The organism is Halomonas sp. DP5N14-9 (assembly GCF_019802175.1).
Lineage (GTDB): Bacteria > Pseudomonadota > Gammaproteobacteria > Pseudomonadales > Halomonadaceae > Halomonas > Halomonas litopenaei.
In genome coordinates this window covers 227,320-280,984 of the sequence record NZ_JAHVHR010000001.1, presented here as the reverse complement: position 1 = coordinate 280,984, position 53,665 = coordinate 227,320, and the positions used below count along the sequence as shown (strand labels likewise).

Below are 53,665 nucleotides of genomic sequence, written 5' to 3'. Positions count from 1 at the left end.
GCTCCTCGATCATGCCGCAGAAGAAGAACCCGGACGTGCCCGAGCTGGTGCGCGGCAAGACCGGCCGCGTCTACGGTCACCTGATGGGCCTGCTGACGCTGATGAAGTCGCAGCCGCTGGCCTACAACAAGGACAACCAGGAAGACAAGGAACCGCTGCTCGATACCCTGGATACCGTCAAGGGTTGCCTGCGCGCCTTCGCCGACATGGTCCCGGCCATCGTCTCCAAGGGCGATTCCATGCGCGAGGCCGCGCGCAAGGGCTTCTCCACCGCTACCGACCTTGCCGACTATCTGGTACGCAAGGGCGTGGCCTTCCGTGACGCCCATGAAATCGTCGGTCAGTCCGTGGCCTACGGCATCGAGAGCGGCAAGGATCTGTCGGACATGAGCCTCGACGAACTGCGCCAGTTCTCCGACGTCATCGGCGAGGACGTGTTCGAGGTGCTGACCCTGGAAGGCTCGGTGGCCGCCCGCAACCATATCGGTGGCACCGCCCCCGACCAGGTGCGCGCCGCTGCCCAGCGCGCCCGTGAGGCCCTCAAGACCCTTGCGACCGGCCAGGGAGGCGCCCAATGAACCGCCTCGTCAAGGTGCTGCGACCCGCCCTGTTGCCGGCCCTGCTGCTGGCTCTGATGGCCCTGGCGGGCTGCGGCCAGAAAGGCCCCCTGTACCTGCCCGGTGACGAAGAAGCGGCGGAGCGCTACGGCCCCCGCGAAACCGTCGAGGACGAACAGGGCGAAGAGGGCGAAGAGGGCGAAGAGGTCGAAGAAGACAGCCAGGAAAGCGACCAGAGCGCGACCGAGGACGAGAGCTGAGCATGGATCACTTCAACTACCGAGACGGCGAGCTGTACGCCGAAGAAGTGCCTCTGGCCCGCATCGCCGAGGCGGTGGGCACCCCCTGCTACGTCTATTCACGTGCCACCCTGGAACGCCACTTCCAGGCCTACCGCGAGGCGCTGGGTAGCCATCCGCATCTGATCTGCTACGCGGTCAAGGCCAACAGCAACCTGGCGGTGCTCAACGTGTTGGCGCGCCAGGGTGCCGGTTTCGACATCGTCTCTCAGGGCGAGCTCGAGCGGGTGCTGGCCGCCGGGGGTGACCCGGCCAAGGTGGTGTTCTCCGGTGTCGCCAAGCGCCCCGACGAGATGGCGCGCGCGCTCGAGGTCGGCATCAAGTGCTTCAACGTGGAGTCGCGCCCAGAGCTTGAAGTGCTCAATGAAGTGGCCGGCCGCCTGGGCAAGGTGGCGCCGGTGTCATTGCGGGTCAATCCCGACGTCGACGCGGGCACCCATCCGTATATCTCCACCGGGCTCAAGGACAACAAGTTCGGTATCCCGGTGGACGAGGCGCTGGAGGTCTACCGCCTGGCCGCCGAACTGCCGCACCTCAAGGTCACCGGGCTCGACTGCCATATCGGCTCGCAGCTCACCGAGATCGCTCCCTTCCTCGACGCCCTGGAGCGTCTGCTGGTGCTGCTCGACCGCCTGCGCGAGGAGAACATCGAGGTCTCGCACCTCGACCTGGGCGGCGGCCTCGGCGTGCCCTACAGGGACGAGACGCCGCCGGCCCCGTTCGACTACGCCTCGAAGCTGCTCGAGCGCCTGTCGCGCTGGGACGGCGGCGAGCGCCTGACGCTGCTGTTCGAGCCGGGCCGCTCGATCGCCGCCAACGCCGGCGTCATGCTGACCCGGCTGACCTACGTGAAGCCCGGCGAAACCAAGAACTTCGCCATCGTCGACGCGGCCATGAACGACCTGATCCGGCCCTCGCTGTACCAGGCCTGGCAGGCCATCATCGAAGTCGACACTCGCCTGGACCGCGCAAGCGACGTCTACGACGTGGTCGGCCCGGTGTGCGAGACCGGCGACTTCCTCGGCAAGGAGCGTCAGCTGGCGGTGGCGCCGGGCGACCTGCTGGCGGTGCGCTCGGCCGGCGCCTACGGCTTCGTGATGGCCTCCAACTACAACAGCCGCCCGCGTCCGGCGGAGGTACTGGTGGACGGCGACGGCTATCAGGTGGTGCGCCGACGCGAGACCCTCGAGGACCTCTGGGCCGGTGAGTCGCTGCCCGGCGAATCGCAACCGGGATCGTCATCGGGATCGACGTCGGGAGCGCTGCGCTGATGCTTCTGCACTTCACCAAGATGCATGGCCTGGGCAACGACTTCATGGTGGTCGACCTGGTCACCCAGCGGGCCCGCATCGAGGCCGAGGAAATCCGCCGTCTGGCCGACCGGCGCTTCGGCATCGGTTTCGATCAGCTGCTGGTGGTGGAACCGCCGCGGGACCCGGACATGGACTTTCGCTACCGGATCTACAACGCCGACGGCAGCGAGGTCGAGAATTGCGGCAATGGTGCGCGCTGCTTTGCCCGCTTCGTGCGTGACAAGCGGCTGACCCACAAGCGCCAGATCCGGGTCGAGACCGCCGGTGGCCCCTTGGTGCTGGACGTGCATGACGACGAGCAGGTCAGCGTCGACATGGGCGCCCCGCGCTTCGCCCCGCCATCGCTGCCCTTCGAGGCCGACGAGGACCGCCTGCGCCACCCCCTCGAGGTCGACGGCGAGACCCTGGAGATCGCCGTCGCCTCCATGGGCAACCCCCACGCGGTGATCAAGGTCGATAGCGTCGACCAGGCGCCGGTGGAGCGCCTGGGACCGCTGGTCGAACACCACCCGCGCTTCCCCAAACGGGTCAACGTGGGCTTCATGCAGGTGGTCTCCAGCCACGAGATTCGCCTGCGGGTGTTCGAGCGCGGCAGCGGCGAGACCCTGGCCTGTGGCACCGGCGCCTGCGCTGCGGTGGCCTGCGGCATTCGCCAAGGCCTGCTCGAAAGCCCGGTGACCGTCCACCTGCCCGGCGGCAGCCTGACGATCCGCTGGGAAGGTGGCGAGCGCCCCTTGATCATGACCGGCCCCGCCGAGCGGGTGTTCGATGGACGAATTCCGCTGCGTTGACCCCAGGCGCACTGGACTCGACGGGACTGGGCTAAGCTGCCAGCAAGGTATCGGTCCCTCGCTTTCCCGGAAACTCGATCCAGCCTAGACATTGAACTCCAACAGGAAGACGCGCATGCCTCAAGCCGCCCCAGAGCCCCGCAAGACGCTCGACCCGGACCGCGTCGCCGAATGGCTGGCGCGCCACCCGGACTTCTTCGTCGGTCGCGAAGGCCTGCTGCAAAGCCTCACGATTCCCCACCCGGAGACCCAGGGCGCCACCTCGCTGCTGGAACGGCTGGTCCATGACCTGCGCAAGCGCGCCGAAGGCGCAGAACTGCGGCTCGAGCAATTGCTCGACTCGGCCCGCCACAACGAGGCGCAGTATCGACGTACCCGCGAGCTGGTGCTGGCGCTGCTGGAAGCCCAGGACAACGACGCCCTGGGCCAGGCCCTGGCCACCCAGCTAAGTGAGCGCTTCCAGACGCCGGCGGTGTCACTGTGGTGCCCCGCCAGCCTGACCGATCGCGACCCCAGGCCGCCCCAGGCCCCGCGCCACGTGCTCGACGACCACACAGGCCAGCGCCTGACCGCGCTGCTCGACGGGCGCGCCAGTCGCTGTACCCGGCTCACCCCCACCGACTGGAAGCGCCTGCTGCCCCACGCCAAGGCGCCGACCAAGTCGGGCTCCTGCGCCATCGCCCGCATGACCCTGGGCGAGCCCCAGGGCTTCGTGGTACTGGCAAGCCCTGACCCCGACCACTTCCGCGCCAGCATGGATACCCTGTTTACCGAGTATCTGGCCGAGGTGCTGGTGCGCCTCAGTGTGCGCCTGTGCGAGCGCGACGATGGCTGAGAAGGCGGCTGAGAAGGTGGCTGAAAAGACGACTGAGTGGCAGCTTGACCGCGCGGTAGCCGACTTCCTCGATGAGCTGGGCCGCACCGCCAGTCCTGCCACCGTCGACGCCTACCGGCGTGACCTGGCGACCTTCCAGAACTGGTGGCACGCCCAGGCGAACGAGACGGGCGCCAGGCCGCCGGATGATCAGGCACTGACCTCCCACACGCTCAGGCGTTTTCTGGCCGCCGAACGCAGCCGGGGCATGGCACCGCGCAGCCTGAAGCGCCGCCGCGCCGCGCTGTCGCGACTGTGTGAACACCTGGTGGCGGCTGGCCGGCTCGACTACAACCCGGTCGGCCTGAGCCGCGGCCCCCGGGCGCCGAAGGATCTACCTCGGCCGGTGGACGTGGACCTGCTGGCGCGCTTTCTCGACACCCCCCACGATGGCTCGCCGCTGTCGGTACGCGACCAGGCGATGCTGGAGCTGCTCTACTCCAGCGGATTGCGGCTGGCGGAACTCGCGGCGCTGGATCTCCCCGACCTTCACGGCGGCCGGGTGCGTGTCCTCGGCAAGGGCAACAAGCCGCGCCAGGTGCCGGTGGGCTCGCGTGCGCGCCAGTCCATCGACCAGTGGCTCGGCGTGCGCTCGGTGCTGGCCGCCGACGGCGAGACGGCACTGTTCGTCGGCCAGCAGGGCCGCCGGCTGGGCCATCGCGCCATCCAGGCACGCCTGGTCACCCAGGCCCGCCGGCGCGGACTGCCGGAGCACCTGCATCCCCACCGCCTGCGCCACTCCTTCGCCAGCCACCTGCTGGAATCGAGTCAGGACCTGCGCGCCGTCCAGGAGCTGCTGGGCCACGCCAACCTGTCCACCACCCAGGTCTATACCCGGCTGGACTGGCAGCACCTGGCCGAGAGCTACGACAAGGCCCACCCCCGCGCGCGGCGCAGCCGTAGCGACGACAGCCATCCCGGAGACACCCCTTGATCGACCACGCTGCAGCGGACGACTTCCGCCGACTCAAGGCCATCACCTTCGATCTGGACGACACCCTGTGGGATAACAGCGGCGTCATGCAGCGCACCGAGCAGGGCCACGTCGACTGGCTGACCGAACACCTCGGCGCCTGGCAGCGCGGCCGCGAGGAGCCGTTGACGCCCCCCATCGCGCTCGCGGACTACCTGCGCGAGCGCCAGGCCCTGGCCAGGCGCAGCTGGTCGCGGCGCGGCGACTTCAGCTGGCTGCGTGAGCGCACCCTGATCCAGCTGCTGGAAGAAAGCGGCGTCAACCGGGCGGCAGCCCACTGGTGGGCGGCGCTGGCGATGCAGCGTTTTCACTCGCTGCGCATCCTGGTCACGCCGTTTCCCGACACCGACGCCATGCTGGAAAGGCTCAAGGGTCGCTATCGTCTCGGCAGCATCACCAACGGCAACGTGGCCTTTCACCGCCTGCCCCTGGCCCGCCACTTCCAAGCGCGTATCGCCGCCGGCGAGATGTTCGCGCCCAAGCCCGACCCTCGGCCCTTTCTGGCGATGCTGGCACGGCTTCAGGTCAAGGCCGGCGAAACCCTGCACGTGGGCGATTCCTGGGAGGAAGACGTGCTGCCGGCGATTCGCCTGGGCATGCAGGCGATCTGGATCGCACCGCCCGAGGCCGAGACGGCCCCCTTGCCGAGCGGCGTGACCCGCCTGGCCAGGGTCACCGAGCTGGAAGCCCTGCTCGGTGAGCATCTGGATCAATAAAGCGAGAAAAACCCCGGCGGTCGCCGACGTCGCGTGGTAAACCGGCAGGCACCTGTGCCCTGAGTGCCTGCTGCCATGCCCCGCCCGCTTTATCGCTTCCTTGCTTTGTCACCATCGACCAGGCGTCGCCTGGGACGCGCCCTCAAGTTCGGGCTGGCGTTTACACTGCTTCCGGGGCCGGGGCTTGTTTCAGGGCTTGTTTCAGGACTGGGGCCCGGCCTCCCCCTGCCCCTGGGCATAGCGCCAGCCCTGGCGGCACGTCCTACCTGCGATACCGTACGTCCGCCCGGTACCTGCGGCCTCTACAGCACCGGCATGTCCTACCCCTCGACCTTGTCCGGCACCACGCCGGAAGGCGACACCGCCGGGATAGCCTCCTTCCACACCACCTACGCCTGCCAGACCGGCAGCGACGGTCGTGTCTATATCCTGCTCGACACCCAGGGGGCCTACGACAGCGCCACCGGTGACGCCAAAAGCTCAGTGCAGGGCTTCTACTTCGACAAGGCCGACACCAGCATGGGCGGCCATCACCACCAGACCCTGGTCGCCTCCCTGCGCACTGCCAACCACGCATCTGGCTGCGTATCCGGCAGCGTCACCAAGGAGATCCCGATCGTGCGCCATGGCGATACCGAACCGGGCTTCTACAGCCAGTTTACCTACTCACCTCATACCCACGTGGCGACCAGCACCGGCGCCAGCGATAACTATACCGGCACGGTAGTCGGAGTTGGCGGCGGTTACATCACCGTGATCGAGAGCACCTGCCGGATGTGGGTCCCCAACATCACCCTGCCCGACATCGACCTCGGTGAACTGCCAAGCACCGGATCTCGGGCGGGCGCCACCACCGCCTACCTGAGCTTCAACGACTGCGATGAAGTCAACATGGCGGACCTGTCCATACGCTCGGGCGGCGCCAGCGTCATCAACGCCCGCCAAGGCATCCTCGGCAACGCCGACACCTCGGGTGACGGCGCCAAGGGCATCGGGCTGGCGCTGGAAATCGACGCTTTTTCAGCCCACGACTTCGACCCCGTGGACCTGTCTGGCTCCCGGACGATTGGCCTATTGGGGCCGGCGCCCAAGGTTCCGTTACGCGTCAGCTACTACCGCTATGCCGAGCAGGCATCCGGTGGGCGCGTCAAGGGGCTGCTGGAGGTCACCGCCACGTACAAGTAGCCGGCGGGCTCGTCAGGCTGGCTAGGGCTCGTCAGGCTGGCTAGCCTTCGTGCGCAAGCCAGCCGTCCAGGCGCCGATGGGCCTCGTCGACGCCCTGGCGCTTGAGCGCCGAGAAAAGCTGCACGCTGACCAGGTCCTCCCACTCACGCAGCCGCGAGCGCACCTGCTGCAAGGCATTCTTGGCCGCGCCCTGCTTCAGCTTGTCGGCCTTGGTCAGCAGGATATGCACCGGCAGGTCGCGCTCATCGGCCACATCCAGCAGCGCCAGGTCGAACTCGGTCAATGGGTGACGCACGTCCATCACCAGCACCAGCCCCTTGAGCGAAGCTCGCTTCTGGAGGTATTCGGCCAGGTGGCGCTGCCACTCCAATTTGACCTTTTCGGGCACCTTGGCGTAGCCGTAGCCGGGCAGGTCCACCAGCCGGCGCTCGCTGTCCTCGCCCAGCGAAAAGACGTTGATGAGCTGGGTGCGACCCGGCGTCTTGGAGGTACGCGCGAGCGCCTTCTGTTGGGTGATGGTGTTGATCGCACTGGACTTTCCGGCATTGGAACGTCCGGCAAAGGCGACCTCGACACCACTGTCTTCGGGGCATCGGGCCAGCGTCGGCGCACTGGTGAGGAATCGGGCCAAGGAGTAGTTGAAAGCCATGAGATGGAAGAAATCCTGACGGTGATCAAAGGTAGGGTCGAGGGCCCTGGCATTCCCGCCCCCGGGGTGTTTGGTTATAGTAAGCTTTGAGGCGGCTGCGACCCGGGGAATCATCATAACATTGTGCCGCTGTCGCCAGCGACCGGCCTCAGCGCGGGCGCTTCCCCCTGCAGTGAAGGCCACGCCTTCCGCGGGACCGTGAAAACATTAAAACGGCATAAGTGAACTAGCGATGAGACAGTTACTGGCAAGCCTGGCAATCTCCATCGGCGTCGTCGGCGCCGCCCATGCCGACCTCCAGAGTGACGCAGACGCCGCCGCAGGACGCGACAAGGCTACCGCCTGCGCCGCCTGCCACGGCCAGACCGGCGCCAGTATCGCGCCGACCTTCCCCAACCTGGCCGGCCAGCAGGCCTCCTACCTGGCCAAGCAGATCATCGACATCCGTGACGGCACCCGTCCGGTGCCGCAGATGGCGGGGCAGGTGGACAACTTCAGCGACCAGGACGCCTGGGACGTGGCCGCCTTCTTCGCCGGCCAGGACCCGGTGGTGGGGCAGGCCAAGGATGACGAGGCGTTGCTCGAGCGCGGCGAGGCGCTCTACCGCGCTGGCGACCTGGCCAAGGGCATCCCGGCCTGCAGCGCCTGCCATGGCCCGACCGGCAGCGGCATCGGCTCGGCGGTCTATCCGGGGCTTTCCGGCCAGCACGCCGGCTATGTGGTCAGCACCCTCCAGGCATTCGCCTCCGGCGCCCGCGCCAACAGCCCCGGCGGCGTGATGGCCGACATCGCCGCCAAGATGAGCGATGCCGACATGGAAGCCGTGGCCAACTACGTCCAGGGCCTGCACTGATCGATTCACCTTTCGATGCGTCCCGCGGGGCGGCCCTTGTGGCCGCCCCGTTGCGTTTACCAGCAAAGATAGACATGCGACGCCTGCCCAATCGGGATATTCGGGAACCCTTCGAACGTTGTAGACTCAAAACAGCGTTCGCTTTGCGGCTCCAGGTTCGTCGCGCCCTCGCGCCGCCATGGCATGCCCGCCTCAATCAAGGAGAAAACATTCTATGCTGAAGTCACTGATGATGGGCCTCGCTGGCCTTAGCCTGTCGACCATGGCGGTCGCCACCTCGATCACCGAGGGCGAGGACTACACCGTCGCCCCCAATCAGGTCGAGCTGGGCAGCGACGATGGCAAGATCAACGTGACCGAAGTGTTCTGGTATGGCTGCCCACACTGCTACTCGCTGGAAGATCCGCTCAACGCCTGGGTCGCCGAGCTGCCCGATGACGTCGAGTTCGAACGCATGCCGGCCACCCTGGGCGCGACCTGGGTCAAGCATGCCAAGGCCTTCTATGCCGCCCAGCAGCTCGAGATCCTCGACGAGGTGCACGAGGACTTCTTCGACGCCATCCACCAGGAAGGCGAGCAGCTTACCGAGCCAGCAGACATCGCCGCCTTCTTCAGCGACTACGGTGTCAGCGAAGAGCAGGCGCTCAAGGCGCTGGACGGCTTCGGCGTGAAGTCCCAGATCAATCGCGCCAGCGCCACCATGCGCAACCTCGAACTGATGGGCGTCCCCGCGCTGATCGTCGATGGTCGCTACATCGTCTCGCCGAGCACCGCCGGCAGCCTCGACAACATGCCGCGCATCGCCGAGGCGCTGGTGGAGCAGATCCGCAGCGAACAGGAGTCTGGAGCCCAATGACGTCACTGGCCGAGGAACGCCACCCCACGCTGGACAGAGGTCACCTGAGGCTGGTGACCTTCAACCTGCAGGTAGGTATCCAGACCTCGGCCTACCACCACTACCTCACCCGTAGCTGGCAGCACCTGTTGCCTCACCCGCGTCGGCAACGACGTCTGGACATGATCGCCGAGGTGCTGTCGCACTTCGACATGGTGGGGCTACAGGAGGTGGACGGCGGCAGCTTTCGCTCGAACCAGGTCAATCAGCTCGAGTACCTGGCCATGCAAGGCGGCTTCCCCCACCACTATCAGCAGCTCAACCGCAACCTCGGTCGACTTGCCCAGCACAGCAATGGCCTGCTCTCCCGGCTGGCACCCAGCCGCATCGAGGAGCACCGCCTGCCGGGAACCCTGCCCGGCCGGGGCGCCATCCATGCGCGCTTCGGCCAGGGCCCCGAGGCCCTGCACCTGTTCGTCGCCCACCTGGCCCTGGGCCAGCGCACCCAGAACCTGCAGCTCGACTACCTCAGCGAGCTGATCCAGCCACTCAAGCACGTGGTGGTGATGGGAGACCTGAACTGCACCCCGGATCGCCTGCACGCCCATGACCGCTTCTGTGCCTCGTTGCCGCTGCATCCGGTGCGACCGGCACTGAGCTACCCTTCCTGGCGCCCCAGCCGAGCGCTGGACCATATCCTGCTGTCGTCGTCGCTGGAGGCCGATGAGGCCGAAGTCCTCGACCGACTGTTTTCGGACCACCTGCCGGTGGCTGTCGATATTCGCCTGCCCCAGCCCTGCCTCGCCGCCATCCAGGCCGATCAGCCCGAGCAGCCTGCCTGAGCCATCCTGTCGGCGGCGGACGCCAAGCCAGCGGACCTCGACTTTTGGTGTCATGACAGTGCTACCTCGACTGCCGTATAGTCAGCGTTGACGTGCACCGAGATTCGCTAATGTCTCCGCGTGCCACACTATCCATGACGCCAGGTCCCCCCGGCAAGCCGACGTCCTGCCCTGGCGACGGCGTGCCCGGGCGCCAGCCTGGACAATGATCGCCCTGACACCACCAGCGAGTTCCTATGTCTACATCTTCCGGCTTGCCGGGGCCACTGGCGGCCCTGGACGCCTTCTCCGAACGCCTTGGCAGGGGCCTTTCCTGGCTGATCCTGGCGATGATGATCATCCAGTTCCTGATCGTGGTGCTGCGCTATGCCTTCAGCGTCAACAGCATCCCCATGCAGGAATCGGTGATGTACATGCACGCCGCCGTGTTCATGCTGGCGGCGGCCTACACCCTGAAGCACGGCGGACACGTGCGCGTCGACATCTTCTATCGCGCGATGTCGCCCAGGCGCAAGGCGCTGGTCGACCTGCTCGGCACCCTGCTGCTGCTGCTGCCGGTGATGGGCTTCGTGATCGCCACCAGCCTCGGCTACGTCGGCAAGTCCTGGGCCATCTTCGAGGGCTCACCCGACGCCGGTGGCATCCCCGGGGTGTTCCTGCTGAAGACGCTGATACCGGCCTTCGCCGTGCTGATGATTGTCCAGGGCATCGTCGAGATCTACCGCAATATCCTGATTTTAAAGGGACGTCTCGACCCCAACGCCCTTCCCCATGACGCCGACGAGGAGCACCTGTAAATGCTGGAGTTCATGCCCCTGGTGCTGTTCGGTGTCATCTGTACGGTATTGATGTTCGGTTTTCCGGTCGCGCTGTCGCTGGCCGGTACCGCCCTGGCCTTTGCCGGGCTCGGCTACGGCCTGGAGTCCCTCGGCATCGATGCCAACTTCGACGGCAGCTACCTCAACGCCTTCCCCAATCGCCTCTACGGCATCATGACCAACACCACCCTGCTGGCGGTGCCCTTGTTCGTGCTGATGGGCGTGCTGCTCGAGAAGTCCAAGGTCGCCGAAACCCTGCTCGACGCCATGGCCCTGCTGTTCGGCTCGCTGCGCGGCGGACTCGGCATCTCGGTGACCCTGGTCGGCATGATGCTGGCCGCTTCCACCGGCATCGTCGGCGCCACCGTGGTCACCATGGGTCTGATGTCGCTGCCGACCATGCTCAAGCGCGGCTACAGCCAGTCGCTGGCCACCGGCACCATCTGCGCCACCGGCACCCTGGGTCAGATCATCCCGCCGTCCATCGCTCTGGTGCTGCTTGGTGACGTGCTGTCCAGCGCCTACCAGCAGGCCCAGCTGTCCATGGGCATCTTCAGCCCCAAGACGGTGTCGGTGGGTGATCTGTTCATGGGGGCGCTGGTCCCGGGCCTGATCCTGGTGCTGGTGTATATCGTCTACGTCAGCCTGGTGGCGCTGTTCAAGCCCAGCGCCGCCCCTGCCGCCGATCGCCAGGAACTGATGGCCGAGCTGGGCCACACCTCGGGCATCGGCCTGCTGCTGCTCAAGGGCCTGGTGCCGCCCATCGTGCTGATCGTCGCGGTGCTCGGCTCGATCCTGGCCGGACTGGCCACCCCCACCGAGGCTTCCGCGGTGGGTGCCTTCGGCGCCCTGGTGCTGGCCCTGGCCTATCGTCGCCTCGATCTGGCCACGCTCAAGGACGTGCTGCGCTCCACCACCCACGTCACCACCATGGTGTTCCTGATCCTGATCGGCGCGGCGCTGTTCTCGCTGGTGTTCCGCGCCTACGGCGGTGAAGAGCTGGTCACCCATCTGTTCGAGAACATGCCCGGCGGGGTAGTCGGCGCCACCATCATCGTGATGCTGGTGATCTTCCTGCTCGGCTTTATCCTCGACTTCATCGAGATCACCTTCGTGGTGGTGCCGATCGTCGGTCCGATTCTGCTGGCCATGGGCCTGGATCCAATCTGGCTGGGCATCATGATCGCAATCAACCTGCAGACGTCCTTCCTGACGCCTCCCTTCGGCTTCGCCCTGTTCTACCTGCGCGGGGTGGCCCCGGAGTCGGTACCGACGTCCGCGATCTACCGAGGCGTCATTCCGTTCATCGTGCTTCAGCTCGGCATGCTGCTGGCCCTTTCGTTCTTCCCGGAACTCGCCACCTGGCTGCCGGAGCAGTTCTGATGCAAGAAACGGCCACCTGGCTGCCGGAGCAGTTCTGATCCGGCGCGTTGGCGATGCGTGGACGGCAGCCCACGCCGGGGGGTGCCCCCGGCGTCTATAGTTGCCCGACGAGCCATCGCCCGCTTCACGGCGTCTCGGGCCATCCCGCGAGACGCCAACTACCCGCCGGCCCTACCCTGGCCGGCAGGTCCCGACAACGCCAATACCATACAAAGGGGACTTACATGCAACGCAGCTCAATCGCCAAGGCCATTACCCTCGCCGGTGCCTCCGGTCTACTGCTGGTCGGAGCCCAGGCCCAGGCCCAGGACACCTTCGAGTGGAAGCTGGTCACCTCCTGGCCGAAGAACTTCCCCGGTGTCGGCCAGGGTCCCGAGCGTCTGGCCAAGCTGGTCGAGGAAATGTCCGACGGCCGCCTGACGATCGAGGTGTTCGGTGCCGGCCAGCTGGTACCGGGCTTCGAGGTCTTCGACGCCGTCGCCGAAGGCACCGCCCAGATGGGCCACTCTGCCTCCTACTACTGGAAGGGCAAGGCGCCCGCCGCCCAGTTCTTCGCCGCCGTGCCCTTCGGCATGAACGCCCAGGAAATGAACGCCTGGCTACACTATGGTGGCGGCCTGGAGCTGTGGAACGAGCTCTACGATGACTTCGGCGTCGAGGTCATGACCGCCGGCGCCTCCGGCGTACAGATGGGCGGCTGGTACAACCAGGAAATCAATTCGGTCGACGACCTGGACGGCCTCAAGATGCGCATGCCGGGCCTCGGTGGTGAGGTCATGAACCGCATGGGCGTGGCCATCGTCAATATGCCCGGCGGCGAGATCTTCACCTCGCTGCAGTCCGGCGCCATCGATGCCACCGAGTGGATCGGCCCGTACAACGACCTGGCCTTCGGCCTGCATCAGGCCGCCGAGTACTACTACTACCCGGGCTGGCATGAGCCGACGGTGATGTTCGAGGCCATCGTCAACGATGAGGCCCTGGCCGAGCTGCCCGCCGACCTTCAGGCGATCCTGCGCACCGCGGTGCGCGACGTGAACCAGGACGTGCTGGACGAGTACACCGCGCGCAACAACGATGCCCTGGCCACCCTGATCAACGAACACGACGTCCAGCTGCGCAAGCTGCCCGACGACGTGCTCGCCCAGGCTCAGGAGATCTCCGCCGAGGTGGTGCAGGAACTGGCCGACTCCAGCGATATCGCCGGTCGCATCTACGAGTCGTACCGCGACTTCCAGGACAAGGTGGTGAACTACCACGCCATCTCCGAGCAGGCCTACTACAACGCCCGCAACCCGGACGGCGGCACCGACTTCGGCCAGGAGTAACCCATCCAGAAGGTGTCGAGCATTGCCGACACAAGCACCCAGGGGCCGCCTCGCGCGGCCCCTGTCCGTTTTCGGGGCACGGGCGGACATCGTGTCGACTCTCGAGCCTTGCTCGAAGCGCTCGCTCTCGAGTAGTGATCAGCCGCAGCTGAAATAGCGTTCGGCAAACCACAGCAGCACCGCGTAGCGCCCGCCCTTGCTGACGACGATCCACAGCGTGGCTCGCCACCACGGCAGCCGGGCGATTCCCGCGAGTACCGTCAGCGGATCCCCCACCACCGGCAGCCAGGCCAGCAGCAGACTCGCTTCTCCGCCCTTGCGATACCAGCGCTGGGCTCGTGCCAGTCCCGCCCGGGAGGCGGGAAACCAGCGACGATCGACATACTGGGTGGCGTAGCGGCCCAGGGCGACATTGACCAGACTGCCCAGGGTATTGCCCAGGGTGGCCACCAGCCACAGCGCCAGCGGCGCTTCACCCCGGCACCACAGCGCGGCCAGCCATAGCTCGGACCCTCCGGGCAGCAGGGTGGCGCTGGCAAACGCCATGACAAACAGACTCAGCATGATGCGCTCGACATTGGCTCTCTCAGCGCCGCCTCTTGTATTCTGTGTCTTCTGCTGACTTTCGGGTGTCTTTCATGTCCCACGCCGTATCCATCCCTCACACGCTGACCATCGCCGGCTCCGACCCTTCTGGCGGCGCCGGCCTCCAGGGCGACCTCAAGACGCTGTCGGCCCTGGGCACCTATGCCACCAACGTCATCACCGCGGTGATCGCGCAGAATACCTGTGGGGTACGCGAGGTGCACCCGGTGGCTGCAGAGAGCATCCGGGTGCAGCTCGATCACCTGCTCGACGACGTGCGCATCGACGCGGTGAAGATCGGCATGGTCGCCAGCCGCGAGGTCGCCGAGACCCTGCGAGAAGCGCTCGAGACCAGGCGTCCCCGCTGGATCGTTCTCGACCCGGTGATGGTGGCCAAGAGCGGCGACATCCTGGTCGATGAGGCCGGGATCAGTGCGGTACGCGATGTGCTGGTGCCGCTGGCCGACGTGATCACCCCCAACCTGCCCGAGGCGGCGGTACTGCTGGGGGTCGAGCCGCCCACCAGCGCCGATGCCATGGAGGCGATGCTGCCCGCGCTCAAGCAACTGTCCGCCCCCTATGTGCTGCTCAAGGGTGGCCATCTCGATGGTGACAGCTGTCCCGACCTGCTGGCCTCGCCCGGTGGCGATCGCTGGCTGCCGGCGCCGCGCATCGATACCCAGAACCTGCATGGTACCGGTTGTGCCCTGTCCTCGGCGATCGCCGCCAAGCTGGCCCATCTGCCCCAGGACGCCGACGAGGCGCAGGTCATCGACGCCATCGGCGACGCCAAGCGCTGGCTGCACCAGGCGCTCGACGCCAGCCGGCGGCTGTCGGTGGGCCAGGGGCGTGGCCCGGTGCATCACTTCCACGCCTGGTGGTAGCGGCAGGAGGCAGTGGCTGGCGATGGCGGGTCGTGGAAGCCACGATGCGCCGAGTCTGATCTGATCCGAGCGCAGGACAAGCGCTATCGTGCACTGACAGGGACTGACGACACCGTCGCTTGCGCGAATCGGCACGTCCGCCCATGCTGAAGGTTCACCCACTGGCGTCGTGAGGGCAGAGCCATGACTCGCACCCTGCTGTTTGCCTGTGACCTGTCGGCAGAAAACCGTTCCGCCTTCGGCCGCGCCATCCGCCTGGCCAACGAGATGGGCGCCCGTCTCGATGTACTGCACGTGCTGGATCCCTATCTGCCCCACCGGGTGCTGCGCGACCTGGAAGGTGCGGTAGTAGATGACATCCACGCCATCGCCACCGACCTGCGCGAGGACTACGCACTGGCCGAACCGCCGCTGCTGGTGCAGACGGTGACCGGCGCCCCCTACGCCGAGATCATCCGTGAGGCCCACGATCGCAACGCCGAGATGATCATCCTCGGCACCCATCGCAAGCGCGGACACCCTGACCTGATCGGCGGCACCACCCTGGCCCGGGTGCTGTTGAGCGCCCCCTGTCCGGTGCTGACCGTCAGCCAGCCCCCCGCAGAGCCGTGGAACGACATCCTGGTCCCGGTGGATTTCTCCCTGACCTGCCGTCGCACCCTGCGCGAGACCCTGCGACACTTTCCGGAATCCCGCCTCGAACTGCTCCACGCCTGGGACGTGCCGGGCGAGCGCGAACTCGGCTCCGATACCGACTTCGCGCAGTGGCGCGATCGTGAGGTCATCCGACTTAGACAGCAGCTCGAACAGGAGATCGACCACCTGATGGCGGAATTCGATCGGGTGCCGGAACTGGAACTGGTGCTGGAACAGGGCGACCCCCTGGACGTGTTGATCGCCCATCTGCGCCGTCAGCCTCCCGATCTGCTGGCGCTGGGCAACCGCAGTCAGGCGGGCAGACGCAGTCAGATTACCAAGCGTCTGCTGGCGGAGCCCCGTTGCGACATCATGCTGTGCCGCGCCTGGTAGTCACGGGAAGAACGCTCTACAAAAACTGTACATAAGTCATATCTCGCGCCATGATGTGTACAACATCATGTCACGGGAGTTTCATCATGCCTTCGCGACAACCCCGACAGCACCCGCTGGTTCGGCTGCTTGCCGCCGTCAGCCTGATCACCTGTCTGACCCTGACCATGGCCGCGCCCCCCGAGGCCAACGCCCAGACGTCGACGCAGCAGGTCAGCGTCAAGAGCGCTAGCTTTGCCACCCAGATCGACGACGGCCGGCGCTACGAGATGATCGGCCACGGGCTCTTCACCTATCTGGTGTGGGACGCCTACGCCGGCGCCTACTACCAGGCCGCGGGGTACCCCCGCCCCGCTCCCGAATCCGACGTCCCGCGCCGGCTGGTGCTGCACTACTTCCATGCCATCGAGGCCGACGACTTCGCCAGCACCACCCTCGATACCGTACGCGAGCAGGTCGGCGCCGTGGACTTTCCGTCGATTCGCCGCCCGCTGACCGCGCTGGTCGACAGCTATCGCTCCGTCACGCCGGGCGACCGCTATTCGCTGACCTGGGATGGCGAGAGCCTGATCCTGGCGCTCAATGGCGCCCCGCTGCACCGCTCCAACGACAAGGCGCTTGCCAACGCCATGTTCGCCATCTGGCTCGGTGAAGACCCCCTGGACCGCGACTTCCGCGACGCTCTGCTGGGGCGCTGACGCCGGCGCCTCCCTGGCCAGGCAGGCCCGTGCTAGGCTAGCGGGCCCTGCTGTGTGCAATCCCCCACCTGTTGCCAGAGGAAGCCCTGCATGAAAGCCCTGATCCAACGTGTCCGCCGTGCCAGTGTCGAGGTCGAAGATCGCACCGTCGGCGCCATCGACCACGGCCTGCTGGCCCTGGTCGGGGTGGAAAAAGGCGATGACGAGGCCTCGGCCGACCGCCTGCTGCACAAGCTGCTGCACTATCGCGTGTTCGCCGACGACCAGGACAAGATGAATCTCAATGTGCAGCAGGCCGGTGGAGGCCTCTTGCTGGTGTCCCAGTTCACCCTGGCCGCGGATACCCGAAAGGGGCTGCGCCCCAGCTTCTCCAGCGCGGCGCCGCCGGCCGAAGGCGATCGTCTGTTTCACTACCTGCTCGACCAGGCCCGCCAGCGCCATGCGCCGGTGGCCAGCGGCGAGTTCGGCGCCAATATGCAGGTGGCACTAATCAACGACGGGCCGGTGACCTTTCTGCTGGAGAGCTGAGAGCCCCCTCCTGGCGCCGAGCGCCAACATGCAGCTCACCTTCAGGACGATTAATCAACGACGAGCCGGTGACCTTTCTCCTGGAGAGCTGAGAGCCCCCTCCTGGCGCCGAGCGCCAACATGCAGCGCACGCGGCGTCGTGCCACCTTTCTGACTTTCAAAAGCCCGATCGCAACGCGATGTCGGCGGGGCGGTAAACCAGACTGTCTCGTCTCGCCCCGTCTCACCTTGATGTTTATGGAAACATTTACCACAATCACCTGTATACAAAAACAACCGGTGATCGTATCCATGAGCAACGCCCGCTACCCCGTCAGCGTCTCGGTCTTCGACTTCCACGGCCGGCCACCACTGAGCCGTGCCCTGCCACTGTCGCTGCAACACATCCTCGCCATGATCATGGGTACCATCACGGTGCCGATCATCGTCTCCGGTGCCATCGGCGCCTCCACCGCCGAAACCCTGCTGCTGATCCAGATTTCGCTGGTGGCCTCGGCGCTGTCGACGCTGATCCAGCTGTTCGGTGTCTGGCGCTTCGGTGCCCGCCTGCCGACCATCTTCGGTGTCGGCTTTGCCTACGTGCCCACCCTGACCGCCGTGGGCGCCCAGTATGGCCTCGGCGGCATCCTCGGCGCCCAGTTGATCGGCGGCATGGCGATGCTGCTGGTCGGGTTCGGTATCCGCCCGCTGCGTCATCTGTTTCCGCCGGTGGTGGCGGGGGTGGTAGTGCTGGTGATCGGCCTGTCGCTCTACGACATCGCCATCCACTACATGGCCGGGGGCAAGGGGAGCGCCGACTACGGTGGCGGCAGGCAGTGGCTGGTGGCGCTGGTCACTCTGGCCGTGGTGCTGGCGATTTCCCAGTTCGGGCGGGGCTTCATCAAGCTCGCCGCGATCATCTGCGGCATCGTGGTGGGCTACGCGCTGGCACTCGCGCTGGGCATGGTGGACTTCACTGCGGTGCATCAGGCTGCCTGGTTCAGTGCGCCGCGCCCGCTCCCCGTGACGCTCGAATTCGCGCCGGTGGCGATCCTGTCCATGGTGATCATCTGCGTGGTCAATTCGGTGCAGACCATCGGTGATCTATCCGCTACCACCATCGGTGGCATGAATCGCGAGCTGGGCCATCGGGAGCTGTCCGGGGGCTTGCTGGGCAACGGCCTGTGCACTCTGGTCGGTGCCCTGTTCGCGGCTCTGCCGACGGCGTCGTTCAGCCAGAACGTCGGTATCGTCGCCATGACCAAGGTCATCAGTCGTTCGGTGCTGGCACTGGCGGCGCTGTTTCTGCTGGCGGCGGGACTGATGCCGAAGTTCGGCGCGCTGATGACCACCATTCCCTATCCGGTGCTCGGTGGCGCCACCATCACGGTGTTCGGCATGATCACCATAACCGGTATCCAGCTGCTGACCCGCGACGAGCTGTCCGGGCGCAACATGACCATCGCCAGCCTGGCGCTGGCGCTGGGCCTCGGGCTCGCCGCGGCGCCGCAGGCCATCGCCGCGCTGCCGGACACGATCGAGATGGCGATCGGTGGATCACCCGTGGTGGTGGCGGCGCTCACCGCCGTACTGCTCAATCTGCTGCTGCCTCACAAGAGCCTGGCCGATGAGCAGGCCGAGCGCGAGCGGCTGGCCGCGCGCATGGAAGCCAGCGACACGGCTCCCGCAAGCGTGCCCGCCTCACCCCGGTGCGACTCGCAATAGCCGTTCGCCACTCCCACTCGCCCCGGCTATCGGGCGACCCGGCGACCCGAGGCGCTATCGAACCGAGCGTGGCTCAGCCCGAGAGCGCCTCGTTCATTTCCTCGAGCGCCTCTTCGGCGGCGAGCCAGTCGGCCTCCAGCTCCTCGAGGCGCGCCTTGAGCTCGCCCTGGCGCGCCAGACAGTCGGTCAGTTCCTGCTTGCGCGCCGCGTCGGTGTAGAGCTCGGCGTCGCCGAGCTGCGCTTCCACCTCGCCGAGCTCAGCCTGGACCTTCTCCATGGCCTTTTCGGCCTTGTCCCGCTCGCGCTTCAAGGGCCTGAGCTTCTCGCGCAGCTCGGCGGCGGCGCGGCGCGAGGCCTTGCGATCCTCCCGCGGGGCGGCCTGGCCAGCCTCGGCCCTGTCGGCCTTGTCTTCCCTGGCCGCGCGACGGTCGCTTTCCAGGCGTGACTTGAGCCAGGCCCGGTAATCCTCCAGATCGCCATCGAAGGGTTCGACCCGATGGTCGGCGACCTTCCAGAACTCGTCCACGGTGGCCTTGAGCAGGTGGCGGTCGTGGGATACCACGATCACCGTTCCTTCGAACGACGCCAACGCCTCGGTCAGCGCCTCGCGCATCTCCAGGTCCAGGTGGTTGGTCGGCTCGTCGAGCAGCAGCAGGTTGGGCTTCTGCCAGGCAATCAGGGCCAGCGCCAGGCGTGCCTTCTCGCCGCCGGAGAACAGCTCGACCCGGGCAAACACGTCGTCTCCCGGAAAGCCGAAGCCACCCAGGAAGTTGCGGATATCGCTGTCGGCGGCCTGGGGCGACAGGCGTTGAACATGGGTGAAGGGGGTCGCCTTGAGATCGAGCCCTTCGAGCTGGTGCTGGGCGAAGTAGCCCACCGCCAGGTGCTCGCCGGGCACCCGACGGCCAGAGAGCAACGGCAGATCGCCGGTGAGCGACTTGATCAGGGTCGACTTGCCCGCGCCATTGGGACCGAGCAGTCCGATGCGCTGTCCCGGCAGCAGGGTCAGCTTCACGTCGGACAGCTGGGTGCGCTCGCTGCCGTCCTCACGACGATAGCCCAGGCTGGCGTCATCGATCACCAGCAGCGGATGAGACGTCTTGTCCGCCGCCGGCAAGGTAAAGTGAAAGGGGGAATCGACGTGGGCCAGGGCGATGTCGCCCATGCGCTCGAGCATCTTCAGTCGGCTCTGGGCCTGGCGCGCCTTGGTCGCCTTGTAGCGAAAGCGGGCGACAAACTTCTCGATCTCCTCGCGACGCGCCTGCTGCTTCTCGGCCTGGGCCTGCTGCAGCGCCAGCTTCTCGGCGCGGGTCCGCTCGAAGGTGGTGTAGTTGCCCCGATAGAGCACCAGGCTGCGACGATCGAAGTGCACGATGTGGTCACACACCGCATCGAGAAAGTCGCGGTCGTGGGAGATCAGCAACAGGGTGCCGGGATAGCGCGTCAGCCACTGCTCTAGCCACAGCAGCGCGTCCAGATCCAGGTGGTTGGTCGGCTCATCGAGCAGCAGCACGTCGGAGGGCATGAACAGGGTACGCGCCAGGTTGGCTCGCATGCGCCAACCACCGGAGAACGCCGACAGCGGCTTGTCCAGATCGTGCTGGGCGAAGCCCAGCCCGACCAGCAACTGGGCCGCGCGGGCTGGCGCGCTGTAGCCGTCCAGCGCCTCGATGGCGCCGTGAAGTTCGGCCTCGCGGTGGTGGTCGCCGTCGGCCTGGGCACAGGCGAGGGCTGCCTCGGTGCGCCTTAGTTCCGCGTCCCCGTCGAGCACGTACTCGATGATGGGGCGAGACAGCGCCTCGACCTCCTGCGCCATATGGGCAATGCGCTGGCCGCCACTCATCTCGACCGCGCCCTTGTCGGCGCCGATCTCGCCGAGGATCAGGCCAAACAGACTGGACTTGCCGGCGCCATTGGGGCCCACGATACCGGCCTTGTGGCCGGCGTGCAGGGTCAGGTCGGCACCCTCGAACAACGGCTCGGCGCCGCGTTGCAGGGTTACTTGGCGCAGTGCAATCATCACGGCTCCATCGGGATGAGCCCGCCGGGCCGGGCACCCGCGAGCTTCTCTAATAAAAGAAGGATATCGTCTTGGACCCCGATTCTACCGAATTCACCGCTCGCCTGCGCCCTCGCCTGGCAACTTCGCCGCTATGGGACTTCGCCCTGGCAATCTATGCCCGGCCAGGCGTCGAGCAAGCCTGCCTGACGCTGCAGGATGAGCACGGCTGGGATGTGTGTGAACTGCTGTGGCGCTGCTGGCTGTATCAACACGGCGCCCAGGCAGGTGCGCTGCCGTCAGAGGTCGCCGCCTGGCAGCGCGAGGTCACCCAGCCTCTGCGCCGACTGCGCAGGGATCTGAAGCCCCAGGCGCAAGCCGACCCGCAGGTGGCGAGCGTTCGCTCGCGGATCAAGCAGGCGGAGCTCGAAGCCGAGCAACAATGCCTGCAGATGCTCATGAAAATTAGCCTGAACGAACTGGCTTTCTCGCCGATACCCGCCAGACGCCAAGGTCTAGAAAATGTGCTGCTTTCTAGCCAACAACGGCAGAAAAAAACGCAACTTATGGCCATAAGAAGCGTGGAAAGCCAGCTTGACCCTCTTCCGGCAGCGCGCTAGCCTGACGTTAACTGCATGAGAATTCCTGCATTTTTTGCATGATCGATCTTGTTCGCGCCAATAGCACAAGGTCCGAGATTCCGAAGCGAGACACGAAGCAATACAACAGGCGAGCGCGATCCGCCCATAGCTCCAACACCTGCAGAGGAACCACAAGAATGAAGGCAACACAGCTGCTGACCACCGCCAGCATCGGCGCCCTGATGCTGGGTCTTTCCTCCACCGCCATGGCCGACAACTGGCGCTACGCCCACGAAGAGTACGAGGGCGATGTCCAGGACGTCTTTGCCCAGGCGTTCAAGCAGTACGTCGAGGAGAATTCCGACCATTCCGTCCAGGTCTACCGCTTCGGCGAGCTGGGTGAATCCGACGACATCATGGAGCAGACCCAGAACGGCATCCTGCAGTTCGTCAACCAGTCTCCCGGCTTCACCGGCGCGCTGATTCCCGAAGCCCAGATCTTCTTCATTCCCTACCTGCTGCCCACCGACGAAGAAACCGTGCTGAAGTTCTTCGACGAGAGCAAGGCGATCAACGAGATGTTCCCCGAGCTCTACGCCGAGCACGGGCTGAAGCTGATGCAGATGTACCCGGAAGGGGAAATGGTGGTCACCGCCGACGAGCCGATCACCTCGCCGGAGGACTTCGACAACAAGAAGATCCGCACCATGACCAACCCGCTGCTGGCAGAGACCTACGACGCCTTCGGCGCGACTCCCACGCCGCTGCCCTGGGGCGAGGTCTACGGCGGTCTGCAGACCGGCATCATCGACGGTCAGGAAAACCCGATCTTCTGGATCGAGTCCGGCGGTCTGTACGAGGTCTCCCCGAACCTGACCTTCACCGGCCACGGCTGGTTCACCACCGCCATGATGGCCAACCAGGACTTCTATGACGGCCTGTCCGACGAGGACAAGCAACTCGTCCAGGACGCCACCGACTCCGCCTACGACACCACCATCGAGCACATCCAGGGCCTCGCCGAAGAAGCCCTCGGCAAGATCCAGGAAGCGTCTGACGAGGTCACCGTGACTCGCCTGGACGACGAACAGATCCAGGCCTTCAAGGATCGCGCTCCGCAGGTCGAGGAGAAGTTCATCGAGATGACCGGTGAAGGCGGTCAGGAACTGCTCGACCAGTTCAAGGCTGACCTGGAAGCGGTTCAGTCCGGCGAGGAGTAATCCTCGTCTGAGCCATCGCTCCCGAAAGGGGCAGCCCTACCCGGCTGCCCCTTTTGTGTTTCCAGAGCCCTGAATAGCGACCCGACAGTCGCCGCCACGCCAGGCGCGCTGCGTGCATCCAGCGTTGACCAGATGGCTGCGAACCGCGACCCAGAGGGCGTACGCTGCGATACAGGTACGTGCGTTTCTCCCGGAATTCCCGACCAAGGATCCCATCATGACCGAAGAAGAATCCGAACAGCACTACCACTCGGGGTTGCCTGGTTTTCTGGGCACCATCGATACGTGGATCAGCAAGCTGGAAGCCATCATTCTTGCAGTGGGTGTGCTGCTGATGGCGGCCAATACCATCGCCAACGTCGTTGGCCGCTTCGTGCTCGGCGAGAGCATCTTCTTCAGCGGCGAGATCAACCGCATTCTGATCATCATGATCACCTTTGCCGGTATCGGCTATGCGGCGCGCCACGGGCGCCATATTCGCATGTCGGCGATCTACGATGCCCTGCCGGTAGGTGGCCGCAAGGCATTGATGATCTTCATCTCCCTGTTTACCTCTCTGGTGATGTTCTTCCTGCTGTACTACTCGGTGATCTACATCGTCGACCTGTATGACAAGGGACGCATTCTGCCCGCCCTTGGCATCCCGATCTTCTGGATCTACCTGTGGGTACCGCTGGGCTTTCTGATCACCGGTATCCAGTACCTGCTCACCGCCATCAAGAACCTGACCTCCCGCGACGTCTACCTGTCGACCGGCGTGCTGGATGGCTACAAGGATACGGAGACCGAAGTATGAGTGACGCGACGGTGGCAGCAGGAGGACAGCCCCAATGACAACCATAATGGTCACCACCATGATCGCCCTGCTGTTGCTGGGCTTCCCCATGATGATCCCGCTGATCACCGCGGCGGTCATCGGTTTCTTCATGATGTTCAACGGCCTGGACCAGATGGACACGCTGATCCAGCAGATGATGGCGGGCATCCGGCCGGCCTCGCTGATCGCCGTGCCGATGTTCATCCTCGCCGCCGACATCATGACCCGCGGCCAGTCGGCAGAGCGCCTGATCAACATGGTCATGGCCTTCATCGGCCACGTGAAGGGCGGCCTGGCGGTATCCACCGCGGCCTCCTGCACCCTGTTCGGCGCCGTGTCCGGCTCGACCCAGGCCACCGTGGTAGCGGTGGGCTCGCCGCTGCGCCCGCGCATGCTCAAGGCCGGCTACTCCGACTCCTTCACCCTGGCGTTGATCATCAACTCGAGTGACATCGCCTTTCTGATCCCGCCCAGCATCGGCATGATCATCTATGGCGTGATCTCGGGCACCTCCATCGGCGAGCTGTTCATCGCCGGCATCGGGCCAGGCCTGCTGATCCTGCTGATGTTCTCCATCTACTGCGTGCTCTACGCGGTAATCCGCGACGTCCCCACCGAGCCCAAGGCGTCCTGGAGCGAGCGTCTCTCCGCGGTGCGTCAGGCGCTGTGGCCGCTGGGCTTCCCGGTGATCATCGTCGGCGGCATCTACGGCGGCATCTTCAGCCCCACCGAGGCCGCCGCGGCCTGCGTGCTCTATGCGGTGCTGCTGGAGTTCGTGGTGTTCCGATCGCTGAAGATGAACGACATCTACGCCATCGCCAAGTCCACCGGCCTGATCACCGCGGTGGTGTTCATCCTGGTCGCCGTGGGCAACGGCTTCTCGTGGATCATCTCCTTCGCCCAGATCCCGCAGGCCATGCTCGAGGCGGCCGGGATCAACGAAGCGGGTCCCACGGGCGTGCTGATCGCCATCTGCATCGCCTTCTTCGTCGCCTGCATGTTCGTCGACCCGATCGTGGTCATCCTGGTGCTGACGCCGATCTTCGCGCCGGCCATCGAGGCCACCGGACTCGACCCGGTGCTGGTGGGTATCCTGATCACCCTGCAAGTGGCCATCGGCTCGGCGACGCCACCCTTCGGCTGCGACATCTTCACCGCCATCGCGATCTTCAAGCGGCCCTATCTGGACGTGATCAAGGGCACACCGCCGTTCGTGTTCCTGCTGATCCTGGCCGCGGCCCTGCTGATCATGTTCCCGCAGATTGCGTTGTTCCTGCGCGACGTCGCCTTCCGCTAGGCGGCGTCTATCGGATGCGCGGAGACCAAGCTTGAGGAGAGACCGATGTTCAATCGAATCCTGGTGGCGGTGGACGGCTCCAAGGGCGCCCTCAAGGCGCTGGAGAAGGCCGTGGGGCTGCAGTACCTGACCGGCGCCGAGCTCTACATCCTGTGTGTGTTCAAGCACCACAGTCTGCTCGAGGCCTCCCTGTCGATGGTTCGCCCGGACAAGCTGGACCTGCCCGACGATGCCCTCAAGGAGTACGCCTCGGAGATCGCCGTGCATGCCAAGAACCACGCGGTGGAACTGGGGGTACCGCTGGAAAAGGTGCGCGCCTTCGTCAAGGGAGGCCGCCCCTCGCGCACCATCGTGCGCTTCGCCCGCAAGCGCGAGTGCGATCTGATCGTGATCGGCGCCCAGGGCACCAACGGCGACGCCAGCCTGATCCTGGGCAGTGTCGCCCAGCGGGTGTCGGGGTCGGCGCAGTGCCCGACCCTGGTGGTCTAGCGCCACACTCATCACGGCAACCACAGACGCAGCCGCAACCACAGGCCCGGGTCATGCCCGGGCCTGCCTCGTAGGGGGTAACGCACGGCGGGTGCGGAACCCTTTTGCCCCTGTTACAGTCACAACAACGACATTCACACTACGGCCAACGCGCCAGCCAAGGATTTCCATGAAGACACTGCTGACTTCCGCCTCCCTGATCGCCCTGCTGGGCGCCGCTCCCATGGCCTTCTCCGCCCCCGAGAGCGACCAGGAAAAGCTTAGCTACAGCCTGGGTGTGACCCTGGGCCAGAGCATCAAGCAAGACGTGGAAGACCTCGACACGGATGCCTTCAGCGAGGCGATCAAGGACGTGTTCGCCGACGACGGCCTCGACATGACCGACGAGGAGATCGCCGCCGCCCTGACCAAGTTCCAGGAAGAGGCCATGGCCAAGCGCGCTGAAGAACAGCAGCAACGTGCCGAAGAGATGGCCCAGCAGGCGGACGCCAACAAGCAGGAAGGCGAGGCCTACATGGCCGAGAACGCCGACAAGGACGGCGTTACCACTACCGACTCCGGGCTGCAGTACAAGGAGCTCGAGGAAGGTGACGGCGCCTCCCCCGAGGCCGGCGACACCGTGCAGGTCAACTACGAAGGCAAGCTGATCGACGGCACCGTGTTCGACAGCTCCTACGAGCGCGGCGAGCCGGTATCCTTCCAGGTGGGCCAGGTCATCGAGGGCTGGCAGGAAGCCCTGAAGATGATGAACGTGGGCGACACCTGGGAAGTCGTGATTCCGCCGGAGCTGGGCTACGGCGCGCGTGGCCAGGGCCCCATCGGCCCCAACGAGACCCTGATCTTCAAGGTCGAGCTGCTTGACGTGAACCCCAGCGACGAAGGCTGAGTCGATGACTCACCTTAGTCGTGCCAACGCCAGCCTCCTCGCGGGGCTGGCGTTTTTCGTGCTGGCCCCTCAGGCCTCGGCCGACTCCCCCGACGCCCTGCCCGCGCTGGGCCTCTCGAAGGACCGTCTGGCCACCATCGGCGTCTCGTCCGGCGGCTACATGGCCGCGCAGCTGGCGGTGGCCTGGCCCGAGCGCTTCGATGCGCTCGGGCTGGTCGCCGCCGGCCCCTGGGGCTGTGCCCGGGGCGAGCTGGGAGTGGCGCTGGGTCAGTGCATGTTCACTCGCCTTGGCGACCCCGACCTGGCTGCGATCGACAGCCGCCTTGCGGACTACCGCGAGCTTGAGCGCGCGGGTAGCGCTGAATCGCTCGACGACCTCAAGGTGTATCTCTGGCACGGTGAGGACGATGGCACCATCGATCCCGACGTCGGACACGCCGCCGCTCGACAATGGCGTGACTGGCTCGCCGACGATGATCAACTGAAGACGGTGTTTCAGGACGGCGCGGGGCACGGCTGGCCGGCGCTGGACGCCTCTGGCGAGGCGGACCTGGCCGACTGCGAAGAGGGCGGTGCGCCCTACCTGCTCGACTGCGGCCTGGACCTGGCCGGCGAGGCACTGGGCTGGTGGTGGGACGATCTGGCGCCTGCCGGCGAGGCCGACGACCAGCGCCTGCTGGCCTTCGACCAGAGTGAGTTCGACGCCAAGGGACTCGCCGACACCGGCTTTGTCTATCTGCCGAAGCAGTGCGAAAGCGGCGACTGCGCACTGGTGGTGGCGCTGCATGGCTGCCAGATGGGCGTGGACGACGATGAAGGCGCAGCGACGCCATTCACCCGGGCAAGCGGCCTGAACCGTTACGCCAAGAGCAACGACCTGGTGGTGCTCTACCCCCAGGCCGAGGCCAGCCTGGCCAATCCCAAGGGATGCTGGGACTGGTGGGGGTTCAGCGAGAGTACCTGGCAGCGTGATCCTTTGCATGACAGCCGGGACGGTCGTCAGGTCAGCGCCCTGATGCAAATGGTCGATAGACTGCAGGAAGCGCCCTGAGGCTCATGATCGACAGGCTGCAGGAAGTTAGTTCAACACCCGATCCAGCGCCGCCGAGAGCGGCCCCGGGGTCGGCGCATGCAATACCCGTTCGATGATTTCGCCGCTGGCGTCCACCAGATAGAGCGAGGCCGAGTGATCCACCAGATACTCCACGGCGGATTCCGGCGTCTCGACCTTGCGCCAGACGACGCCGTAGCGCTCGCCGATATCGGCAAGCTCGGCCTGGCTACCGGTGGCGCCGATGAAGTCGTCGCCGAAGGCCTCAAGGTACTCCGACAACCGCTCCAGGGTGTCACGCTCGGGGTCCACCGAAATCATCAACGGCACCACCCGCCGACGCTGCTCTTCGGGCAGTGCCTGGCGCGCCTGGCGCACCACCGCCAGGCTCATGGGGCAGACGTCGGGACACCAGGTGTAGCCGAAGAAGATCACCGCCAGCTGGTCATCATCGAGATCACTCAGCGCAAAGTCGCCCACGGTCGACGCCAGGCGTATCTCACCAGCGACCAGCCCGTCCTGCTCGGCGGGCTGCCAGGGCTTGAAGGTCCACAACAGGGCCGCCGCCAGCATCACCACCGCCGCCAGGACCAGCCCCAGGGTCCGTCGATCGAAGCCGTGTCGTCGTTGCTGCTGTCGTTGCCGTCGGGTCATGGCAGGCTTCGCTCCACGTCCAGATCGAAGGTACTTCCGAGACGCCCACGCGGCGCATCGAAGCTGACCCGGGCACGCCAGGTCATGCGCTCACGGGTGCAGATGCCGAGCTGTCCCACCCCCTGAAAGCGGCCCGGTTCGCCGCCTTGCACGGCGTCGAGATGGAAACGATGCTCGCCCATGTCCATGCCGACCCCTTCGAACACCACCCGTACGTTCTGCGCTTCCACGCCGTCGACGCGCACTTCGAGGGGCAACGACTCCAGCGGGCGAATGTCGCCCTCCACCGGGATCGCCAGGGTCAGCCGCTCATCCTCCTCGAGGCCGACGCCGCAGGGCCCCTGGTGCAGATCGCAGCCGGGCGCGGCCGGATACCAGGTCGTCTCCTGGTGATCGCCAAGCTCGTAGCGCAGCAGGTACCATAGGGCGATCAGCAAGGTGACCACGGTCACCGTGATCAGCAGGCGAAGCCGAGGACGACGGGCGCCGCGCGAGGCTGGGGACTGGCGCGAATGCATGTCGGAGGGCTGCCTCCAAAGGGAATGGGCGTAGGGTAAGCTTATCAGCAAAACTCCGACGCCCCCTGCGCGACAATGTCGCAGCCGTCAACGCGCGCTTACTCACGCTCGACGGCGCACTATTCTGCCACCGGCCTCGCCCGGACAAGGAACGTACATGGCCTCCATCACTGCGGCCCTGGGCCCGCTTTTTCTGCTTATCCTGCTTGGCGCCGTGCTGGGTGTCGGACGCATCCCAGGCGGGGACTTCTGGGCGCGCATGGAGCGCCTGATCTACTTTCTGCTGTTTCCCGCCATGCTGGTGGCGACCCTGGCCAGGGCGGACATCAGCCAGGTACCGGTGGCCAAGCTCGCCCTGGTGCTGCTGGGCACCATGCTGGTGCTCTCCGCTCTGCTGTGGTGGCTCAAGCCCCGCCTGAATCTCGACGCCGCCGCCTTTACCTCTGTCTTCCAGGGCGCGGTGCGCTTCAACACCTATGTCGGCGTCGCCGGCGCCGCTGCGCTGCACGGTCCCCAGGGCGCCACGGTGGCAGCGGTGGCCCTGGCGCTGATGATTCCCACGGTCAATGTGCTGTGCGTGCTGACCTTTATCGCCGCGGGCACCCTAGGTCGCTCGGGTCTATGGCGCTCACTGCTCGCCCTGGCCCAGAACCCGCTGATCCTCGCCTGCCTGATCGGCATCGGGCTCAATCTCTCGGGTATCGGCCTGCCGGGCTGGTCGGCGGGAACCCTGGAGCTGCTGGGACGCGCGGCGCTGCCGCTGGGGCTGGTGGCCGTAGGGGTGGCACTGCGACCCCAGGCCCTGCTGAGGCGCGATCTTGGCCTGTGGGTCTCGAGCCTGGTCAAGCTGGTGCTGATGCCGGCGCTGGTGCTGGTGCTGGCGTGGTTGCTGGGCCTCGACCCTGTCAGCCAGGATGTGGCGCTGCTGTACGCCGCCCTGCCCACCGCCACCTCCGCCTATATTCTGGCACGCCAGCTGGGCGGTGACGCTGAGCTGATGGCCGGACTGATCACCGCCCAGACCCTGGCGGCGATGATCAGCCTGCCGCTGTGGATGCAGCTGACCTGAGGGGCCAGGCGAGGCTTTATTAAAAAAGATTCTCGTTTGTGTTGACGAAACAAATGAGAATGATTTACGCTGAGGTTGTCGGCGTTGATGAGTCGCCGGCGCCAGATACCAGACATTGCCAGTCGCTATCTGGTTTCTCCTCCTCATTGCTAGTCACGGTCCTTGCGCCGCTTCCCTCTGGAAGCGGCTTTTTCATGGCCGCTTGGTTCAGTCCCGCGGCCAGCGCTCCGTCGCCTCGTTGCTCAAGACGTCCTGCCACCGCTTGATTCCGCCATCCCGAGCCTCTGCCCGGTTTCGCCTGCTGTCTTGGCGCCGCCCCTCGCATGCGTCTCCCTTGGCAGAAAGCCAGCGAGTGTGAGCGGACACACTGCCTTAATAAAAAATATTCTCGTTACGCTTGACGAAGAAAATGAGAATGATTTACGCTGAGGTTGTCGGCGTTGATGAGTCGCCGGCGCCAGATACCAGACATTGCCAGTCGCTATCTGGTTTCTCCTCCTCATTGCTAGTCACGGTCCTTTCACCGCTCCCCCGGGAGCGGTTTTCTTTTTTCTGGCCATCGAGGCTTCTGGTCAACCTTGCCCCAAGGCGTTGGCTCCTGTTCGTCGCACCGCTCCCTGCGTCTCACCGCTCTCGTTCATCTCACCCCAGTGCCAGCGGCCTGGCCTCGCGGCTATTCGCAGCCCAGGGGCCTGCACCGCTCAGACGCTGGCGCAAGAGCCCCGCCAGGGCTTCCACCGCCGGCCATGAGGCGGCGGCGATGCGCCGGCTGAAGTACAGGCAGGCGTCGCTGGTACCCAGGTGGGGCAGCCCCTCGGCCTCATCCAGCACGCGCATGCGCGGCGTCAGCCGCTGGCGATCGAGGATGCTCACGGCCAGGCCGACTTCCACGGCCTTTTCCACCGCATGGATGCTGGTACTGGTGAAGACCGCGTACCAGTCGCGCCCCTGACTCTCCAGGGCCTCGACCCCGAGCGATCGGAATGGGCAGTCCAGCGGATGCAGCGCCAGCGGCAACGGCGCCTCGTCGGCGACGCGAAACTCACGGGACGCCGCCCACACCGGCGAGGTCTGCCACAGCGTTTCGCCATTGGTCAGCTGATGCGGACGGTCCAGCGCCACCGCCAGCGACAGCTCACCGCGCTCCAGGCGCCGGGCCAGCTCTCCGCTGGGCGCCGTGACCGCCTCCAGCAGCACATTGGGGTGGCTGGCCAGAAAGTCAGGCAGCACCTGCTCGACCAGATGCGGGGCGTAGCCCTCCGGCATGCCGAAGCGCACCCGCCCGCTGAGTCCCTGTCCGGTCAGTCGCGCCACCAGGCCGTCGTGCTGGCGCAGCAGCTCACGCGCCTCCTGCAGCAAGGCCTCGCCGGCCGGCGACGGCGACACTCCGCGCGGCCCACGGATCAGCAGGCGCGCATCGAGACGCTGCTCGAGGCGCTTGATCTGCATGCTCAAGGCACTGACGGTGCGGTGTCGCAACTCCGCCGCCGCCGCCAGACTGCCCTGCTGGGCCACCGTCACAAAGCTGCGCAGCGCCTCCAGATCCAGCGCCGCTCCCGTGTTCTCGGTCATCGTTGCTCCCCCTATGGCGCCAGACCACCCTACCCGAAGACTTCAATATTATTGAAGTCAGCGTGAAAAACGTTTCGCTACTCGAAAGGCTAGCACCACGGCAGACTGCTCATCCAGCGCTTCCTTTGTCCAGCGCTGCCGTCATCCACCCGTGCTCAAGGAGGCCCCATGCAGACGCTGCTACCCCGCCTGATCCCCCTGCTCCACCAGCTTCCCCGGCAACTGGGCAAGCACTCGGGTGCCCTGATGGTCGCCACGGGCTTCGTGGTCTGCTGGAGCAGCGGTTTCGTCGGCAGTCGCATGGCGGTGGACCTGGATGTGCCGGTGATGGGGCTCTATGCCTGGCGCTTTGCCCTGGCGACCCTGCTGGCCTGGGCGCTGGTGGTCTGTCGTCTGGGCCATCCGGGGCATCGCCCGAGCTGGCGCCAGGCAGGCCACGAGTTGCTCACCGGTGGTCTGACGGTGGGCGTCTACCTGCTGACGATGCTGGTGGCGGTGGCCGAAGGTGTGAGCGCCTCGGTGGCGGCGCTGATCGGCGCGCTGCAGCCGCTGGCGGCGGCGCTACTGGCACGGCACCTGCTCAAGGAGCGCAGCGACAGCGCACAATGGTGGGGCATGGGGGTAGCGACGCTCGGCGCCATGGCGATGATCGCTGGCGACATGCGCAGCGTCGGCGGCGCCCCCTGGTGGGCCTACCTGCTGCCGCTGGTCGCGGTCGCCGCGGTATCGATCGGCAGCATCCTGACGCCGCCGGCGACCGCCAGGCCCGGCGAGGAGAATGGCGGTGTGGTGCCGCTGTCACTGATCACCCGCCTGGCGCTGCAGCTGAGCGCGGCAACGCTGGTGTTCATGCTGGCGGCGGTGATGCTCGAACCAGGCCTGCCGGCGCTGCCTCCGGCGACGCTGGACGCCTGGCTGACCATTGGCTGGCTGGTGGTGCTGGCCACCTTCGGTGGCTACGGCTTCTTCGTGGCGTGCCTGGGGCGCTTCGGGGTGACCCCGACCTCGGCGCTGATCGCGCTGACCCCGGCGGTGACGCTGTTGATGACGCTTTCGCTGTTCGGCGAGCGCCCGGATGGGCTGGGCCTGGCGGGACTGGTGCTGTCGCTGGGTGGCGCCCTGTGGGCGCTGGCGGCCGGGCGACGCGGCCAGGGCCGCGCCGCCGATGCCGGCGTCAGTCGACGCGGCGGAAGATCAGGTCCCAGACACCGTGACCGAGCCGTTCGCCCCGCGCCTCGAACTTGGTCAGCGGACGAAAGTCGGGACGCGGCACATAGGGCGCCGTCTCCGGGGTCGCGGTATTGAGGTAGCCCGGGGCTGCCTCCATCACCTCGGCCATCCATTCGGCGTAGGCTTCCCAGTCGGTGGCCATGTGCAGGGTTCCACCGCTGGCCAGACGAGTCCGCACCAGCTCGACGAACGCCGGCTGGACGATGCGCCGCTTGTGATGCTTCTTCTTCGGCCAGGGGTCGGGGAAGAACAGCTGCAGGGTGGTCAGACTGCCCTCGGGCAGGCACTGCTCCAGCACCGCCAGGGCATCCTCGCGGTAGACCCGCAGGTTGGTCAGCCCACGCTTGTCGGCTTCGTCGAGCAACTTGCCGACGCCCGGGGCGTGCACCTCGATCCCGATGAAGTCGGTGTCCGGATGGGTCTCGGCCTGCTCGATCAGCGAGGCTCCCATGCCGAAGCCGATCTCGACCACCCTGGGCGCCTGGCGGCCGAACAGCGCATCGAGGTCCTGGCGCCCCTGGGCGAGGGTCAGTCCCAGCCGCGGCCAGACTTCCTCAAGCCCACGGGTCTGCGCCTGGGTCATGCGCCCGGCCCGCAGCACATAGCTCTTGATACCACGGCGATGCAGCGGTGCGTCCGGTCCTTCCGGGCCGGTGGTCTTGCCCTCGTCGGGGCGATCTTGGTCGGTCATGATGATGTCTGGGGGCGTGGTGAAAGTGTCAGGGCGAGAAAGCTGAGCAGGAGCGGCAGGCCGGGCCTTGCCGCTCCTGCTGGCTTCAGGCGTTGATGCGGCCGGCGAACGGCGATGACGCCTCGGCGCCGCGACGCGGCATGCGACCGGCGAGAAACGCCTGGCGTCCCGCCTGCACGGCATGCTTCATGGCCTCGGCCATCAGCACCGGCTGGCGCGCGTGGGCGATGGCGGAGTTCATCAGCACGCCGTCACAGCCGAGTTCCATGGCCAGGGCTGCCTCGGAGGCGGTGCCGATGCCGGCATCGATCAGCACCGGGACCTTGGCCTGCTCGATGATCAGGCGCACATTGTGCGGATTCTGGATGCCATGGCCGGAGCCGATCAGCGAGCCCAGCGGCATCACCGCGCAGCAGCCGATGGCCTCGAGTTCCCTGGCGACGATGGGGTCGTCACTGGTGTAGACCATCACGTCGAATCCATCGGCGACCAGCGTCTCGGCGGCCTTGAGGGTCTCCACCACATTGGGATAGAGGGTGTTGTCGTCCCCCAGCACCTCGAGCTTGACCAGCTTGTGGCCATCGAGCAGTTCCCGCGCCAGCCGACAGGTGCGCACGGCATCCTTGGCGTTGTAGCAACCGGCGGTATTGGGCAGCAGGGTATAGCGCTCCGGCGGCACCACGTCGAGCAGGTTGGGCTCACCGGCCTCCTGACCCAGGTTGGTGCGACGCACCGCGAAGGTCACGACATCGGCGCCACTGGCGGCGATCGCCTCGCCGGTCTCGTCGAAGTCCTTGTACTTGCCGGTGCCCACCAAGAGACGCGAGGAAAAGGCGTGGTCGGCGACCCGCAGCGGGCTGTCCTGAAAGATGTCGGTCATGCTCAAGTCCTTCTCACGAAACGGAACCAGGCCGCCTTCGAGCGGCACCTCTATAGTCGTCAGTATCTGCTGGCGGGTGGTTCGCCTCAGCCGCCGCCGATGGCATGGACGATCTCGATGCGATCGCCATCCGCCAGGCGGGTCTCGCCGTGCTGGCTGCGCGGCAGGATGTCCTCGTTGAGCTCGACGGCGATGCGGCGCCCGCCCAGACCCAGGGCGTCGATCAACTCCGCCACGGTCTGCTCGCGGTCGAGGGCGTGGGGCTCACCATTTAGCTGAATCTGCATGGCCACCTCATTATCAAGATGTCGCGGGGGCAACATTGTAGCGGCTCGGGCCGCCGCGGGGTACGGTTGAGGGCAGATTCCTCTCTCTCGTCGTCAAGGAGCCTCGATGCCGGATCGTCACTGGTGGATCACCCTCGCCCTGTCCGGCGCCATGGTGGTGGCGCTCGGCGCCTTCGCCGCCCATGGCCTCGACGGTCGCCTGCCTGAGCGTCTGACCGCCGCCTTTACCACCGGGGTGCGCTACCAGGCCTGGCACACCCTGGCAGGCCTGGCGCTGCTGGCCTGGCGGGCCCAGCAGCCGCTGGCCGCCCAGCTGACGGCACTGAGGCTGTGGTCGGCAGGTATCCTGCTGTTCTCGGGGTCGCTGTACGCCATGGCCCTGGCCGGGCTCTACGGCGTCGGGCTCGGCCCACTGGGGCTGATCACACCGCTCGGCGGCGTGCTGTTGCTGCTTGGCTGGCTGGCGCTGGCCTGGGGACTATGGCGAGCCCGCGTGTGAGATAGCCTCTCAGTCGTTATCGGGCAGTACGTAGGTCGCCGTCACGTGCGCCACCGGCGCCTCGTCTCCGTCAGAGAACAACTCCACCTCACCCACCGCCAGGCGGCGTCCCAGCTTGATCAAGCGGGCGTTGGCGATCAGATCGCGATCACCCCGGGCGCGCCGTAGAAAGTGGCAGTTGAGGTTGCTGGTGACCGCCATGGGCTCCGGCCCGATCTGGGCCAGGATGGCCACGTACAGGCAGACGTCCGCCAGTCCCATCATGGTCGGGCCGGAAACGCTGGCGCCGGGCCGCAAGTGTTCATCCTCGATGGCCAGGCTCATGGTGGCCCGCATCTCCGAGACGGCTTCGATGGTGCCCATGCGCTGGGGAAAGACGTCGTCCAGAAAGTCCTCGATGGCGGCGGCGGTCATCACGGTCATGGTTCTCTCCCTGAAGGCAATCCGGCTCGTGATAGCTTCACCATAACTCAAGCCCGGATACGACGCCTCAACGCCCTCGCTGCTGTGCGCTTTCCCCTCGACACAACGACACACCCCCGGGGAGTCCCGGGGGTGTGTCCAGGGAAACGCCGCCTGGATCGCGGCGTTTGCTTGGCGTACTCGGTGGCGTCCCGAGTGTGTTACTTCGCCTTGTGGACCTGACGCCAGTGGTGCAGCAGCGGCTCGGTGTAGCCGGCCGGCTGCTCACGCCCCTTGAAGATCAGGTCGCTGGCCGCCTGGAAGGCGGTGGACTTGTCGAAGTCAGGGCTCATCGGGGTGTAGGCCGGGTCGCCTTCGTTCTGACCGTCCACCACCTTGGCCATGCGCTTGAGCGTCTCTTCCACACGCGCCGCGTCGACTACGCCGTGGTACAGCCAGTTGGCGATGTGCTGGCTGGAGATCCGCAGGGTAGCGCGGTCTTCCATCAGGCCCACGTTGTGGATGTCAGGCACCTTGGAGGCGCCGACGCCCTGCTCGACCCAGCGCACTACGTAGCCGAGGATACCCTGACAGTTGTTGTCGAGCTCCTGCTGGATCTCGTCGTCGCTCCAGTCGGCAGAGGCGACCACCGGCACGGTCAGCAGCGCCTTGAGCAGATCATCGCGCTGCTCGCTTTCGTCCAGCTCCTCGAGTTCGCGCTGGACCTGGGCCACGTCGATCTGGTGGTAGTGCAGGGCATGCAGCGCTGCAGCGGTGGGAGACGGCACCCAGGCGGTGTTGGCGCCCGACTTGGGATGGCCGATCTTCTGCTCGATCATCGCCGCCATCAGGTCCGGCATGGCCCACATGCCCTTGCCGATCTGGGCGCGTCCGCGCAGGCCACAGGCCAGTCCGACCAGCACGTTGCTGCGCTCGTAGGCCTGAATCCAGTCGGCGCCCTTCATGTCGCCCTTGCGCAGCATGGGGCCCGCCTCCATGGCGGTGTGCATCTCGTCACCGGTGCGATCGAGGAAGCCGGTGTTGATGAACACCACCCGGCTGGTGGCCTCGTTGATGCAGGCCTTGAGGTTGACCGAGGTGCGGCGCTCCTCGTCCATGATGCCCATCTTGAGGGTATTGCGGGCCATGCCCAGCAGGTCTTCGACACGCCCGAACAGGGTGTTGGCGAAGGCCACTTCCTTGGGACCGTGCATCTTCGGCTTGACGATATAGACGGAGCCGGTGCGCGAGTTGCGCGGCTGATCGTCACCCTTGTTGAGGTCATGCAGGGCGATCAGCGACGTCATGATGGCGTCGAGAATGCCCTCGGGCATTTCGTTGCCGTCGGCGTCGAGCACTGCCGGGTTGGTCATCAGGTGACCCACGTTGCGCACGAACAGCAGCGAGCGTCCCGGCAGGGTCAGCTCGGAACCATCCGGCGTGACGTAGTCGCGATCCGGATTCAGGCGACGGGTGAAGGAACTGCCGCCCTTGGCCACCTCGGCGGTGAGGTCACCCTTCATCAGGCCCAGCCAGCTGGCGTAGACGCCCACCTTGTCCTCGGCATCCACCGCCGCCACGGAGTCTTCGCAGTCCATGATGGAGGTCAGCGCGGCTTCCACCACCACGTCCTTGACGTGGGCCGGGTCGGTCTTGCCGATGGGGTGGCTGTCATCGACCTGGATTTCCAGATGCAGGCCATGGTGGGACAGCAGCACGGCACTCGGCGCGGAGGCGTCGCCCTGGTAGCCCACCAGCTTGCCCGGCTCCTTCAGGCCGGTCTCGCGGCCGCCGTCCAGAGACACCACCAGGTGGCCATCGCGCAGGAAGTACTTGACCGCGTCACGGTGGGAGCCGGTCGCCAGCGGTGCCGCCTGGTCCAGCACATTGCGGGCGTAAGCCACGACCTTCTCGCCGCGCTTGGGGTTGAAGCTCGAGCCCTTCTCGCAGCCATCCTCTTCGCTGATCACGTCGGTGCCATACAGCGCGTCGTAGAGGCTACCCCAACGCGCGTTGGCGGCGTTCAGCGAGTAGCGTGCGTTGTTCACCGGCACCACCAGCTGGGGGCCCGCCTGGGAAGCGATCTCGCGATCCACGTTTTCGGTGGTCACCTCGACCTTGGCCGGCGGATCGACCAGATAGCCGATTTCCTTGAGGAAGGCCTGGTAAGCGGCCATGTCGTTGACCGGCCCCGGGTGCTCACTGTGCCAGGCCGAGAGTTTCTGCTGCAGCGCGTCGCGCTCGGCCAGCAGGGCCTGGTTGGTCGGCGCCAGGTCGTGGAAGATGGCATCGACGCCCTTCCAGAAGGCATCGGCATCGATCCCCGTGCCAGGCAGCGCCTGTTCGGTGATGAACTGGTCCAGCTCGGCGGCCACCTGCAGGCGATGGCGAGAAATGCGTTGCGTCATTGGGTCTAGCTCCTCGTTGGGCCTTGGGTGCCCCCCTGGCACCTTCCAGCCGGACAGGGGAAAAGGTGACTGCTCCAGAATGATTTTGTGGAAAATCATTCCATTTGTAAACCGAAAACCCCGCTCTACCGCTCAAGGCTAGACCAAATGATGAGCTTTCGAGGGCCTTGTCGATTGGGAAACAGTGGTGCCGAACTCGATGGGTCGCTAGCATGGAACAGGCAAGGAAGCCCAGACAGGAAGGTGTTGACGTGTGCTGGCGACTCCCTCATCTGACGCCGAAGGCCATACCTCCATGGCACAGGTGAGCAACGACGGCCTCCGGACGGTGTCAGAAGAAGCAGGTGGCCAACGATCGGTCAGGGTGCAACCAGGCGCAGGGTGATGACGCTACCCTCCACGCCATCTGGCCGTCCCAGCACAACCGAGTGCCGAGCAACGCACGCCACCGCCCCTTCCCAGCGGAGGACGCTATGACCGACTACACGCCCCTTGAGACCATCGAACGGCTGACCCCGGTGGCAAGACAAGGCGAAGGCTTGGTGGCGACAGCCGCCCCGGCCATGGCAACGACCCTTGAACGCTATCTGGCGCACTATCGGCTCGATGTCCTGCTCACCGAAGGGGTAACGCTGCACGCGGGTAATATCGAGACGCCACGCTTCCGCCTGTGGACTCAGGTATGGCGCCCGCCCCACCCGCGGGGCACCGCGGTGGTGGTTCACGGCTACTACGACCACCTGGGCCTGTACCGCCACCTGCTCGAGCTGCTGCTGGAACTCGAGCTCACGGTGGTGCTGTGGGATCTGCCGGGACACGGGCTGTCCAGTGGGGATCGTGCCGACATCGACGACTTTGCCGACTACGGCGACTGCCTGCGTACGCTTCAGCAGCACCTGAGCGAAGCCGGCCTGGCCCAGGGACCTTGGGTCGGCGTCGGCCAGAGCACCGGCGGCGCCATCCTGGCCACCGATGCCCTGAGCCGGGGCGATGACGGCCACTGGTCGGCGCTGGTGCTGCTGGCGCCCCTGGTCAGACCCTGGGGCTGGACCCGAGCAGCCTGGGTCCATCGCCTGGTCAGCCCCTTTGTCTCCAGCGTGCCGCGCAAGTTTAGGGCGAACACCAATGATGACGACTTCGCCACCTTTCTGCGCGAACAGGACCCGCTCCAGCCCGTGCGCCTGCCCACCGGCTGGGTCAGCGCCATGCGCCGCTGGATGCCCCGCCTGATGCAGCTGCCCCCGTGCCAGCTACCGACCCTGATCCTGCAAGGCGAGAAGGACCTGACGGTGGACGGGCCCTGGAATCTGGCGGTACTCGGCAAGAAGTTTCCCGGGGCGCACATCTGCTGTCACCCGCAAGCCCGCCACCATCTGGTCAACGAGGCCGAGGCCATCCGTCTGGACCTTTTCGCCGAAGTGCGCCAATTTCTGGAACAACAGCTCAGTGAAGGGCCTCTACCGAAAAGGATGTCATCTCAATGCCCAGACGCTTGACCCGACAGACGGTACACCGCGCCGGCAGCCACGCCTCCTTGCTGCCCTGGCTGGCGCTGGTGCTGCTGGTCTGGCTGGCCGGCTGTGCCAGCGCCCCCGAGCGCCCCGAGACGCTGCGCCAGGCGCTGCTGGGCCTTGGCCAACAGGCGGCCGAGCGGGTCGCCGAGGCGCCGGCCCTGGCAGGGGAAACCCTGGCCGATCAGGTGCTGCTGCTGTCCCCGCCCAAGGTCGACGAAAGGCTGGAGCTCGGCGTCGGCCGTGTCCAGGAGAGCCTGACCCGTGGCCTGCTGGCGATCGACGACGGCCCCCAGGTGCTGGACTGGCAGCCCGGTGATACCCCCGCCGCCGATACCAATCAATGGCTGGTCGATAGCCGACTGATCGCCGATGGCCCACGCCTGACGCTGTCTGACCGCGAGCTTTTGCCCTACCGCTTCGAACTCCGCCTGCGCCGCCCCGGCGACGGTGCCGCGCTGTGGTCCACGGTCATCAGCGGCGCCTTCGACGCCGACGCGCTCTAGGGCTTGCTGAAAAGTGCCTGCGCTCGTCGACTTCTCGGGCGAAGCCTGGACCCGGGCAGGGACTATGCCTGGAGATAACGGGTGCATGGAACGACCGTGCGGCGCCCGTCAGCCCTTGCGCAACAGCCGATCCAGCTGGCGATAGCCGATGGCCTCGATCAGGTCATCACGGCACGGACGTTCGCGCCCGGCCAGGTCGGCCAGGGTCAGCGCCACCCGCAGCACCCGGTGGTAGGCCCGGGCGGACAGCCGCAGGCGCTCAAGCGACTGCGCCAGCCAGGTGCGCTCGGCCACCTCCAGGGCGCAGGCTCGCTCCAGCGCGGCCCCGGCGAGCTGGGCGTTGAGCACTCCCCTCTGCTGCTGACGCTGACGCGCCGCCATCACGCGTCGGCGCACCATCTCGGTGCTTTCCCCCGGCTGATGCGACGTCAACTGTTCCACCGGCAGCGCCGGCACCTCCACCTGCAGGTCGATGCGATCTAGCAGGGGGCCGGACAGGCGCGCCTGATAGCGCTGGATCTGGGACGCGGTGCATACACAGTCCTGACGCGGATCACCCAGATGGCCGCAGGGGCAAGGATTCATTGCTGCAACGAGTTGAAAACGAGCAGGAAATCGTCGTTCGTGGCTGGCCCTGGCAATATGGATCTCGCCGCTTTCCAGCGGCTCGCGCAATACCTCCAGCACCTGGCGACTGAACTCCGGCAACTCGTCGAGAAACAGCACGCCGCGATGGGCCAGCGAGATCTCGCCGGGCCGTGGGCGCGAGCCGCCACCGACCAGCGAGACCGCGCTGGCGGTGTGATGAGGCGAACGAAACGGACGACGGCCAAAGCCATCGGACAGGGGAAGCGCGCACACCGAGCGAATCGCCGCCACCTCCAGCGCCTCGTCATCGCCAAGCGGCGGCAAGAGCCCGGGCAGTCGGCTGGCCAGCAACGTCTTGCCGGTACCGGGCGGCCCGGCAAACAGCAGGTTGTGCCCACCCGCCGCCGCTACCTCCAGCGCTCGCCGGGCCTGATACTGGCCACGCACATCGCACAGATCCAGCGCCGCAGGCCCGTCTTTCGGCGGTGCGGCGGGTGGGTGAGCCACAAGGGGAATGCGCCCGACCAGATGGGCGACGACGTCGAGCAGGTGCGCCGCCGGCAGCACCTCCAGTCCATTGACCAGGGCCGCCTCATCGGCGTTGGCCTCGGGCAGGATCAGGCGCCGCCCGGCCTGACGGGTGGCCATGGCGAAGGGCAGCATGCCGGCTACCGGCCGCAACCGACCATCGAGGGCCAGTTCGCCGGCGCACTCGACACCCTCCAGTGCGGCGGCGGGCAACTGGCCGGAAGCCACCAGCAGACCCAGCGCGATGGGCAAATCGAAGCGTCCACCCTCCTTGGGCAGATCGGCGGGAGCAAGATTCAGGGTAATACGGCGTAGCGGGTAGTCGAGGCCGCAGGTGGCAAGGGCGCTGCGCACCCGTTCGCGGCTTTCGCGCACTGCGGTCTCGGGCAGGCCGACCAGGGTCATGCCCGGCAGGCCGTTGGCCAGGTGTACCTCGACCTGTACCTCGGGGGCGTCCAGCCCCAGTCCCGCACGGGTGGCAATGATGGCAAGCGTCATGGGCTCCCTGCCTGACGGAAGGCTCATGACCAGTAGAGCACGCCCACCTCACTGGCGCCCCATGCCGGCCCCCCGCCAGGGCGGGCCGGCATATCTTGTGACGTTCTGCGTCCGAAGCCTCAGGCGGAGGGCTTGTCGGCTGAACCGCTCGATGCCTCGTCCTGCTTGCCCTGTTCCGGCACCGGCGGCACCGGTACCTCGGCGGCTTCCTCGGCCACGGCTGGCGCCGCGGTCGTTTCGCCAGCGGGCGCTGCACGTTCCTCGACCAGGCTCTCCAGCGCCGCTACCTGCTTTTCCAGCGCCTCGACCCGGGAGCGGGTGCGCTGCAACACGTCCATGAGGATGTCGAAATCCTCGCGTGACACCAGTTCGAGACGATCGAAGGCGCCACGCACCACCTGCTGGACCCCCTTCTGGATGTCTTCCGGGGCCTGGGAGGCGCCCTGCAAGCGCTCGCCGATCTGCTGTGCCAAACGGCTGATGCGATCCTGACTGACCATGATGGCTCTCCTTGAAACGTCGATGGGAACTCCGTTGCCGACAGGATACGCAAGCCGGGCGCCCAACGCATGCTTCGTGGCCCTTGCCCAGCGACGCCCGGCGCATTGGCGACTCCCTGTTACCTATCACGCGCCCCGGCACGCGACCCGGCACAGCATGCTCGCCAATGACGCACCACCAATACGCGCCAGCACCAAAACAGTGCATTAACTTTGATGCAGTGCCGCAAACTCGCGGGTGTTTTTCGTCTCTCGCTTTCAAGAACAACCACAAGCCATTGTAAACAAAGATTTTGCCAAATTTATGGCACGTATATCGCTATGCATAGATATCCATGCACCGAGCGGAAACAAGCCGCCACCTTATGCACGTAGGGAGCCATGCCATGAAACTGATCACCGCCATCATCAAGCCCTTCAAGCTGGACGACGTCCGCGAGGCGCTGGCCGACAACGGCGTCCAGGGCATCACCGTGACCGAGGTCAAGGGCTTCGGCCGCCAGAAGGGCCACACCGAGCTATACCGCGGCGCCGAGTATGTCGTCGACTTTCTGCCCAAGGTGAAGGTCGAGGTTGCGATCGACGAGGCCCGACTGGACAGCGTGCTGGAAGCCATCTGCAACGCGGCCAACAGCGGCAAGATCGGTGACGGCAAGGTGTTCGTCACGCCGCTGGAAGACGTCATCCGCATTCGCACCGGCGAGCGCGGCTCCGACGCGGTCTGATCCCCGTCCCCTGACCCGACTTCCGATAAAAATATAGCGAGACACTTCCATGGTCGATATCAGTGAACTCAGCTACGCGCTGGACACCTTCTACTTCCTTATCTGCGGCGCCCTGGTCATGTGGATGGCCGCCGGTTTTGCCATGCTCGAGGCCGGCCTGGTCCGGGCCAAGAACACCGCCGAGATTCTGACCAAGAACATCGTGCTGTTCGCGGTCGCCTGCACCATGTATCTGCTGGTGGGCTACGCCCTGATGTACTCCTCCGACGCCGGCGGCTTCATCCCCAACTTCGGCTTCTTGATCGGCGCCGAAAACAGCGTCGATGCGGTGCTCGCAGGTGGTGAAGACGCACCCTACTACTCGGCCCGCGCCGACTTCTTCTTCCAGGTCGTGTTCGTGGCCACCGCCATGTCGATCGTCTCCGGCGCTGTCGCCGAGCGCATGAAGCTGTGGGCCTTCCTGGCCTTCGCCGTGGTCATGACCGCCGTGATCTACCCGGTCTCCGGCTACTGGACCTGGGGCGGCGGCTGGTTGTCCGAAGCAGGCTTCTCCGACTACGCAGGTTCCGGCATTGTCCACATGGCGGGTGCCGCTGCAGCCCTGGCCGGTGTGCTGGTGCTCGGTCCGCGCAAGGGCAAGTACGGCAAGAACGGCGCCATCTACGCCATCCCCGGTGCCAACATGCCGCTGGCGACCCTGGGTACCTTCGTCCTGTGGCTGGGCTGGTTCGGCTTCAACGGCGGCTCCGAGCTCAAGCTCTCCGACGTGTCTTCCGCCAACAACATGGCCCAGGTGCTGGTGAACACCAACGCTGCCGCCGCCGGGGGTGTCCTCGCCGCGCTGATCCTGGCCAAGATCTGGTTCCGCAAGGCCGACCTGACCATGGCCCTGAACGGCGCTATCGCTGGCCTGGTCTCCATCACCGCCGACCCGCTGTCCTCCACGGCCCTCGGCGCCACCCTGATCGGTGCAGTCGGCGGTGTCCTGGTGGTAGTCGCCATCGTGGTCCTCGACAAGCTGCGCCTGGACGATCCGGTCGGTGCCATCTCCGCCCACGGTGTGGCCGGTATCTGGGGTGTCCTGGCGGTCCCGCTGAACAACGCCGACGCCACCTTCGGCGCCCAGATGCTCGGCATCATCGGCATCTTCGCCTGGGTCTTCACCGCCAGCCTGGTCGTGTGGCTGATCATCAAGGCAATCATGGGTGTGCGTGTCAGCGAAGAAGAAGAATACGAAGGCGTCGACCTGGCCGAATGCGGTCTCGAAGCCTACCCCGAGTTTAACGTCGCCAAGAAGTAAGCCTGAGCTTACCCGCGACACCAGTGAGCTGGCGTGCTCCTCCTGGCCCCTTCGGGGGCCTTTTTTATTGCTGTTCGCCAGGGGTATGCTTTGTCACACTAGTCAGGACAGGCGCAACGGCGCGCCGCCAACGGGTTGGCGCCAGGCACGACCGACGCCGCCCCCACACGGACAGGATGAGGAACCCGCCATGAAACTGGTGACCGCGATTATCAAGCCATTCAAGCTCGACGACGTCCGCGAGTCGCTCTCCGAGATCGGTGTTCAGGGCATCACCGTCACTGAAGTGAAGGGCTTTGGCCGTCAGAAGGGCCACACCGAGCTGTACCGGGGAGCCGAGTACGTGGTCGACTTTCTGCCCAAGGTGAAGCTTGAGGTGGCGGTCGACGACGGTATGACCGAGCAGGTCATCGAAGCCATCGTCCAGGTCGCCAACACCGGCAAGATCGGTGATGGCAAGATCTTCGTCACCCCCCTTGAACAAGTCATTCGTATCCGTACCGGCGAGACCGACAAGGACGCTGTCTGACCGACGATGGCAGCTGTCTTCAGCCACCCCCCTTGAGCAGGTCATTCGCATCCGACCCGGCGAGACCGACAAGGACGCTGTCTGACCGACGATGGCAGCTGTCTTTAGCCACCCCGCTGGAGCAAGTTATTCGTATCCGTACCGGCGAGACCGACAAGGATGCTGTCTGACCGGTGATGGCAGCTGTCTTTAGCCACCCCGCTGGAGCAAGTTATTCGTATCCGTACCGGCGAGACCGACAAGGACGCTGCCTGAGCTCGATTGACAAGGGCGCGGTCTGACGACGGCGACCGGTTCTCCCCGCCAGGTGGCGCCGCTCAGCCGCGGCGTCGCAACGGCTCCAGCAGGTCGCTCAGGCCGTTGTGGTCGATCTCGTGCATCAGCGCCAGCAGGCGTCCGATCTCTCCGGGGGGAAACCCGACCCGGGCAAACCACGCCAGGTAAGGCCCGGGCAGATCGGCGATCAAGGTGCCTTGATGCTTGCCGAAAGGCATTGGCAAGGTAACCAGGCGTTCCAGGTCCTGAGGATTCATCGCTGCTCCTGAGCGGGTGGGTGAGGGAAAGACGCACAGGGTACTGGCCTGCGGGCGGCGTCGCCATCGATTCGCCTCCCCATTGAAAGTCTCCCCCGTTGAAAGTCTTCCCCATCGACGCCATGGTTATTTCCAGGTATCGACAAGGAGGCCGACATGACCACACTCGTGATAGGTGCCAACGGCCAGATCGGCCGCCAGGTCTGCGCCATCGCCCACCGCCAGGGACATCCGATTCGCGCCATGATCCGTAGCGCCGAGCAACGCGACTGGTTCGAGCAACAAGGTATCGAGACGGTCGTCGCCGACCTGGAGGAGGACTTCGCCTCCGCCTTCGAAGGTTGCGAACAGGTGCTGTTCACCGCCGGCTCCGGCCCGAACACCGGGCCCGACAAGACGCTGTTGATCGACCTCTACGCCGCTACGCGGGTGGCGGACGAGGCCAGCCGCCAGGGGCTGGATCGCATGCTGATGGTCAGCGCCATGCGCGCCGAGCAGCCGCTGCAGGCGCCGGAGAAGCTCAGGCCCTACATGGCCGCCAAGTTCGCTGCCGATGCCTACCTGCGCAGCAGCAAGGTGGACCATGTCATCGTCAAGCCAGGCCGGCTAACCGACGACGACGCCACCGGCCGCGTGGCCACGTCACTGGACGAGACCGGGGGCAACAACCAGATATCCCGAGCCAACGTGGCCCAAGCCCTGGTCTATCTATTGGGGCAACGAAAGATCCGTAATCACGAGACGGTGCTCCTGGACGGCGAACGCGAGATCGCCGAGGCTCTCGGCGACTGACCACCGCCACACCGGCCAGGCGATTCAATCCGCCAGCACCAACGACGACGCCGATGGCAAGTGGCCATCGGCGTCGTCGTTTGCGGCGTCCTGTCGTGGGGTCTTACTTCTCCACGAAGGCACGCTCGATGACGTAGTCGCCGGGCTCGCCCATGCGCGGAGAAATATTGAAGCCGAGCTCGTCGAGCAGTGCGCTGGTGTCGTCGAGCATGGCCGGGCTGCCGCAGATCATGGCCCGGTCCTGCTTGGGATCGATGGGCGGAAGCCCCTTGTCGTCGGTCAGCTTGCCGGTGCGGATGTGATCGGTCAGGCGGCCCATGGTGTGGAAGTCTTCACGGGTCACGGTGGGGTAGTAGACCAGCTTCTCGCTGATCTCCTCGCCCAGGTACTCGTGCGCCGGCAACTCCTTGGTGATGAAGTCGGCGTAGGCCAGCTCGTTGACGTGGCGCACGCCGTGCACCAGCACTACCTTTTCGAAGCGCTCGTAAACCTCGGGGTCCTGGATCAGGCTGAGGAAGGGCGCCAGACCGGTGCCGGTGGACAGCATGTAGAGATTGCGCCCAGGCAGCAGGTCGTCACATACCAGGGTACCGGTAGGCTTGCGGCTGACCATGATCTGATCGCCTACTTGCAGGTGCTGCAGGCGAGAGGTCAGGGGACCATCGGGTACCTTGATGCTGAAGAACTCGAGGTGGTCCTCGTAGTTGGGGCTGGCCACGGAGTAGGCACGCATCAGCGGCTTGCCGTTGACCTCGAGACCGATCATCACGAACTGGCCGTTCTTGAAACGCAGGCTACGCTCACGGGTCGTGCGGAAGGTGAACAGGGAGTCGTTCCAGTGATGAACGCTCAGCACTTCTTCCAGGGCAAACTTGCTCATGCCAACTCCTTAAAATGCGTGGGCTTATTCCTGAAGTGAATAAAGCCCGATATCAAGTCTTGCGGATAATTCTAAGACCGGCCATATTATCTGTTAAATGGATTGTATGGATAACGCTTATCCAATTCATTGATATAGATGCCCATCGCCGACGTCTTTACCCCTATCGCGCCGGAGAGCCCGTGCCATGCGCTACACCCTTCGACAGCTGGAAGTCTTTGTTGCGGTCGCCCAGCACGAGAGCGTGTCCAAGGCGGCGCGCGCCCTGGCCCTGTCGCAGTCGGCGGCCAGTACCGCGCTGTCCGAACTCGAGCGCCAATTCGACTGCCAGCTGCTCGATCGCATCGGCAAGCGCCTCAAGCTCAATGCACTGGGCTTCCAGCTGCTGCCCAAGGCGGTCGCCCTGCTCGATCGGGCCGAAGAAGTGGAAGAACTGCTCAGAGGCCAGCAAGGCATCGGCAATCTGGATGTCGGCGCCACCCTGACCATCGGCAACTATCTGGCGACGCTGTTGATCAGCGACTTCATGCAGCGCCACCCCGGCAGCCGGGTAAGGCTGCAGGTCCGCAACACTCGCTCGATCATCGATGCGGTTCGCCATCACCAGCTCGACCTGGGGCTGATCGAGGGGCAGTGCGAGGAGGACGAGGTCATCACCCAGCCCTGGGTCGAAGACGACCTGGTGGTGTTCTGTTCGCCCCGTCACCCGCTGGCCAACCGCGGGCCGGTGGAGCTCGACCGCCTGCTGCGTGAAGACTGGATCATGCGAGAGGAGGGCTCAGGCACGCGCCTGACCCTCGAACAGGCAGCCCGCCATCGGCGTGGTCGCTTCAATATCCTGCTCGAACTGGAGCATACCGAGGGCATCAAGCGTGCGGTGGAGTCGGGGCTGGGAATCGGCTGTGTCTCACGCCTGGCGCTGCGCGACGCCTTTCGGCGTGGCAGCCTGACCCCACTGCCCACGCCGGAACTGGACCTGAGTCGACAGTTCACCTTTATCTGGCACCGTCACAAGTACCTCACCGCAGGCATGCGCGAATTTCTACGCCAGTGCCGGCAGATGACGGAGGGGATCCAGCGCAGCGACGAGATCGATCTGCCGCAGGTGCCCTGAACGGAAACGACTAGCGCTATGCAGGAGAGAGCCCGCCGCGGACGGCGGGCGGCACAGATCAGCGCAGATCGTCGACGGCGTCGGTGATCTTGTCGCAGTCGGCCTTGGTCAGATCCTTGGAGAGGGAGTGGATGACCAGTTTGGCGGTGGGAGCATCGAGCTTGTCGCGCAGGTGGCCAAGAAAGCGCGGCGGCGCCACCATGATCAGCTTTTCCATGCTGTTGTCGACACGGGCACGATACAGTCGATCGGCTACCTCTCGGGCAAAGATGACTTCATGGTGCTGGGTCGCCACCTCCTCGCCGCCAGCCTGACGCGAGGCGGTAGCACTGGATTCATGTACGTCACCGCCCTTGTCGGTCACCAGATCGCCTTCGTGGAGCCGCCCTTCGGCGTGCACCAGGCTCTCGACTTCATTCAGCTTGCGTCCTGTCCGAGTGAAGATTCGCGCACGCGACGCATCGGCTACCACGATATAAGTCGTCGTCATGGTCGGTCCTCGCCTCCCTGTGTTCAGACTTCCCGGCACAATGACCGGTACAAAGTCACCATGGCAACGGACCCCGGCAGCGTCAACTGGTGGTTATTGGCGACACCGGCGTCGCCCTCCACAGACACTGACGAGCCCTGCCTCCTTTGGGGTAGCATGCAGGCATCTGTTACACGCCCCGGCGGCCTGCGGCCCTGTCCGGTTATCGCCTTTGCCTGCGCCGCACCGCTGATACTCGCGGGCCGCCCATCCTGGCGCCCTGCGAGTTCCCCTGCTGGAGGACCTCAACCATGCGCCAGTTCTTCTTTCCCCGCGCCCCACTGGCCCGGCGCACCCTACTGAGCTGTCATTTCATTGCACAGCTCGGCGTTCTCGCCGCCGGTCTGTGGTGGCTGATCCCCCGCACCCCCTGGGTCGCCATGACCACCTGGAGTGAGAGCTGGCCTCCCCTGGCGCTGGGCGCCGGCCTCACCCTGCTGACCATGGTCGCACTACGCCTGCTGGCCGAGCTGTGGTTGCTGCCCCATCACCTGGGCAGTCAACGGCCCGGCTTCGCCCCAGGCGCGGTGGTCACCCGCTCCTACGATCGTCGTCCGGCGGTGCATGATGACGACAAGGCCTGGACCTCCCAGGCCCGGCCGCTGGAGGACGACGACGCGGTGGTCGGCGATGCTCGGGTGACGCGCAAGGCCGAACCGCTGAGCAAACGCGGACATCGCGAGCCCGGCCTCGACCTGAACCGTTCGTCTACCGGCGAGCCCGAATCACAAAGGGTCCAGAAGCCGAGTCGCCAGGAGCCAAGTCTCTGACGCGGTCGACGCCTTGACCGGGAAGGCAATCAGCGGCGAGCGCGCTGCCGCCATCGGCACCACAGCCAGACCGACCCGACACCGAGTACGGCCCCCAGGGTATTGGCGACGATGTCCCAGACATCGCCGCCAAGACGCCCGGGTACCGGGATCTGGGCGAACTCGATGGCGACGCCATAGGCCACCGCCAGTGCCATGGACAGCCCGCCGCGCCCGCTCGCCAACGCCAGCAGTGTTGCCAGACCGGCGTAGGCGATCAGATGGTTGGCCTTGTCCCAGGGCAGGTCTTCCGGCAATTCGCTGGCAGGCATCAGACTGCCCCAGGCGATGACCAGGGCGGCGGCGGCGGCCAGCCCCCACCACCACCGCCCGAATGCAGACCGCCTGCCCGAGACTTCAGCCTGAGGCGATCTGGGCATGATAGGCCGGGCTCAACTCGTGCAGCGCCTCCATGAAGGCGGTGACGTTGTCGGGGTCGGTGAACTGGCTGATGCCGTGGCCGAGATTGAAGATGTGGCCCGGGCCGTGACCGTAGCTGTCGAGGATACGGCCGACCTCGGCACGAATCGCCGAAGGGTTGGCGAACAGCACATTGGGGTCCATGTTGCCCTGCAGTGCCACCTTGCGGCCCACCCGGCTGCGCGCGCTGGACAGTTCAGTGGTCCAGTCCAGCCCCAGGGCGTCGGCGCCGGTGTCGGCCAGATCCTCGAGCCACTGGCCGCCGTTCTTGGTGAACAGGATCACCGGTACCCGGCGCCCATCCTGTTCGCGAATCAGCCCCGCCACGATCTGTTCCATGTAGCGCAGCGAGAACTCGCGATAGGCCGGCGTGGACAGCGTCCCTCCCCAGGTATCGAAGATCTGTACCGCCTGTGCGCCAGCTCGGATCTGCGCATTGAGGTAGTCGGTCACCGCGGTGGCCAGGGTATCGAGCAGCTGATGCATCACGTCGGGGCTTGAGTAGAGCATGCCCTTGACGTGGCGAAAGTCCTTGCTGGAGGCGCCTTCGACCATATAGGTCGCCAGGGTCCAGGGGCTGCCGGAGAAACCGATCAGCGGCACCCGACCGTTGAGCTCGCGACGGATGGTCGAGACCGCGCGCATCACGTAGTCGAGGTCGCGTTCGGCGTCGGGCGCCGTCAGCGCGGCCACGTCTTCTGCGCTGCGCACCGGCTTGCGGAACTTGGGACCCTCGCCGGTCTCGAAGTACAAGCCCAGCCCCATGGCATCGGGGATGGTCAGAATATCGGAGAACAGGATGGCGGCGTCCAGCGGATAGCGTTCCAGCGGCTGCAGGGTGACCTCACAGGCGCGGGCGGTATCACGACACAGGTCCATGAAGCTTCCCGCCTGGGCGCGCACTTCCTTGTACTCCGGCAGGTAGCGACCGGCCTGGCGCATCATCCAGACCGGAGTGCGATCCACCGGTTGACGCGCGAGAGCGCGCAGAAATCGATCGTTCTTCAGTTCCATGCAGGCGTCATCCAGGGAAAATGTGCGACTCATTGTACCGCAATGACTCCCGAACGCGTGGCCTCCTGCGACCCTGTGTCGTCGGCAAGGTGTCGTGAGCCTTGCACGACTTCCTGATAAACTGGGCGCCCCCTTGACGGCGCTGCCGTTGTTTCGACTCCGAGGTACCCCGTGACGATTCGCTTTATCGCCGCCTCTCGCCTGCCCACCCCCTGGGCGACCTTCACCATGCACGGCTTCGAAGACGAGGCCACGGGCAAGGATCATATCGCCCTGACCCTGGGGGAGATCGACGATGGCGCTCCTGTGCTGGGACGGGTGCACTCTGAATGCCTGACCGGCGACGCCCTGTTCTCGATGCGCTGCGACTGCGGCTATCAGCTTCAGGAAGCGCTCAAGCGTATCGCCAGCGAAGGCCGCGGTGTCATCCTCTACCTGCGTCAGGAAGGCCGCGGCATCGGCCTGCTCAACAAGATTCGCGCCTACCACCTGCAGGACCAGGGGGCCGACACCGTCGAGGCCAACGAGCGCCTGGGCTTCGCCGCCGACCTGCGCCGCTATGACCTGTGCGTGCCGATGCTCGAACACCTGGGTGTCGAGGGGCTCAAGCTGATGACCAACAACCCGCGCAAGGTCGACGCCCTGACCCAGGCCGGCGTTCAGGTGGTGGAACGCGTCGCCCTGACCACCGGGCTCAATCCCCACAACGAGCACTACCTGTCCACCAAGGCAGGCAAGCTCGGTCACATGATGGCGCTGGGTGACTTTACCCAGGCTGACGACGTGGATATCGAAAAAAAGTCATAGGCCGCGTAAGGAATCCGGTCCACCCCCGACTCAAGATCAAACGCAACATTACGCTCCATTGATCTTGACCTTCGAGGTGCCGACATGAAACTCAAGCTGCTTTCGATTGCCGCCATTGCCGCCGTGACCACACTTCCGCTGACGGCCCAGGCCGACGCCCGTGCCACCGACCTGGCCCGCGCGCTGAACAGCCAACCCCTGTCCATGCGCGACGCCATGCCCCAGCAGGGCCATGAAGTGATCAATGCCCACATCGCCAGCGACAGCACCGAAGCCCTGCGCAAGGCTCGCCTGCGGCTGCAGTCTCGCCATGTGGAAATGACCGACTTCATGCTCAATCTCGACCTCGGTCGCGCCGCCACCAAGTAACAGCAAGAAAAAAATGCCTTTGTTTTTGCACCGCTACAGGCATACGACCGTTTTAATAGAGCCGCATTATCGAAGCCATAAAAGCGATTACCTGGCGCTTTCGATAGAACGCTAACAAAATACACACATCGACAGCGGGTGACGCCACCCGCTGATACCGGAAGGAGCTTCGACATGAAACCCACCTTGATCCTCGCTGCCCTGATCGTCGCCTCTCTGCCCGCTCTGGCCCAGGCTGCACCACCCAAGTACGCCCTGGCCCTGAACGAATCGCCCTTGACCGACCAGGCCCCGTTGGCCGATGACGTGCTGGGGCAGCAAGTCGCCGATGTCGAGCCTCTGGCTATCGGTGGTCAGCGTATCGGCAACACCGCCGTCTCGACCCATGATGGCAAGACGCTGGCAAACGCCAGGCTGCAACTGCATCGCGACCAGGCCCAGGCCACTCGCTTTCTGCAGCTGGACGGACGGCGTGTCGCGGTGACCATCTAGGCTGCGCTGTGTAAAGGCGACTTAGACCAAGGTCGAATCGGTATTTGACATTCCGTTAGCCTGTTAATATTATTGCCGCAAGTTTTCATGCAGTACCCGTTGGATACATCCTTCGAACGCAGGACAGAGTCAGCAAGGTCCAGGCAGACAAGGATGACAAGCTGCAGAAAAGGCAGGCCCTGAGGGGCCAAAAAATGCCACCAAAATTAAAACGACCGTTTTATTTTGAATCGGTCGAATTCAAGAGAGACAAGGGCCACGAGGCCCAATAGGAGAGACACCATGAAAGCCACTACCAAGATCGCCGCTACTGCCCTGCTCGCCGCTGCCCTGCCGCTGACCGCCCAGGCCGACCGCGCCAGTGACCGTGCCCAGGCGCTCAACGCCGAGCCGCTGTCCAGCCTCAGCGTCGCCGCCCTCGACGCCGCCCATCAGGTCGGCAACGCCCATATCGCCGACAACGGCAGCAATGCGATGGCCAACGCCCGCCTGGAGCTGCTGCGCGAACAGGCCAAGCGTACCGACTTCGCCATGAGCGAGCATGACCTGGACCTGGCCCGTCAGGCCACCACCGGCTAATTTTTGCCGACCAGATTAAAACGACCGTTTGACTTGGTGATGACCGGCAACGTCCAAATGACGCCCGGCGTCATCTCCAACAGACGATCGCGAAGGCCAGCAACAAAGGCCCTTCGACAAAGACTGCAAGACGACCGCTGAAACCGACATACGCGATGGCCAAGGGCTCACCCAGAAGCCCATCAGGCCTACAGGAGAGACACCATGAAAGCCACTACCAAGATCGCCGCTACTGCCCTGCTCGCCGCTGCCCTGCCGCTGACCGCCCAGGCCGACCGTGCCACTGACCGCGCCCAAGCGCTCAACGCCGAGCCGTTGGCTCAGGTCAGCGCCAGCGCGCTGGAGGCCGCCCATCAGGTCGGCAACGCCCATATCGCCGACAACGGCAGCAACGCCATGGCCAATGCCCGGCTGGAGCTGCTGCGGGTTCAGGCCAAGCGCACCGACTTCGCCATGAGCGAGCACGACCTGGACCTGGCCCGTCAGGCCACCACCGGCTAAGCGCACCGATCCGATGGGTGTCCGCGGGTAAGGACCCCGGGTACCAACGCAGAGGCCCCGCCGACGTGATGTCGGCGGGGCCTTTTTATGTGCCGGGTCTTTTTGTGCTCGGCCTTTTTGTGCTGGGCCTGGGGGAGGGTCTACCGGACACGGGGCCAGGTGCGGGACCAGGCACTCAGCGACCCGGCGACCCGGCCGTCGAGCCTGCGTCAGCGTGACTGAGGCGCGGAATCGACCTGCCGTGGCTGCCACAGCGCCTTCATCACCAGCGCGATGGTCAACATCACTGCGACGCCACTGATCGCCCCGATCCAGGTGGTACCGGTGACGCCGGCCACAAAGAAGGCCACCAGTCCTGCGACACCGGCTGTCACCGCGTAGGGCAGCTGGGTGCGCACATGGTCGATATGGTCACAGCTCGACCCCGCCGACGACAGAATGGTGGTATCGGAAATCGGCGAGCAATGATCGCCGAAGATGCCGCCGCTCAGCACCGAGGCGATGGCCAGCGCCATGGGCAGGTCCATGGCCGCCGCCACCGGCATGGCGATCGGAATCATGATGGCGAAGGTGCCGTAGGAGGTGCCGGTGGTGAAGGCCACCACGGCGCCGATCAGGAACAGCAGCACCGGTACCAGGCTGGGCGGAATGCTGGCCTCGGTCAGGCTGACCAGGTAGTCGGCGGTGCCAAGCTCGGAGGTGACGCTGCCGATGGACCAGGCCAGCGCCAGGATGATGTAGACCAGG

59 protein-coding genes and 2 pseudogenes (2 of these 61 running past the window's edge) are annotated in these 53,665 nt (G+C 65.6%); 42 read left to right on the top strand and 19 right to left on the bottom strand.

The genetic code is table 11. The annotated features are described in order from the left end of the window. The 8 genes and pseudogenes from argH to KUW00_RS01320 all read left to right on the top strand — a co-directional run. Positions 1–578, top strand: the final stretch of a protein-coding gene (gene argH / locus KUW00_RS01355; protein WP_222568055.1) for an argininosuccinate lyase. Its footprint begins 838 nt before the window's first position; 578 of the gene's 1,416 nt are visible here — the last part of the coding sequence; the start codon falls outside the window, past its left edge; the stop codon is at positions 576–578. Next, a pseudogene (lptM, locus tag KUW00_RS22300) lies at positions 575–709 on the top strand (LPS translocon maturation chaperone LptM); the annotation flags it as partial. The gene argH and the pseudogene lptM, both read left to right, overlap by 4 nt. Positions 710–819: 110 nt before the next feature. Then, the gene (gene lysA / locus KUW00_RS01345) at positions 820–2,127 is read left to right on the top strand and encodes a diaminopimelate decarboxylase (protein ID WP_222568053.1); all 1,308 of its coding nucleotides are present in this window, start codon (positions 820–822) and stop codon (positions 2,125–2,127) included. Continuing rightward, positions 2,127–2,960, top strand: a complete 834-nt coding sequence (gene dapF / locus KUW00_RS01340; RefSeq protein WP_222568052.1) for a diaminopimelate epimerase — start codon at positions 2,127–2,129, stop codon at positions 2,958–2,960. Before lysA ends, dapF begins: the two co-directional genes overlap by 1 nt. A gap of 115 nt (positions 2,961–3,075) precedes the next feature. Beyond that, positions 3,076–3,795 carry a DUF484 family protein gene (locus KUW00_RS01335; protein WP_045993941.1) on the top strand — a complete coding sequence of 240 codons (720 nt, stop codon included), beginning with the start codon at positions 3,076–3,078 and terminating at the stop codon, positions 3,793–3,795. Between the two features lie 16 nt (positions 3,796–3,811). Continuing rightward, complete coding sequence (locus KUW00_RS01330) at positions 3,812–4,768, top strand: tyrosine recombinase XerC (RefSeq protein ID WP_315901091.1); 957 nt, start codon at positions 3,812–3,814, stop codon at positions 4,766–4,768. Further along, the gene (locus KUW00_RS01325; protein ID WP_261391922.1) at positions 4,765–5,523 is read left to right on the top strand and encodes an HAD family hydrolase; all 759 of its coding nucleotides are present in this window, start codon (positions 4,765–4,767) and stop codon (positions 5,521–5,523) included. Before KUW00_RS01330 ends, KUW00_RS01325 begins: the two co-directional genes overlap by 4 nt. A gap of 315 nt (positions 5,524–5,838) precedes the next feature. Beyond that, the gene (locus KUW00_RS01320) at positions 5,839–6,708 is read left to right on the top strand and encodes a fimbrial protein (protein WP_222568050.1); all 870 of its coding nucleotides are present in this window, start codon (positions 5,839–5,841) and stop codon (positions 6,706–6,708) included. A 40-nt stretch (positions 6,709–6,748) separates the two neighbouring features. On the opposite strand, the gene yihA is transcribed toward KUW00_RS01320, so the two are convergent. After that, positions 6,749–7,357 (bottom strand): ribosome biogenesis GTP-binding protein YihA/YsxC, encoded by a 609-nt coding sequence (gene yihA / locus KUW00_RS01315; protein WP_108131866.1) that lies wholly within the window; start codon positions 7,355–7,357, stop codon positions 6,749–6,751. A 232-nt stretch (positions 7,358–7,589) separates the two neighbouring features. Between yihA and KUW00_RS01310 the strand changes: the two genes are divergently transcribed. The 6 genes from KUW00_RS01310 to KUW00_RS01285 all read left to right on the top strand — a co-directional run bounded on the left by KUW00_RS01310 (position 7,590) and on the right by KUW00_RS01285 (position 13,416). Continuing rightward, a complete protein-coding gene (locus KUW00_RS01310) occupies positions 7,590–8,210 on the top strand; it encodes a c-type cytochrome (RefSeq protein ID WP_045993937.1) in 621 nt (206 codons plus the stop codon). A gap of 214 nt (positions 8,211–8,424) precedes the next feature. Further along, a complete protein-coding gene (locus tag KUW00_RS01305) occupies positions 8,425–9,066 on the top strand; it encodes a thiol:disulfide interchange protein DsbA/DsbL (RefSeq protein ID WP_222568049.1) in 642 nt (213 codons plus the stop codon). After that, positions 9,063–9,887 carry an endonuclease/exonuclease/phosphatase family protein gene (locus tag KUW00_RS01300; protein ID WP_045993935.1) on the top strand — a complete coding sequence of 275 codons (825 nt, stop codon included), beginning with the start codon at positions 9,063–9,065 and terminating at the stop codon, positions 9,885–9,887. Before KUW00_RS01305 ends, KUW00_RS01300 begins: the two co-directional genes overlap by 4 nt. 236 nt (positions 9,888–10,123) lie before the next feature. Then, on the top strand, positions 10,124–10,684 hold the full coding sequence (locus KUW00_RS01295) for a TRAP transporter small permease subunit (RefSeq protein ID WP_108131868.1): 561 nt from the start codon (positions 10,124–10,126) through the stop codon (positions 10,682–10,684). Next, on the top strand, positions 10,685–12,088 hold the full coding sequence (locus KUW00_RS01290) for a TRAP transporter large permease subunit (protein WP_108131869.1): 1,404 nt from the start codon (positions 10,685–10,687) through the stop codon (positions 12,086–12,088). Between the two features lie 224 nt (positions 12,089–12,312). Then, positions 12,313–13,416 carry a TRAP transporter substrate-binding protein gene (locus tag KUW00_RS01285; RefSeq protein ID WP_045993932.1) on the top strand — a complete coding sequence of 368 codons (1,104 nt, stop codon included), beginning with the start codon at positions 12,313–12,315 and terminating at the stop codon, positions 13,414–13,416. 138 nt (positions 13,417–13,554) lie between these two features. Here the strand turns inward: KUW00_RS01285 and KUW00_RS01280 are convergent, their stop codons facing one another. Continuing rightward, on the bottom strand, positions 13,555–13,980 hold the full coding sequence (locus tag KUW00_RS01280) for a YqaA family protein (protein WP_222568048.1): 426 nt from the start codon (positions 13,978–13,980) through the stop codon (positions 13,555–13,557). Positions 13,981–14,054: 74 nt separating this feature from the next. Between KUW00_RS01280 and thiD the strand changes: the two genes are divergently transcribed. From thiD to KUW00_RS01255, 5 genes are all read left to right on the top strand, one after another. Next, positions 14,055–14,885 carry a bifunctional hydroxymethylpyrimidine kinase/phosphomethylpyrimidine kinase gene (gene thiD, locus KUW00_RS01275; RefSeq protein WP_222568047.1) on the top strand — a complete coding sequence of 277 codons (831 nt, stop codon included), beginning with the start codon at positions 14,055–14,057 and terminating at the stop codon, positions 14,883–14,885. A 183-nt stretch (positions 14,886–15,068) separates the two neighbouring features. Beyond that, positions 15,069–15,914 carry a universal stress protein gene (locus KUW00_RS01270; protein WP_045993929.1) on the top strand — a complete coding sequence of 282 codons (846 nt, stop codon included), beginning with the start codon at positions 15,069–15,071 and terminating at the stop codon, positions 15,912–15,914. Between the two features lie 86 nt (positions 15,915–16,000). Continuing rightward, positions 16,001–16,612 carry a chalcone isomerase family protein gene (locus KUW00_RS01265; protein WP_261391921.1) on the top strand — a complete coding sequence of 204 codons (612 nt, stop codon included), beginning with the start codon at positions 16,001–16,003 and terminating at the stop codon, positions 16,610–16,612. Between the two features lie 90 nt (positions 16,613–16,702). Beyond that, positions 16,703–17,140 (top strand): D-aminoacyl-tRNA deacylase, encoded by a 438-nt coding sequence (gene dtd, locus KUW00_RS01260; protein WP_045993928.1) that lies wholly within the window; start codon positions 16,703–16,705, stop codon positions 17,138–17,140. Positions 17,141–17,431: 291 nt separating this feature from the next. Beyond that, the gene (locus KUW00_RS01255; RefSeq protein ID WP_222568046.1) at positions 17,432–18,844 is read left to right on the top strand and encodes a uracil-xanthine permease family protein; all 1,413 of its coding nucleotides are present in this window, start codon (positions 17,432–17,434) and stop codon (positions 18,842–18,844) included. Positions 18,845–18,917: 73 nt separating this feature from the next. On the opposite strand, the gene KUW00_RS01250 is transcribed toward KUW00_RS01255, so the two are convergent. Continuing rightward, positions 18,918–20,864, bottom strand: a complete 1,947-nt coding sequence (locus tag KUW00_RS01250) for an ATP-binding cassette domain-containing protein (protein WP_222568045.1) — start codon at positions 20,862–20,864, stop codon at positions 18,918–18,920. Between the two features lie 71 nt (positions 20,865–20,935). Between KUW00_RS01250 and KUW00_RS01245 the strand changes: the two genes are divergently transcribed. The 7 genes from KUW00_RS01245 to KUW00_RS01215 all read left to right on the top strand — a co-directional run bounded on the left by KUW00_RS01245 (position 20,936) and on the right by KUW00_RS01215 (position 27,184). After that, on the top strand, positions 20,936–21,463 hold the full coding sequence (locus tag KUW00_RS01245; protein ID WP_261391920.1) for a TIGR02444 family protein: 528 nt from the start codon (positions 20,936–20,938) through the stop codon (positions 21,461–21,463). 158 nt (positions 21,464–21,621) lie between these two features. Beyond that, positions 21,622–22,644, top strand: a complete 1,023-nt coding sequence (gene dctP, locus KUW00_RS01240) for a TRAP transporter substrate-binding protein DctP (RefSeq protein ID WP_108131873.1) — start codon at positions 21,622–21,624, stop codon at positions 22,642–22,644. Positions 22,645–22,861: 217 nt separating this feature from the next. Then, a complete protein-coding gene (locus KUW00_RS01235) occupies positions 22,862–23,440 on the top strand; it encodes a TRAP transporter small permease (RefSeq protein ID WP_045993924.1) in 579 nt (192 codons plus the stop codon). A gap of 34 nt (positions 23,441–23,474) precedes the next feature. Then, a complete protein-coding gene (locus tag KUW00_RS01230; RefSeq protein ID WP_045993923.1) occupies positions 23,475–24,758 on the top strand; it encodes a TRAP transporter large permease in 1,284 nt (427 codons plus the stop codon). A gap of 45 nt (positions 24,759–24,803) precedes the next feature. After that, positions 24,804–25,247 (top strand): universal stress protein, encoded by a 444-nt coding sequence (locus tag KUW00_RS01225; protein ID WP_045993922.1) that lies wholly within the window; start codon positions 24,804–24,806, stop codon positions 25,245–25,247. A 169-nt stretch (positions 25,248–25,416) separates the two neighbouring features. Beyond that, entirely contained in the window at positions 25,417–26,133 is a 717-nt protein-coding gene (locus KUW00_RS01220; RefSeq protein WP_045993921.1) for an FKBP-type peptidyl-prolyl cis-trans isomerase, read from the top strand. A gap of 4 nt (positions 26,134–26,137) precedes the next feature. After that, positions 26,138–27,184 (top strand): PHB depolymerase family esterase, encoded by a 1,047-nt coding sequence (locus tag KUW00_RS01215; protein WP_222568044.1) that lies wholly within the window; start codon positions 26,138–26,140, stop codon positions 27,182–27,184. Positions 27,185–27,211: 27 nt separating this feature from the next. Here KUW00_RS01215 and KUW00_RS01210 read toward each other — a convergent pair whose 3' ends face one another. Both KUW00_RS01210 and KUW00_RS01205 read right to left on the bottom strand, forming a co-directional pair. Beyond that, positions 27,212–27,838, bottom strand: a complete 627-nt coding sequence (locus KUW00_RS01210) for an SCO family protein (protein WP_253554893.1) — start codon at positions 27,836–27,838, stop codon at positions 27,212–27,214. Next, on the bottom strand, positions 27,835–28,356 hold the full coding sequence (locus KUW00_RS01205; protein ID WP_124805042.1) for a hypothetical protein: 522 nt from the start codon (positions 28,354–28,356) through the stop codon (positions 27,835–27,837). Before KUW00_RS01205 ends, KUW00_RS01210 begins: the two co-directional genes overlap by 4 nt. A 157-nt stretch (positions 28,357–28,513) precedes the next feature. Between KUW00_RS01205 and KUW00_RS01200 the strand changes: the two genes are divergently transcribed. After that, a complete protein-coding gene (locus KUW00_RS01200; protein WP_222568043.1) occupies positions 28,514–29,425 on the top strand; it encodes an AEC family transporter in 912 nt (303 codons plus the stop codon). A gap of 642 nt (positions 29,426–30,067) precedes the next feature. On the opposite strand, the gene KUW00_RS01195 is transcribed toward KUW00_RS01200, so the two are convergent. Further along, positions 30,068–30,997, bottom strand: a complete 930-nt coding sequence (locus KUW00_RS01195; protein ID WP_045993916.1) for a LysR substrate-binding domain-containing protein — start codon at positions 30,995–30,997, stop codon at positions 30,068–30,070. Between the two features lie 168 nt (positions 30,998–31,165). Between KUW00_RS01195 and KUW00_RS01190 the strand changes: the two are divergent. After that, positions 31,166–32,113: pseudogene (locus tag KUW00_RS01190) on the top strand (DMT family transporter); the annotation flags it as partial. 58 nt (positions 32,114–32,171) lie between these two features. Here the strand turns inward: KUW00_RS01190 and trmB are convergent. The 3 genes from trmB to thiS all read right to left on the bottom strand — a co-directional run bounded on the left by trmB (position 32,172) and on the right by thiS (position 34,085). Then, positions 32,172–32,918: a tRNA (guanosine(46)-N7)-methyltransferase TrmB gene (gene trmB / locus KUW00_RS01185; protein ID WP_045993958.1), complete on the bottom strand. Its 747-nt coding sequence runs from the start codon at positions 32,916–32,918 to the stop codon at positions 32,172–32,174. A gap of 85 nt (positions 32,919–33,003) precedes the next feature. Then, positions 33,004–33,798: a thiazole synthase gene (locus KUW00_RS01180; protein ID WP_045993915.1), complete on the bottom strand. Its 795-nt coding sequence runs from the start codon at positions 33,796–33,798 to the stop codon at positions 33,004–33,006. A gap of 86 nt (positions 33,799–33,884) precedes the next feature. Beyond that, entirely contained in the window at positions 33,885–34,085 is a 201-nt protein-coding gene (thiS, locus tag KUW00_RS01175) for a sulfur carrier protein ThiS (RefSeq protein ID WP_181248714.1), read from the bottom strand. Positions 34,086–34,191: 106 nt separating this feature from the next. Here thiS and KUW00_RS01170 point away from each other — a divergent pair, with 106 nt between their 5' ends. Then, the gene (locus KUW00_RS01170) at positions 34,192–34,584 is read left to right on the top strand and encodes a DUF423 domain-containing protein (protein WP_222568042.1); all 393 of its coding nucleotides are present in this window, start codon (positions 34,192–34,194) and stop codon (positions 34,582–34,584) included. Between the two features lie 9 nt (positions 34,585–34,593). Here the strand turns inward: KUW00_RS01170 and KUW00_RS01165 are convergent, their stop codons facing one another. Further along, entirely contained in the window at positions 34,594–35,007 is a 414-nt protein-coding gene (locus KUW00_RS01165; protein ID WP_045993913.1) for a PaaI family thioesterase, read from the bottom strand. A gap of 200 nt (positions 35,008–35,207) precedes the next feature. Beyond that, complete coding sequence (locus KUW00_RS01160; protein ID WP_222568041.1) at positions 35,208–37,394, bottom strand: malate synthase G; 2,187 nt, start codon at positions 37,392–37,394, stop codon at positions 35,208–35,210. Positions 37,395–37,867: 473 nt separating this feature from the next. On the opposite strand from KUW00_RS01160, the gene KUW00_RS01155 reads away from it, so the two are divergent. Further along, the gene (locus KUW00_RS01155; protein ID WP_108449478.1) at positions 37,868–38,890 is read left to right on the top strand and encodes an alpha/beta hydrolase; all 1,023 of its coding nucleotides are present in this window, start codon (positions 37,868–37,870) and stop codon (positions 38,888–38,890) included. Beyond that, entirely contained in the window at positions 38,875–39,411 is a 537-nt protein-coding gene (locus KUW00_RS01150; RefSeq protein WP_240184265.1) for a hypothetical protein, read from the top strand. Before KUW00_RS01155 ends, KUW00_RS01150 begins: the two co-directional genes overlap by 16 nt. A 108-nt stretch (positions 39,412–39,519) precedes the next feature. Here KUW00_RS01150 and KUW00_RS01145 read toward each other — a convergent pair whose 3' ends face one another. Together KUW00_RS01145 and KUW00_RS01140 are read right to left on the bottom strand one after the other, a co-directional pair. Beyond that, the gene (locus KUW00_RS01145; RefSeq protein ID WP_222568040.1) at positions 39,520–41,025 is read right to left on the bottom strand and encodes a YifB family Mg chelatase-like AAA ATPase; all 1,506 of its coding nucleotides are present in this window, start codon (positions 41,023–41,025) and stop codon (positions 39,520–39,522) included. A 119-nt stretch (positions 41,026–41,144) separates the two neighbouring features. Next, positions 41,145–41,525, bottom strand: coding sequence for an accessory factor UbiK family protein (locus KUW00_RS01140; RefSeq protein ID WP_222516222.1), 381 nt, complete (start codon positions 41,523–41,525; stop codon positions 41,145–41,147). 386 nt (positions 41,526–41,911) lie between these two features. Here KUW00_RS01140 and KUW00_RS01135 point away from each other — a divergent pair, with 386 nt between their 5' ends. The 3 genes from KUW00_RS01135 (at position 41,912) to glnK (ending at position 44,079) form a co-directional block, all read left to right on the top strand. Continuing rightward, a complete protein-coding gene (locus KUW00_RS01135; protein ID WP_045993909.1) occupies positions 41,912–42,250 on the top strand; it encodes a P-II family nitrogen regulator in 339 nt (112 codons plus the stop codon). A gap of 49 nt (positions 42,251–42,299) precedes the next feature. Next, a complete protein-coding gene (locus KUW00_RS01130; protein WP_222516223.1) occupies positions 42,300–43,550 on the top strand; it encodes an ammonium transporter in 1,251 nt (416 codons plus the stop codon). 190 nt (positions 43,551–43,740) lie between these two features. Next, complete coding sequence (glnK, locus tag KUW00_RS01125) at positions 43,741–44,079, top strand: P-II family nitrogen regulator (protein WP_045993907.1); 339 nt, start codon at positions 43,741–43,743, stop codon at positions 44,077–44,079. A 317-nt stretch (positions 44,080–44,396) separates the two neighbouring features. Here glnK and KUW00_RS01120 read toward each other — a convergent pair whose 3' ends face one another. Further along, a complete protein-coding gene (locus tag KUW00_RS01120; protein ID WP_045993906.1) occupies positions 44,397–44,612 on the bottom strand; it encodes a DUF3820 family protein in 216 nt (71 codons plus the stop codon). 156 nt (positions 44,613–44,768) lie between these two features. Here KUW00_RS01120 and KUW00_RS01115 point away from each other — a divergent pair, with 156 nt between their 5' ends. Continuing rightward, the gene (locus KUW00_RS01115) at positions 44,769–45,404 is read left to right on the top strand and encodes an SDR family oxidoreductase (RefSeq protein WP_222568039.1); all 636 of its coding nucleotides are present in this window, start codon (positions 44,769–44,771) and stop codon (positions 45,402–45,404) included. A gap of 103 nt (positions 45,405–45,507) precedes the next feature. Here KUW00_RS01115 and KUW00_RS01110 read toward each other — a convergent pair whose 3' ends face one another. Next, on the bottom strand, positions 45,508–46,284 hold the full coding sequence (locus tag KUW00_RS01110; RefSeq protein WP_045993904.1) for a ferredoxin--NADP reductase: 777 nt from the start codon (positions 46,282–46,284) through the stop codon (positions 45,508–45,510). 187 nt (positions 46,285–46,471) lie between these two features. On the opposite strand from KUW00_RS01110, the gene KUW00_RS01105 reads away from it, so the two are divergent. Beyond that, positions 46,472–47,398: a LysR family transcriptional regulator gene (locus tag KUW00_RS01105; RefSeq protein WP_045993903.1), complete on the top strand. Its 927-nt coding sequence runs from the start codon at positions 46,472–46,474 to the stop codon at positions 47,396–47,398. Positions 47,399–47,456: 58 nt separating this feature from the next. On the opposite strand, the gene KUW00_RS01100 is transcribed toward KUW00_RS01105, so the two are convergent. Then, positions 47,457–47,888, bottom strand: coding sequence for a host attachment protein (locus KUW00_RS01100; RefSeq protein ID WP_045993902.1), 432 nt, complete (start codon positions 47,886–47,888; stop codon positions 47,457–47,459). Positions 47,889–48,178: 290 nt separating this feature from the next. Between KUW00_RS01100 and KUW00_RS01095 the strand changes: the two genes are divergently transcribed. Next, a complete protein-coding gene (locus KUW00_RS01095) occupies positions 48,179–48,697 on the top strand; it encodes a hypothetical protein (RefSeq protein ID WP_045993901.1) in 519 nt (172 codons plus the stop codon). A 29-nt stretch (positions 48,698–48,726) separates the two neighbouring features. On the opposite strand, the gene KUW00_RS01090 is transcribed toward KUW00_RS01095, so the two are convergent. Further along, positions 48,727–49,116 (bottom strand): VanZ family protein, encoded by a 390-nt coding sequence (locus KUW00_RS01090; protein ID WP_222568038.1) that lies wholly within the window; start codon positions 49,114–49,116, stop codon positions 48,727–48,729. Next, a complete protein-coding gene (gene hemE / locus KUW00_RS01085) occupies positions 49,094–50,170 on the bottom strand; it encodes a uroporphyrinogen decarboxylase (RefSeq protein WP_108131917.1) in 1,077 nt (358 codons plus the stop codon). The genes KUW00_RS01090 and hemE overlap by 23 nt, the downstream gene beginning before the upstream one ends. Before the next feature lie 171 nt (positions 50,171–50,341). On the opposite strand from hemE, the gene ribA reads away from it, so the two are divergent. The 5 genes from ribA (at position 50,342) to KUW00_RS01060 (ending at position 52,918) form a co-directional block, all read left to right on the top strand. After that, entirely contained in the window at positions 50,342–50,977 is a 636-nt protein-coding gene (gene ribA / locus KUW00_RS01080) for a GTP cyclohydrolase II (protein ID WP_045993900.1), read from the top strand. 84 nt (positions 50,978–51,061) lie between these two features. Beyond that, positions 51,062–51,346 (top strand): hypothetical protein, encoded by a 285-nt coding sequence (locus tag KUW00_RS01075; RefSeq protein WP_045993899.1) that lies wholly within the window; start codon positions 51,062–51,064, stop codon positions 51,344–51,346. 174 nt (positions 51,347–51,520) lie between these two features. Beyond that, entirely contained in the window at positions 51,521–51,838 is a 318-nt protein-coding gene (locus KUW00_RS01070; RefSeq protein WP_222568037.1) for a hypothetical protein, read from the top strand. 282 nt (positions 51,839–52,120) lie between these two features. Continuing rightward, positions 52,121–52,417 carry a hypothetical protein gene (locus KUW00_RS01065; protein ID WP_108131883.1) on the top strand — a complete coding sequence of 99 codons (297 nt, stop codon included), beginning with the start codon at positions 52,121–52,123 and terminating at the stop codon, positions 52,415–52,417. A gap of 204 nt (positions 52,418–52,621) precedes the next feature. Then, positions 52,622–52,918 (top strand): hypothetical protein, encoded by a 297-nt coding sequence (locus tag KUW00_RS01060; protein WP_045993896.1) that lies wholly within the window; start codon positions 52,622–52,624, stop codon positions 52,916–52,918. A 209-nt stretch (positions 52,919–53,127) separates the two neighbouring features. Here KUW00_RS01060 and KUW00_RS01055 read toward each other — a convergent pair whose 3' ends face one another. Further along, positions 53,128–53,665, bottom strand: partial view of a Na+/H+ antiporter NhaC family protein gene (locus tag KUW00_RS01055; RefSeq protein ID WP_045993895.1) — the 3' portion only. Its footprint extends 1,013 nt past the window's final position; the window shows 538 of its 1,551 coding nt (coding positions 1,014–1,551); the start codon falls outside the window, past its right edge; it ends in the stop codon at positions 53,128–53,130.

What these genes read in the sequence shown, in the direction of transcription:
- KUW00_RS01150 (WP_240184265.1), top strand. Translation starts at nt 38,875, where the DNA reads ATGCCCAGACGCTTGACCCGACAGACGGTACACCGCGCCGGCAGCCAC.
- thiD (WP_222568047.1), top strand. Translation starts at nt 14,055, where the DNA reads ATGTCCCACGCCGTATCCATCCCTCACACGCTGACCATCGCCGGCTCC.
- lysA (WP_222568053.1), top strand. Translation starts at nt 820, where the DNA reads ATGGATCACTTCAACTACCGAGACGGCGAGCTGTACGCCGAAGAAGTG.
- KUW00_RS01215 (WP_222568044.1), top strand. Translation starts at nt 26,138, where the DNA reads ATGACTCACCTTAGTCGTGCCAACGCCAGCCTCCTCGCGGGGCTGGCG.
- KUW00_RS01065 (WP_108131883.1), top strand. Translation starts at nt 52,121, where the DNA reads ATGAAAGCCACTACCAAGATCGCCGCTACTGCCCTGCTCGCCGCTGCC.
- KUW00_RS01270 (WP_045993929.1), top strand. Translation starts at nt 15,069, where the DNA reads ATGACTCGCACCCTGCTGTTTGCCTGTGACCTGTCGGCAGAAAACCGT.
- KUW00_RS01265 (WP_261391921.1), top strand. Translation starts at nt 16,001, where the DNA reads ATGCCTTCGCGACAACCCCGACAGCACCCGCTGGTTCGGCTGCTTGCC.
- KUW00_RS01095 (WP_045993901.1), top strand. Translation starts at nt 48,179, where the DNA reads ATGCGCCAGTTCTTCTTTCCCCGCGCCCCACTGGCCCGGCGCACCCTA.
- KUW00_RS01170 (WP_222568042.1), top strand. Translation starts at nt 34,192, where the DNA reads ATGCCGGATCGTCACTGGTGGATCACCCTCGCCCTGTCCGGCGCCATG.
- yihA (WP_108131866.1), bottom strand. Translation starts at nt 7,357, where the DNA reads ATGGCTTTCAACTACTCCTTGGCCCGATTCCTCACCAGTGCGCCGACG.
- KUW00_RS01335 (WP_045993941.1), top strand. Translation starts at nt 3,076, where the DNA reads ATGCCTCAAGCCGCCCCAGAGCCCCGCAAGACGCTCGACCCGGACCGC.
- KUW00_RS01060 (WP_045993896.1), top strand. Translation starts at nt 52,622, where the DNA reads ATGAAAGCCACTACCAAGATCGCCGCTACTGCCCTGCTCGCCGCTGCC.
- KUW00_RS01200 (WP_222568043.1), top strand. Translation starts at nt 28,514, where the DNA reads ATGGCCTCCATCACTGCGGCCCTGGGCCCGCTTTTTCTGCTTATCCTG.
- KUW00_RS01105 (WP_045993903.1), top strand. Translation starts at nt 46,472, where the DNA reads ATGCGCTACACCCTTCGACAGCTGGAAGTCTTTGTTGCGGTCGCCCAG.
- KUW00_RS01155 (WP_108449478.1), top strand. Translation starts at nt 37,868, where the DNA reads ATGACCGACTACACGCCCCTTGAGACCATCGAACGGCTGACCCCGGTG.
- KUW00_RS01130 (WP_222516223.1), top strand. Translation starts at nt 42,300, where the DNA reads ATGGTCGATATCAGTGAACTCAGCTACGCGCTGGACACCTTCTACTTC.
- KUW00_RS01165 (WP_045993913.1), bottom strand. Translation starts at nt 35,007, where the DNA reads ATGACCGTGATGACCGCCGCCGCCATCGAGGACTTTCTGGACGACGTC.
- KUW00_RS01210 (WP_253554893.1), bottom strand. Translation starts at nt 27,838, where the DNA reads ATGACCCGACGGCAACGACAGCAGCAACGACGACACGGCTTCGATCGA.
- KUW00_RS01280 (WP_222568048.1), bottom strand. Translation starts at nt 13,980, where the DNA reads ATGCTGAGTCTGTTTGTCATGGCGTTTGCCAGCGCCACCCTGCTGCCC.
- KUW00_RS01120 (WP_045993906.1), bottom strand. Translation starts at nt 44,612, where the DNA reads ATGAATCCTCAGGACCTGGAACGCCTGGTTACCTTGCCAATGCCTTTC.
- KUW00_RS01305 (WP_222568049.1), top strand. Translation starts at nt 8,425, where the DNA reads ATGCTGAAGTCACTGATGATGGGCCTCGCTGGCCTTAGCCTGTCGACC.
- KUW00_RS01250 (WP_222568045.1), bottom strand. Translation starts at nt 20,864, where the DNA reads ATGATTGCACTGCGCCAAGTAACCCTGCAACGCGGCGCCGAGCCGTTG.
- dtd (WP_045993928.1), top strand. Translation starts at nt 16,703, where the DNA reads ATGAAAGCCCTGATCCAACGTGTCCGCCGTGCCAGTGTCGAGGTCGAA.
- KUW00_RS01180 (WP_045993915.1), bottom strand. Translation starts at nt 33,798, where the DNA reads ATGACCGACATCTTTCAGGACAGCCCGCTGCGGGTCGCCGACCACGCC.
- KUW00_RS01235 (WP_045993924.1), top strand. Translation starts at nt 22,862, where the DNA reads ATGACCGAAGAAGAATCCGAACAGCACTACCACTCGGGGTTGCCTGGT.
- KUW00_RS01310 (WP_045993937.1), top strand. Translation starts at nt 7,590, where the DNA reads ATGAGACAGTTACTGGCAAGCCTGGCAATCTCCATCGGCGTCGTCGGC.
- KUW00_RS01220 (WP_045993921.1), top strand. Translation starts at nt 25,417, where the DNA reads ATGAAGACACTGCTGACTTCCGCCTCCCTGATCGCCCTGCTGGGCGCC.
- KUW00_RS01160 (WP_222568041.1), bottom strand. Translation starts at nt 37,394, where the DNA reads ATGACGCAACGCATTTCTCGCCATCGCCTGCAGGTGGCCGCCGAGCTG.
- trmB (WP_045993958.1), bottom strand. Translation starts at nt 32,918, where the DNA reads ATGACCGACCAAGATCGCCCCGACGAGGGCAAGACCACCGGCCCGGAA.
- dapF (WP_222568052.1), top strand. Translation starts at nt 2,127, where the DNA reads ATGCTTCTGCACTTCACCAAGATGCATGGCCTGGGCAACGACTTCATG.
- KUW00_RS01320 (WP_222568050.1), top strand. Translation starts at nt 5,839, where the DNA reads ATGTCCTACCCCTCGACCTTGTCCGGCACCACGCCGGAAGGCGACACC.
- KUW00_RS01290 (WP_108131869.1), top strand. Translation starts at nt 10,685, where the DNA reads ATGCTGGAGTTCATGCCCCTGGTGCTGTTCGGTGTCATCTGTACGGTA.
- KUW00_RS01205 (WP_124805042.1), bottom strand. Translation starts at nt 28,356, where the DNA reads ATGCATTCGCGCCAGTCCCCAGCCTCGCGCGGCGCCCGTCGTCCTCGG.
- KUW00_RS01110 (WP_045993904.1), bottom strand. Translation starts at nt 46,284, where the DNA reads ATGAGCAAGTTTGCCCTGGAAGAAGTGCTGAGCGTTCATCACTGGAAC.
- KUW00_RS01225 (WP_045993922.1), top strand. Translation starts at nt 24,804, where the DNA reads ATGTTCAATCGAATCCTGGTGGCGGTGGACGGCTCCAAGGGCGCCCTC.
- hemE (WP_108131917.1), bottom strand. Translation starts at nt 50,170, where the DNA reads ATGGAACTGAAGAACGATCGATTTCTGCGCGCTCTCGCGCGTCAACCG.
- KUW00_RS01295 (WP_108131868.1), top strand. Translation starts at nt 10,124, where the DNA reads ATGTCTACATCTTCCGGCTTGCCGGGGCCACTGGCGGCCCTGGACGCC.
- glnK (WP_045993907.1), top strand. Translation starts at nt 43,741, where the DNA reads ATGAAACTGGTGACCGCGATTATCAAGCCATTCAAGCTCGACGACGTC.
- KUW00_RS01285 (WP_045993932.1), top strand. Translation starts at nt 12,313, where the DNA reads ATGCAACGCAGCTCAATCGCCAAGGCCATTACCCTCGCCGGTGCCTCC.
- KUW00_RS01135 (WP_045993909.1), top strand. Translation starts at nt 41,912, where the DNA reads ATGAAACTGATCACCGCCATCATCAAGCCCTTCAAGCTGGACGACGTC.
- KUW00_RS01075 (WP_045993899.1), top strand. Translation starts at nt 51,062, where the DNA reads ATGAAACTCAAGCTGCTTTCGATTGCCGCCATTGCCGCCGTGACCACA.
- KUW00_RS01140 (WP_222516222.1), bottom strand. Translation starts at nt 41,525, where the DNA reads ATGGTCAGTCAGGATCGCATCAGCCGTTTGGCACAGCAGATCGGCGAG.
- KUW00_RS01115 (WP_222568039.1), top strand. Translation starts at nt 44,769, where the DNA reads ATGACCACACTCGTGATAGGTGCCAACGGCCAGATCGGCCGCCAGGTC.
- KUW00_RS01070 (WP_222568037.1), top strand. Translation starts at nt 51,521, where the DNA reads ATGAAACCCACCTTGATCCTCGCTGCCCTGATCGTCGCCTCTCTGCCC.
- KUW00_RS01300 (WP_045993935.1), top strand. Translation starts at nt 9,063, where the DNA reads ATGACGTCACTGGCCGAGGAACGCCACCCCACGCTGGACAGAGGTCAC.
- KUW00_RS01090 (WP_222568038.1), bottom strand. Translation starts at nt 49,116, where the DNA reads ATGCCCAGATCGCCTCAGGCTGAAGTCTCGGGCAGGCGGTCTGCATTC.
- thiS (WP_181248714.1), bottom strand. Translation starts at nt 34,085, where the DNA reads ATGCAGATTCAGCTAAATGGTGAGCCCCACGCCCTCGACCGCGAGCAG.
- KUW00_RS01195 (WP_045993916.1), bottom strand. Translation starts at nt 30,997, where the DNA reads ATGACCGAGAACACGGGAGCGGCGCTGGATCTGGAGGCGCTGCGCAGC.
- KUW00_RS01255 (WP_222568046.1), top strand. Translation starts at nt 17,432, where the DNA reads ATGAGCAACGCCCGCTACCCCGTCAGCGTCTCGGTCTTCGACTTCCAC.
- KUW00_RS01230 (WP_045993923.1), top strand. Translation starts at nt 23,475, where the DNA reads ATGACAACCATAATGGTCACCACCATGATCGCCCTGCTGTTGCTGGGC.
- KUW00_RS01100 (WP_045993902.1), bottom strand. Translation starts at nt 47,888, where the DNA reads ATGACGACGACTTATATCGTGGTAGCCGATGCGTCGCGTGCGCGAATC.
- KUW00_RS01145 (WP_222568040.1), bottom strand. Translation starts at nt 41,025, where the DNA reads ATGACGCTTGCCATCATTGCCACCCGTGCGGGACTGGGGCTGGACGCC.
- dctP (WP_108131873.1), top strand. Translation starts at nt 21,622, where the DNA reads ATGAAGGCAACACAGCTGCTGACCACCGCCAGCATCGGCGCCCTGATG.